This window comes from Kitasatospora sp. Xyl93 (assembly GCF_055383135.1).
Genome location: NZ_AP029185.1, coordinates 738,413 through 796,083 on the forward strand (window position 1 = coordinate 738,413; position 57,671 = coordinate 796,083).

General features: G+C 75.3%; 46 protein-coding genes (2 of these 46 running past the window's edge). 34 read left to right on the plus strand and 12 right to left on the minus strand.

The genetic code is table 11. The features are described 5' to 3' along the window. The 9 genes from ACZ5GH_RS03170 to ACZ5GH_RS03210 all read left to right on the plus strand — a co-directional run. Window positions 1-252 carry the end of a glycosyltransferase family 2 protein gene (locus ACZ5GH_RS03170; protein WP_464333349.1) on the plus strand. The gene continues 813 nt to the left of window position 1, outside the view, so the window shows 252 of its 1,065 coding nt (coding positions 814-1,065); the start codon falls outside the window, past its left edge; it ends in the stop codon at window positions 250-252. A 34-nt stretch (window positions 253-286) separates the two neighbouring features. Then, a complete protein-coding gene (locus tag ACZ5GH_RS03175; RefSeq protein WP_464333350.1) occupies window positions 287-946 on the plus strand; it encodes a D-glycero-alpha-D-manno-heptose-1,7-bisphosphate 7-phosphatase in 660 nt (219 codons plus the stop codon). Continuing rightward, the gene (locus ACZ5GH_RS03180) at window positions 943-2,004 is read left to right on the plus strand and encodes a glycosyltransferase family 9 protein (protein WP_464333351.1); all 1,062 of its coding nucleotides are present in this window, start codon (window positions 943-945) and stop codon (window positions 2,002-2,004) included. The genes ACZ5GH_RS03175 and ACZ5GH_RS03180 overlap by 4 nt, the downstream gene beginning before the upstream one ends. 97 nt (window positions 2,005-2,101) lie before the next feature. Beyond that, complete coding sequence (locus ACZ5GH_RS03185; protein WP_464333352.1) at window positions 2,102-3,352, plus strand: glycosyltransferase; 1,251 nt, start codon at window positions 2,102-2,104, stop codon at window positions 3,350-3,352. Further along, window positions 3,352-4,005, plus strand: coding sequence for a D-sedoheptulose-7-phosphate isomerase (locus ACZ5GH_RS03190; protein ID WP_387747559.1), 654 nt, complete (start codon window positions 3,352-3,354; stop codon window positions 4,003-4,005). The genes ACZ5GH_RS03185 and ACZ5GH_RS03190 overlap by 1 nt, the downstream gene beginning before the upstream one ends. An 82-nt stretch (window positions 4,006-4,087) precedes the next feature. After that, window positions 4,088-5,086: a glycosyltransferase family 9 protein gene (locus tag ACZ5GH_RS03195; protein WP_387747557.1), complete on the plus strand. Its 999-nt coding sequence runs from the start codon at window positions 4,088-4,090 to the stop codon at window positions 5,084-5,086. Next, a complete protein-coding gene (locus ACZ5GH_RS03200; protein ID WP_464333353.1) occupies window positions 5,083-5,979 on the plus strand; it encodes a glycosyltransferase family 2 protein in 897 nt (298 codons plus the stop codon). The genes ACZ5GH_RS03195 and ACZ5GH_RS03200 overlap by 4 nt, the downstream gene beginning before the upstream one ends. Next, window positions 5,976-6,890 (plus strand): glycosyltransferase family 2 protein, encoded by a 915-nt coding sequence (locus tag ACZ5GH_RS03205; RefSeq protein ID WP_464333354.1) that lies wholly within the window; start codon window positions 5,976-5,978, stop codon window positions 6,888-6,890. The genes ACZ5GH_RS03200 and ACZ5GH_RS03205 overlap by 4 nt, the downstream gene beginning before the upstream one ends. Before the next feature lie 479 nt (window positions 6,891-7,369). Further along, a complete protein-coding gene (locus ACZ5GH_RS03210) occupies window positions 7,370-8,605 on the plus strand; it encodes an MFS transporter (RefSeq protein ID WP_464336789.1) in 1,236 nt (411 codons plus the stop codon). Window positions 8,606-8,670: 65 nt separating this feature from the next. On the opposite strand, the gene ACZ5GH_RS03215 is transcribed toward ACZ5GH_RS03210, so the two are convergent. Both ACZ5GH_RS03215 and ACZ5GH_RS03220 read right to left on the minus strand, forming a co-directional pair. Next, the gene (locus ACZ5GH_RS03215; RefSeq protein ID WP_464333355.1) at window positions 8,671-9,396 is read right to left on the minus strand and encodes a glycosyltransferase; all 726 of its coding nucleotides are present in this window, start codon (window positions 9,394-9,396) and stop codon (window positions 8,671-8,673) included. Between the two features lie 167 nt (window positions 9,397-9,563). Further along, window positions 9,564-10,595 (minus strand): DNA topoisomerase IB, encoded by a 1,032-nt coding sequence (locus tag ACZ5GH_RS03220; RefSeq protein ID WP_464333356.1) that lies wholly within the window; start codon window positions 10,593-10,595, stop codon window positions 9,564-9,566. A 469-nt stretch (window positions 10,596-11,064) separates the two neighbouring features. Between ACZ5GH_RS03220 and ACZ5GH_RS03225 the strand changes: the two genes are divergently transcribed. From ACZ5GH_RS03225 to ACZ5GH_RS03245, 5 genes are all read left to right on the plus strand, one after another. Continuing rightward, window positions 11,065-12,027: a glycosyltransferase gene (locus ACZ5GH_RS03225; RefSeq protein WP_464333357.1), complete on the plus strand. Its 963-nt coding sequence runs from the start codon at window positions 11,065-11,067 to the stop codon at window positions 12,025-12,027. Between the two features lie 151 nt (window positions 12,028-12,178). Further along, window positions 12,179-13,612 carry a PfkB family carbohydrate kinase gene (locus ACZ5GH_RS03230; RefSeq protein WP_464333358.1) on the plus strand — a complete coding sequence of 478 codons (1,434 nt, stop codon included), beginning with the start codon at window positions 12,179-12,181 and terminating at the stop codon, window positions 13,610-13,612. A 177-nt stretch (window positions 13,613-13,789) separates the two neighbouring features. Continuing rightward, complete coding sequence (locus ACZ5GH_RS03235; RefSeq protein WP_464333359.1) at window positions 13,790-14,950, plus strand: type III PLP-dependent enzyme domain-containing protein; 1,161 nt, start codon at window positions 13,790-13,792, stop codon at window positions 14,948-14,950. A gap of 127 nt (window positions 14,951-15,077) precedes the next feature. Further along, window positions 15,078-16,385 (plus strand): hypothetical protein, encoded by a 1,308-nt coding sequence (locus ACZ5GH_RS03240; protein ID WP_464333360.1) that lies wholly within the window; start codon window positions 15,078-15,080, stop codon window positions 16,383-16,385. 252 nt (window positions 16,386-16,637) lie between these two features. Then, window positions 16,638-17,159 carry a pyridoxamine 5'-phosphate oxidase family protein gene (locus ACZ5GH_RS03245; RefSeq protein WP_387747537.1) on the plus strand — a complete coding sequence of 174 codons (522 nt, stop codon included), beginning with the start codon at window positions 16,638-16,640 and terminating at the stop codon, window positions 17,157-17,159. 81 nt (window positions 17,160-17,240) lie between these two features. Here the strand turns inward: ACZ5GH_RS03245 and ACZ5GH_RS03250 are convergent, their stop codons facing one another. The 7 genes from ACZ5GH_RS03250 to ACZ5GH_RS03280 form a co-directional block, all read right to left on the minus strand. Next, window positions 17,241-18,767, minus strand: coding sequence for a GMC oxidoreductase (locus tag ACZ5GH_RS03250; RefSeq protein WP_387747535.1), 1,527 nt, complete (start codon window positions 18,765-18,767; stop codon window positions 17,241-17,243). Next, window positions 18,764-20,245, minus strand: a complete 1,482-nt coding sequence (locus ACZ5GH_RS03255; protein WP_464333361.1) for a GMC family oxidoreductase N-terminal domain-containing protein — start codon at window positions 20,243-20,245, stop codon at window positions 18,764-18,766. The genes ACZ5GH_RS03250 and ACZ5GH_RS03255 overlap by 4 nt, the downstream gene beginning before the upstream one ends. Continuing rightward, window positions 20,242-20,640, minus strand: coding sequence for a hypothetical protein (locus ACZ5GH_RS03260; protein ID WP_387747532.1), 399 nt, complete (start codon window positions 20,638-20,640; stop codon window positions 20,242-20,244). Before ACZ5GH_RS03260 ends, ACZ5GH_RS03255 begins: the two co-directional genes overlap by 4 nt. After that, window positions 20,637-22,067 carry an aspartate aminotransferase family protein gene (locus ACZ5GH_RS03265; RefSeq protein ID WP_464333362.1) on the minus strand — a complete coding sequence of 477 codons (1,431 nt, stop codon included), beginning with the start codon at window positions 22,065-22,067 and terminating at the stop codon, window positions 20,637-20,639. Before ACZ5GH_RS03265 ends, ACZ5GH_RS03260 begins: the two co-directional genes overlap by 4 nt. Further along, entirely contained in the window at window positions 22,064-23,515 is a 1,452-nt protein-coding gene (locus ACZ5GH_RS03270) for an NAD(P)/FAD-dependent oxidoreductase (protein ID WP_464333363.1), read from the minus strand. The genes ACZ5GH_RS03265 and ACZ5GH_RS03270 overlap by 4 nt, the downstream gene beginning before the upstream one ends. Then, the gene (locus ACZ5GH_RS03275; RefSeq protein ID WP_464333364.1) at window positions 23,512-24,747 is read right to left on the minus strand and encodes a DegT/DnrJ/EryC1/StrS family aminotransferase; all 1,236 of its coding nucleotides are present in this window, start codon (window positions 24,745-24,747) and stop codon (window positions 23,512-23,514) included. Before ACZ5GH_RS03275 ends, ACZ5GH_RS03270 begins: the two co-directional genes overlap by 4 nt. Before the next feature lie 165 nt (window positions 24,748-24,912). After that, window positions 24,913-26,145 carry a GNAT family N-acetyltransferase gene (locus tag ACZ5GH_RS03280; RefSeq protein WP_387747524.1) on the minus strand — a complete coding sequence of 411 codons (1,233 nt, stop codon included), beginning with the start codon at window positions 26,143-26,145 and terminating at the stop codon, window positions 24,913-24,915. 371 nt (window positions 26,146-26,516) lie between these two features. Between ACZ5GH_RS03280 and ACZ5GH_RS03285 the strand changes: the two genes are divergently transcribed. Both ACZ5GH_RS03285 and ACZ5GH_RS03290 read left to right on the plus strand, forming a co-directional pair. Then, on the plus strand, window positions 26,517-26,828 hold the full coding sequence (locus ACZ5GH_RS03285) for a hypothetical protein (RefSeq protein ID WP_355269781.1): 312 nt from the start codon (window positions 26,517-26,519) through the stop codon (window positions 26,826-26,828). 190 nt (window positions 26,829-27,018) lie between these two features. After that, complete coding sequence (locus tag ACZ5GH_RS03290; protein WP_464333365.1) at window positions 27,019-30,036, plus strand: non-ribosomal peptide synthetase; 3,018 nt, start codon at window positions 27,019-27,021, stop codon at window positions 30,034-30,036. 94 nt (window positions 30,037-30,130) lie between these two features. Here the strand turns inward: ACZ5GH_RS03290 and ACZ5GH_RS03295 are convergent, their stop codons facing one another. From ACZ5GH_RS03295 to ACZ5GH_RS03305, 3 genes are all read right to left on the minus strand, one after another. Beyond that, window positions 30,131-31,264: a nucleotide disphospho-sugar-binding domain-containing protein gene (locus tag ACZ5GH_RS03295; RefSeq protein WP_387747520.1), complete on the minus strand. Its 1,134-nt coding sequence runs from the start codon at window positions 31,262-31,264 to the stop codon at window positions 30,131-30,133. A 29-nt stretch (window positions 31,265-31,293) separates the two neighbouring features. Next, entirely contained in the window at window positions 31,294-32,649 is a 1,356-nt protein-coding gene (locus ACZ5GH_RS03300) for an ATP-grasp domain-containing protein (RefSeq protein ID WP_464333366.1), read from the minus strand. Window positions 32,650-32,749: 100 nt separating this feature from the next. Further along, window positions 32,750-34,804 (minus strand): PEP/pyruvate-binding domain-containing protein, encoded by a 2,055-nt coding sequence (locus ACZ5GH_RS03305; RefSeq protein WP_387747516.1) that lies wholly within the window; start codon window positions 34,802-34,804, stop codon window positions 32,750-32,752. A gap of 497 nt (window positions 34,805-35,301) precedes the next feature. On the opposite strand from ACZ5GH_RS03305, the gene ACZ5GH_RS03310 reads away from it, so the two are divergent. The 18 genes from ACZ5GH_RS03310 to ACZ5GH_RS03395 form a co-directional block, all read left to right on the plus strand. Further along, the gene (locus tag ACZ5GH_RS03310; protein ID WP_464333367.1) at window positions 35,302-37,032 is read left to right on the plus strand and encodes a peptidoglycan-binding protein; all 1,731 of its coding nucleotides are present in this window, start codon (window positions 35,302-35,304) and stop codon (window positions 37,030-37,032) included. Window positions 37,033-37,050: 18 nt separating this feature from the next. Further along, window positions 37,051-37,494 (plus strand): hypothetical protein, encoded by a 444-nt coding sequence (locus tag ACZ5GH_RS03315; RefSeq protein WP_464333368.1) that lies wholly within the window; start codon window positions 37,051-37,053, stop codon window positions 37,492-37,494. A 222-nt stretch (window positions 37,495-37,716) separates the two neighbouring features. Then, window positions 37,717-39,564 (plus strand): phage tail sheath C-terminal domain-containing protein, encoded by a 1,848-nt coding sequence (locus tag ACZ5GH_RS03320; RefSeq protein WP_464333369.1) that lies wholly within the window; start codon window positions 37,717-37,719, stop codon window positions 39,562-39,564. 7 nt (window positions 39,565-39,571) lie between these two features. Then, entirely contained in the window at window positions 39,572-40,096 is a 525-nt protein-coding gene (locus tag ACZ5GH_RS03325) for a phage tail protein (RefSeq protein WP_387732895.1), read from the plus strand. A gap of 11 nt (window positions 40,097-40,107) precedes the next feature. Beyond that, complete coding sequence (locus ACZ5GH_RS03330; RefSeq protein WP_464333370.1) at window positions 40,108-40,839, plus strand: T4 family baseplate hub assembly chaperone; 732 nt, start codon at window positions 40,108-40,110, stop codon at window positions 40,837-40,839. Further along, complete coding sequence (locus ACZ5GH_RS03335) at window positions 40,832-41,533, plus strand: hypothetical protein (protein WP_387747506.1); 702 nt, start codon at window positions 40,832-40,834, stop codon at window positions 41,531-41,533. The genes ACZ5GH_RS03330 and ACZ5GH_RS03335 overlap by 8 nt, the downstream gene beginning before the upstream one ends. Before the next feature lie 170 nt (window positions 41,534-41,703). Beyond that, a complete protein-coding gene (locus tag ACZ5GH_RS03340; RefSeq protein WP_464333371.1) occupies window positions 41,704-42,972 on the plus strand; it encodes a Pvc16 family protein in 1,269 nt (422 codons plus the stop codon). 21 nt (window positions 42,973-42,993) lie between these two features. After that, complete coding sequence (locus tag ACZ5GH_RS03345) at window positions 42,994-45,072, plus strand: ATP-binding protein (protein ID WP_464333372.1); 2,079 nt, start codon at window positions 42,994-42,996, stop codon at window positions 45,070-45,072. Continuing rightward, on the plus strand, window positions 45,063-45,443 hold the full coding sequence (locus ACZ5GH_RS03350; RefSeq protein ID WP_464333373.1) for a hypothetical protein: 381 nt from the start codon (window positions 45,063-45,065) through the stop codon (window positions 45,441-45,443). Before ACZ5GH_RS03345 ends, ACZ5GH_RS03350 begins: the two co-directional genes overlap by 10 nt. After that, window positions 45,440-51,688, plus strand: coding sequence for an eCIS core domain-containing protein (locus ACZ5GH_RS03355; protein ID WP_464333374.1), 6,249 nt, complete (start codon window positions 45,440-45,442; stop codon window positions 51,686-51,688). The genes ACZ5GH_RS03350 and ACZ5GH_RS03355 overlap by 4 nt, the downstream gene beginning before the upstream one ends. A gap of 34 nt (window positions 51,689-51,722) precedes the next feature. Further along, the gene (locus tag ACZ5GH_RS03360; protein ID WP_464333375.1) at window positions 51,723-52,325 is read left to right on the plus strand and encodes a hypothetical protein; all 603 of its coding nucleotides are present in this window, start codon (window positions 51,723-51,725) and stop codon (window positions 52,323-52,325) included. Beyond that, complete coding sequence (locus tag ACZ5GH_RS03365; RefSeq protein WP_464333376.1) at window positions 52,322-52,969, plus strand: CIS tube protein; 648 nt, start codon at window positions 52,322-52,324, stop codon at window positions 52,967-52,969. The genes ACZ5GH_RS03360 and ACZ5GH_RS03365 overlap by 4 nt, the downstream gene beginning before the upstream one ends. Continuing rightward, window positions 52,966-53,310 (plus strand): hypothetical protein, encoded by a 345-nt coding sequence (locus ACZ5GH_RS03370; RefSeq protein ID WP_464333377.1) that lies wholly within the window; start codon window positions 52,966-52,968, stop codon window positions 53,308-53,310. Before ACZ5GH_RS03365 ends, ACZ5GH_RS03370 begins: the two co-directional genes overlap by 4 nt. Then, entirely contained in the window at window positions 53,303-54,442 is a 1,140-nt protein-coding gene (locus tag ACZ5GH_RS03375; RefSeq protein ID WP_464333378.1) for a hypothetical protein, read from the plus strand. Before ACZ5GH_RS03370 ends, ACZ5GH_RS03375 begins: the two co-directional genes overlap by 8 nt. A gap of 36 nt (window positions 54,443-54,478) precedes the next feature. Beyond that, entirely contained in the window at window positions 54,479-54,988 is a 510-nt protein-coding gene (locus ACZ5GH_RS03380; RefSeq protein ID WP_464333379.1) for a phage baseplate assembly protein V, read from the plus strand. Window positions 54,989-55,003: 15 nt separating this feature from the next. After that, complete coding sequence (locus ACZ5GH_RS03385; RefSeq protein ID WP_387747488.1) at window positions 55,004-55,336, plus strand: hypothetical protein; 333 nt, start codon at window positions 55,004-55,006, stop codon at window positions 55,334-55,336. Further along, complete coding sequence (locus tag ACZ5GH_RS03390; protein WP_387747486.1) at window positions 55,333-55,740, plus strand: GPW/gp25 family protein; 408 nt, start codon at window positions 55,333-55,335, stop codon at window positions 55,738-55,740. Before ACZ5GH_RS03385 ends, ACZ5GH_RS03390 begins: the two co-directional genes overlap by 4 nt. Continuing rightward, a protein-coding gene (locus tag ACZ5GH_RS03395; protein ID WP_464333380.1) for a putative baseplate assembly protein crosses the window boundary here: on the plus strand, window positions 55,737-57,671 show its 5' portion. It continues 1,290 nt past the right edge of the window; the window shows 1,935 of its 3,225 coding nt (coding positions 1-1,935); its start codon is at window positions 55,737-55,739; its stop codon lies off the right edge, out of view. The genes ACZ5GH_RS03390 and ACZ5GH_RS03395 overlap by 4 nt, the downstream gene beginning before the upstream one ends.

A 57,671-nucleotide genomic window follows, 5' to 3' on the forward strand; every position in this document is an offset into this window, starting at 1 on the left:
GCGCTCGCCGGGCTCTGGCTGGCGGGCACCGGGGAGTTCGCGCTGGCGAGGATCGCGCCCGGGCCGCGGCTCGCGGACGAGGTCACCACGATGCTGCTCACCAGCGCGGCGATCCCGCCCGCCGCGGGCTACCACTGGGCCGCGGGCCTTCTGCGGCACCGCCGCGTGGCGCCCTGGCGGCCCGCGCCGGACGCCGGGCCCGGGCCCGCGCACCGGGCCGGCGGCGGACGACCGGTTCCGGCCCACCACTGAGCCCCGTAGCCGCGCAGCCGAGGAGGACACCCCCATGACCGTTCCCACCGACTCCACCGCGCCGGCCGGGCCCGTGCCCGGGCGCCCGGCTCCGGACGGCCTGCTGCCATGGATCCGTACGACCGGGCCCGCGGGTGCCGCGGACCGTCCGGGGACACCACGTACGGCCGTGCTCTTCGACCGCGACGGGACGCTCGTCCACGACGTGCCGTACAACGGTGATCCGGGCGCCGTCCGTCCGGTGACCGGCGCGGCCGACGCCGTCGCGGCCGTGCGGTCGGCCGGGATCCTGGTGGGCGTCGTGAGCAACCAGTCCGGGGTGGCCCGCGGCCTGTTGACCCGGGAGCAGGTCGAGGCGGTGAACCGGCGCGTCGAGGAACTGCTCGGACCGGTGGACGTCTGGGCCGTCTGCCCGCACGGCCCCGAGGACGGCTGCCGCTGCCGCAAGCCGGCGCCCGGGCTGGTGCTGGCCGCCTGCCGGGTCCTGGGCGTCCCGCCCCGGCGGGCGGTCGTCATCGGGGACATCGGCTCCGACGGCGCCGCCGCCGAGGCCGCCGGGGCGTTCCCCGTCCTGGTGCCCAACGCCGCCACCCGCGCCGAGGAGACGGCCGCGGCGAGGACCGTCGCGAGCGATCTCGTCGCTGCCGTCGGGACCGCGCTGCACCACCTCCTTCCCCCCGGGCGGGCCGCATGACGAGGACCCTCGTCGTACGCCTCGACAGCGCGGGCGACGTGCTGCTCGCCGGGCCCGCCGTGCGGGCCGTCGCCGGCTCCTCCGCGCACGTGGCCGTGCTCTGCGGGCCCCGGGGCGCCGCGGCGGCCGAGCTGCTGCCCGGCGTCGACCGGACCGTCGTCTGGGAGGCCCCCTGGGTCGGCTTCGACCCGCCCCCGCTGGAGGCCGAGGACATCCGGGCGGTCGTGGCGGACCTCGCCCGGCAGCGATTCGACCGCGCCCTCGTGCTCACGTCCTTCCATCAGAGCCCGCTGCCCACCGCCCTGCTGCTCCGGCTGGCCGGCGTGGCCTGGATCGCCGCCGACTGCGAGGACTACCCGGGTTCGCTGCTCGATCTGCGCCACCGGCGCGCGCCCGGCCGGCACGAGGCCGAAGCGGCCCTCGACCTGGCCCGGGCCGCCGGATTCCCGCTCCCCCCGCACGACGACGGCCGGCTGCGGGTGCTGCCGCCGCCCGACCTGCGGCACCTGACCGGTCCGGACCCGTACGTGGTGGTCCATCCCGGCGCGGCCGTTCCCGCCCGCGCCGCCGGTCCCGCGGTGCTCGCGGCCGCCGTGCGCGCCCTGGCGGACTCCGGACGGCGGGTGGTGGTGACCGGCGGCCCGGCGGAGAAGGAACTCACCGCCGAGGTCGCGGGGGCGCACGCCCTGGACCTCGGCGGCCGCACCGACCTCAGGGGCCTGTCGGCGGTGCTGGCCGCGGCCGACGCCGTGGTCGCCGGCAACACCGGTCCGGCCCACCTGGCCGCCGCCGTCGGCACCCCGGTCGTGAGCCTGTTCTCCCCGGTCGTGCCGGCCGAGCGCTGGCGTCCGTTCGGCGTGCCGCACCTGCTGCTGGGCCGGCAGGACGCGCCGTGCGCCGCGAGCCGGGCCAGGGTCTGCCCCGTCGAGGGCCATCCCTGCCTGGACACCCTGACCGGCATCCAGATCGCGGCGGCGGTGGGCCGGTTGACGAACGGAGCGGTGCCGGGCGGGCAGTTCCCGCCCGCCCGGCCGAGCACCGGAAAGGTGAGCTCATGAACACCCTGCTGAGGCACGTGCACGGCTCCCGGACGACCGGGACGGCCGAGGAGCGGCTCCCGGCGGACCGGGACCGCCTGACCGATGAGGTGACCCGGTGAACCGGCCCCTGACCGTCGCCCTGGTGTCCGAACACGCCAGCCCGCTCGCCGTGCTCGGCGGGGTGGACGCCGGAGGCCAGAACGTCCACGTCGCCGCACTCGCCGGCGCCCTGGCCGACCTGGGCCACCGGGTGGTCGTCCACACCCGGCGCGACCGCGCCGGATCGCCCGAGGAGGTCGCGATGCGTCCGGGCGTCGTCGTCCACCACGTGCCGGCCGGACCGCCCCGCCCCGTCCCCAAGGACCAACTGCTGCCCTACATGGACGAGTTCGGGGACCATCTGGCGCGTTACTGGACCCGCCGCAGACCGGACATCGTGCACTCGCACTTCTGGATGTCGGGGCTGGCCGCCCTGCGCGGAGCCCGGCACCTGGGCCTACCGGTCGCCCACACCTACCACGCGCTCGGTACGGTCAAACGCCGCCACCAGGGCCACGAGGACAGCAGCCCCGCCCAGCGGATCGGGCTGGAGTCGCACCTCGGCCGCACCGCCACCCGTGTGATCGCCACCTGCAGCGACGAGGTGTCCGAGCTCCTCGCGATGGGCGTACCCACCGACCGGGTCAGGATCGTGCCGTGCGGTGTCGACCCCGACCGGTTCAGCCCGCAGGGCGACGTGGCACCGCGCTCGGCACCGCACCGGCTGCTCATGGTCGGACGGCTCGTCGCGCGCAAGGGCGTTGCCACCGCCCTGGAGGCGCTCGCCCGGCTGCCCGACACCGAGTTGGTGATCGCCGGCGGCCCCCCGGCCGAACGCCTGGACGCCGATCCGGAGTGCCGGCGGCTGCGCGCGCTGGCCGTCGAGCACGGAGTGGCCGACCGGCTCGTCCTGCTGGGCGGCGTGCCCAACACCCGGATGCCGGCGCTCCTGCGCAGCGCCGACCTCGTGGTCTGCCCCGCGCACTACGAGCCGTTCGGCATCGTCCCGCTGGAGGCGATGGCGTGCGGCGTGCCGGTGGTCGCCACCGCGGTCGGCGGCCACCTCGACACGGTCGCCGACGGCCGGACCGGCCTGCTGGTGCCCAGCGGGTCCGGTGCGGCGCTGGCCGCCGCGGCCGCCAGGCTGCTCGGCGACCACCGGCTGCGCCGTGACTTCGGGGCGGCCGGACGCCGGCGCGTCCTCGCCTCCTACAGCTGGGAGCGGGTCGCGGCGAGCACCGAGCGGATCTACCGGGAGGCGGTGCGCCCCCACCCCGTGGCCCCCGATCCGCAGGCCCGTACCGCGGCACCGTCGGGAGGACTGTGATGAGCGCTCACTTCCACGAGTCGGCGCACGACCTCGCCGAGGCCCAGCGGCACTGCGCCGCGCTGGAGGACGCGGTGCGGGCCCTGCGCGGCGGGCAGCTTCCGCTGCTCACCAGCTGGGGCCAGGCCCTGGCCGGCCTGCTGCCCGCCGGTGGGCGCCTGCTCGTCGCGGGCAACGGCGGCAGTGCCGCGCAGGCCCAGCACCTCACCGCCGAACTCGTCGGCCGCTATCGCGTGGAGCGCCCCGCGTTCTCCGCGCTGGCCCTGCACGCCGAGACCTCCGCGCTGACCGCGATCGGCAACGACTACGGCTTCGAGGAGGTGTACGCGCGCCAGGTGGCCGCACACGGGAGGCCCGGCGACGTGCTGGTCCTGATGTCGACCTCGGGGCGCAGCGGCAACCTGCTCAGGGCCGCCGACGTCGGCCGTAGGTCCGGCCTCGGGGTGTGGGCGATGACGGGCCCGGCACCCAACCCGCTCGCCGAGCGGGCCGACGAGACGTTCGCCGTCGCCTCCGAGGCGACCGCCACCGTCCAGGAGGTCCACCTGATGGCCCTCCACCTGGTCTGCGAGGCGTTCGACGCGGCGCTGGCCCGCCGCGCCGGCGGGCGGGCCCCGGCCGACGGCGCCCGGCCGGCGGGTGAGGTCGCGTGAACGGGCCGCCCGTGGTGGCGGAGCGGGCCGCCGGTGTCGGCGCCGTCGGCACCGGCGGGCCGGGCTCCGCGGGGGCGGGCCCGTGAGCGCGGCCGACGGCCGGCCGCGGCTGCTCGTCCTGCGCGCGCTGGGCCTCGGCGACCTGCTCACCGGGATCCCGGCCCTGCGCGCGCTGCGCCGCCACCACCCCGGCCACGAACTGGTCCTGGCGGCGCCCGGCCGCCTGGCCCCGGCGGTGGCGGCCACCGGCTGCGTCGACCGGCTGCTGGCCACCGACGCCGCCGGGCGCGAGGTGCCGGGCGACCTGCGCTGGGACGGGCCGGCGCCGGCACTGGCGGTCGACCTGCACGGCTGCGGCGAGGAGAGCCTCGGACTCCTGCGGGCCCTGGAGCCGCGGCGGCTCATCGGGTACGCGGCACGGGGGGCCGGCGGCGCCGGGTGGCGCGCGGACGAACACGAACGGGACCGCTGGTGCCGTCTGCTGCGCTCCCACGGCATCCCCGCGGACCCCGCCGACCTGCTGATCCGACGGCCGGCGGTTCGTTCCCCCGCTCCTGGCGCGGTGGTGCTGCACCCGGGCGCCGACGCGGGGGCCCGCCGGTGGCCCGCCGCCCGCTTCGCCGCGGTGGCCCGCGAGCTGCGCCGCTCCGGCCGGCCGGTGGTCGTCACCGCCGGCGCGGGCGAGGCGGAGCTCGCCCGGGAGGTGGCCGCCCTCGCCGGCCTGCCCGCGGGATCGGTCCTCGGCGGGGCCGCGGACGTGCCGTTCGAGACCCTGGCGGCGCTGGTCGCCGAGGCGGGCGCCGTGGTCGCCGGGGACACCGGCCTCTCCCATCTCGCCACGGCCCTCGGCACCGCCTCGGTCACCCTCTTCGGCCCGGTGTCGCCCCGCCTCTGGGGACCGCCCGCCGACGAGCGCCACCGGATCCTGTGGCGGCCCGAGCGCCTCGACGGCGACCGGCCCGGCGACGCGCACGGCGAGTCCCCCGACCCACGGCTGCTGCGGATCGGTCCGGACGACGTCCTGTCCGAACTGAGGGCCCTCCCCGCCCGGGCGCAGGAAGGAGGTGACGGCGACCGATGACGAGCCCGCACCCCGCACCCCGCGTCGGCGTCGTGGTCATCACGCGCAACCGCCGGGAACGCCTGCTGCACACCCTCGACCGGCTCCGGAGCCTGCCCGAGGCCCCGCCCGTCGTCGTCCTGGACAACGCCTCCACCGACGGCACGGCCGCCGCCGTACGCGAGCGCCACCCCGCCGTGGCGGTGCACGTCCTGCGCCGCAACCGGGGCGCGGTCGCCCGGAACGTCGGAGTCGAGCAGCTCGGCACCCCCTACGTCGCCTTCAGTGACGACGACTCGTGGTGGCGGCCCGGGGCGCTGTCCCTCGCGGCCGGGCTGTTCGACCGGCACGAGCGGCTCGGGCTGCTCGCGGCGGCCACCCGGGTCGGGCCCGGCGGTCGGGCCGACCCCATCGACGACCGGCTCGCCGCGTCCCCGCTCGGGGTGGCTCCCGATCTGCCGGGGCCTTCCGTCCTGGGCTTCCTCGCCTGCGCGAGCGTCGTCCGCCGGAGCGCGTTCCTGCAGGTGGGAGGGTTCCACCCGGTGCTGCACTTCGGCGGGGAGGAGGCCCTGCTGGCCCTCGACCTGGCCGCGGCGGGCTGGGGAGTCGCCCACTGCCCGCAGGTCGTCGCCCACCACCACCCGGACCCGGGCCCGCGGCCCGGACGGGTCGCGCGGATGCGCCGCAACGAACTGCTCACCTGCTGGCTGCGCCGGCCGTGGCCCCACGTGGCCCGGCAGAGCGCCGGCCTGCTGCGGGAGGCCGCGGGGAGTCCCCAGGCCGCCCGGGCCCTGGTCGGAGCGCTCCCCAGGATCCCCGTGGCACTCGCCCTGCGCAGGCCCCTCCCTCCGGAGGTGGAGCAGTCCGTGGCCTGTCTGGAGGAAGCCGGCGTGATCGACGGGACGGCCCGATGACCGACCAGCGCGTCGCCGTCGCCGTCATCACGCACAACCGCCGCGACGAGCTCCTCCACACCCTCGGCCGGCTCGCCCTGCTGCCCGAGCGGCCGCCCGTCGTCGTCGTGGACAACGCCTCCGCCGACGGCAGTGCGGACGCCGTCCGCAGGCTGCATCCCGGGGTCCGCCTGCTCACCCCCGGCCGCAACCTCGGCGCCTGCGGTCGCAACCTCGCCGCCCGCGAGCTGGACTGCCCCTACCTGGCCTTCAGCGATGACGACACCTGGTGGGAACCGGGCTCGCTCAGCGCCGCGGCCGACCTGCTGGACGCCCATCCGGACGTCGCCACCGTCACCGCCCGGATCGTGGTCGAGGACCCGGCCGCGCCGGACCGGCCGCCGGCCGAGGACCCGATCGTGGCCGAACTGCGCGACTCCCCCGTGCCCGCCCCGCCGGGCCTGCCCGGTCCCGCCCTCGGCTCGTTCCTGGCCGGAGCCACCGTCGTCCGGCTCTCGGCCTTCCGGGCGGCCGGCGGCTTCTCGCCGCGGCTGTGGCTGGGCGGCGAGGAGGAGCTCCTCGCCCACGACCTCGCCTCGAAGGGCTGGTGGCTCGTCTACGCCGCCGAACTCACCGTCCACCACCGGCCGTCACCGCTGCGCGACCCGACGCTGCGACGCCGCCACGGGATCCGGAACACCCTGTGGACGACCTGGCTCCGGCGGCATCCCGCCACCGTCGTGCGGCGCACCGCCCACCTGGTGCGCACCGTCCCCCGCGACGCCGTCTCCGCCCGCGCCTTCGCCGAGGCCGCCGCCGGCCTGCCCTGGGTCCTGCGGGAGCGCCGACGGCTGCCGGCCCGGGTCGAGCAGGCGCTGCGGCTGCTGGAGGAGCCCCAGCGGTCGTCGACCGCGCGCCGCTACGTCGGTTGAGCCCGCGCCGCACGGCAGGCGGCGCTCCCCCACGGCGGTGCGGCGCCCGCCGCACCGGCCCGGTCGCGGAGCGTCACACCGCACCGGACCGACCGCCCGGCCGACGCGGTGTGACAGACGCCACCGAGCGGCGACGCCGCTGGTCAAGCCGGGTGCGACGGCTCCGCGCCCCGGCAGTGTGACGCGATCGTCGTTCGGGATCCCGCCGCGACCGGTCAGGATGGACGGCGCCGCTCCGTCGCTCCCGCGTCCGAGCCGCCCCGGCTCCCGCCCGGCGACCGTCCGCCCGGAGCCCTCCCCGTGCCCACCTGATCCAGATGTGAGACGTGCTGCCCACCACCAAGGCGTCGCCGGCGACCCCGAACACCCTGCTCCCCGCCCAACGAAGCGGCCCGGACCGTCCTGCCGCGAGTCCCGCCGTCCCCCCGACCGCCCCGTCCGGGTCGCGCGCCCCGTGGCGCTCCCTGCGCCACCGCGGCATGCGCTGGTGGTCGCTGGCGAACCTGGTCTCGAACGTCGGCGCCTGGATGCAGCTGACCGTCCAGAACCTCCTGGTCCTCCAGCTGACCGGCTCGGCCGCCGTCACCGGACTGTCGCTCGCCCTCCAGGTCGCCCCCGGCCTGCTGCTCGGACTCGTGGGCGGAGCCGCGGTCGACCGCTGGCCGCGCAAGCTCACGGCGACCGCCTGCCAGGCGGTGCTGGCCGCGATCGCCTTCGCCACGGCGGCCCTGGTGGCCTTCGGGGCGCTCAGTGTCCCGGCCCTGATGGTGCTGGCCGTCCTCACCGGGCTCGTCGCCACGGTCGAGGGCCCGGCCTGCGCCCTCCTGGGCAACGACCTCGTGCCGCCGGAGGACGTCCCCTCGGCGATCTCGGTCGGCTCGGTCGTGCACAGCGTCGGACGGCTGGCCGGCACCGCGTCGGCCGGCGTCGTCGTCGCCCTGTTCGGGATGGCGAGCGCGTACGTGGTCAACGGCGTCTCCTTCGTCCTGGTGGCGGCGGTCATCCCGTTCCTGCGGCCGGCCGCCGGCGCGGTCACGGCCGACGCGCCACCGCCGCCGGCCGCGGGACAGGGCGTCAGGGACGGCATCGCCTTCTTCTGCAGCAGGCGCCGCCTGGTCGCGCTGGCGTGTCTGACCGGCCTGGGCTCGGTGCTGGGCCGCAACTACGGCCTGACGCTCGCCGCACTGGTCAGCGGCGCCCTGCACGGCGGAGCGGAGGAGTTCGGGGTGATCGCCACCGTCCTGGCCGTCGGCGGAACCGCCGGGGCGGTGCTGGCCGGACGGCTGCGCAACCCCTCCGTGCGGTTGGTGGCCGTCGTGACGGCGGCCGGCGGCGTGCTCCAGTGCTTCGCCGCGCTCTCCCCCACCGTCCTGTTCCTCGCGCTGCTGGTCGTCCCGATGGCCGTGCTGGAGTCGCTGAGCGACACCGCGGTCTCGACGATCCTCCAGACGGACCCGCCGGCTCACCTGCGCGGACGGGTCCTGGGCGCCTGGCGCAGTGTCAGCACCGTGTGGGGCCTCGCCGGACCGCTCGTGCTCGGGGGGTCCATCCAGGCGCTGGGGGCCCGGGGCGCGCTGCTTTCCGGCGGGCTGGTGGTCGGCGGGGCGGTGGGCGGAGCCGCCGCCGCGCGACGCCGATCGGCCGGGCCGGTCACGGCCGCGGCCGCGGAGGGGCGGGTCGCCGTCGCGGAGGAGCGGATCGCCGTCGCGGCCTGAGGGCCGGCCGGCCCGACGGACGGCGGTGCCCGGCGGCTCGCTGCCGGACGGTTGCGGACGTCCCGCTACGGGTGCTCCCGGCGGGGCGACCGGGTCTCCAGCGCCTCCCGGTAGACCAGTTCGGTGAAGGCGGCGGCCCGGTCGCGGGCGTGGCGGGCCGCCGCCGGCGGGCGGCGCGACACCGAGCGGTCCCCGTCCCGCGGGAGGAGCCGGATCCGCTCCTCGGCGACGCCCATCGCCCGCAGGGCGCCGAACTCGTCCTGGCAGCCCGCGAGGACCCGGTCGGCCTGCCGCCCCACGGCGGTCTCGATGGCGAGCCGGCCGGACGCGGTCACGCCCCGGCCGTCGCCCCGGCCGTCGTCACGGCCCCGTGCCGCGCTGCCGCCGAGGGCGTGGAAGGTCTGCACCAGGGGGACGCCCAGGTAGTGGGCGCCGGGCAGGGCGACGAGCCCGGAGGTCCAGAAGTGCGCGTGGGCGATCGTCGGCGGGTGGTGGATCCAGTAGTCGGCGAGCCGTTCGCCGAAGTCCGCCATGCCGCGCAGCACGTCCTCCTCGGAGGTGCCGAGGGCCAGGCACTCGCCCACGTGGTGCACCAGGACGCCCGGGCAGAGCGGGACGTCCTCGCCGAGGCGGGTGTCGGCACGCCTGGTGTGCACGGTGACCTGGTGGCCGCGGCGGGCGAGGGCCCGGGAGAGGGCCGCGACGTGGGCGCGCAGCGGGTCCGCGTCGCCGCCGGGCGGTGCGAGGGGGCTGACCCTTTCGGACACCAGTGAAATGCGCAGCGATCTCATCGGAGCCTCACCTCCCGGTCAGTGTGGCCCAGCCCTTCCGAGCACGCCAGCCGGCTGTTCCGGCCCGTCGGCGGCGGGCCCGCGACCGGCGGTGGGGGCCGTCCTCGGGCCGTTCGTCGGGCACGTCGGCGTACCCTCGGGCCGCTGACCGACGCGGGCGGCCGCGCTCATCGCCGGCCCGGCGGACCCACCGGTTCGGACAGGAGCGCGCGGACCGCGTCCTCGACCGGTCCGTGGGTGGCGACGGGTCCGCCGTCGATCCCGAGGTCGTCGAGGGCCGGCGCGATGGTCACGCCTTCGTCGAACAGTTCGATCAGCCGCGGGTTGATGTAGGAGGCCCGGCAGACGGCGGGGGTGTTGCCCAGGTAGTCGGCCACTTCCCTGACCACCCGCCCCACCGCCCGCTTGCGGGCGGCCTCGGACGTGCCGGCGGCCCGGCGCGAGACGGCGAGCCCGACCGCGGCGAGGACGGTGGCGTTCCACGTCCGGAAGTCCTTGGCGGTGATGTCCGTCCCGCCGAGCTCCCGCAGGTACTCGTTGAGGTCGCTCCCGTGCACCTCGCGCCACCCCCGCCCCTGCCGGTGGACCAGGAGCCGCTCGCCCGGGTGACGGCTACGCAGGAGGGACCGGACCGCGGCGCAGGCCGGCGGGTCCGCGAGGACGGCGAACCGCTGTCGGCCGGATTTGGCCGGGTACTCGAAACGGACCCCGTCGCGCGCCAGGGTGACGTGGGAGCGCAGGACGGTGGTGAGGCCGTAGGAGCCGTTGTCCCGGGTGTAGGCGTCGGATCCGATGCGGAAGAGGCCGAGGTCCAGCAGCCGGGCCCCGCAGGCCAGCACGCGCTCACGACGCAGTCCGCGTCCGGCCAGGTCCCGTTCGACGGCGGCGCGGAGCTTGGGGAGGCAGGCCGCGACGTCCACGACGTGCTCGTGCTTCGCCCGGTCGCGCTGCTCCCGGAAGGCCGGGTGGTAGAGGTACTGTCGGCGGCCGGCCGCGTCGGTGCCCACGGCTTGCAGGTGCCCGTCGGCGTGCGGACAGATCCACACGTCGGTCCAGGCGGGCGGCACCGCGAGGGCCCTGAGGCGGGCGAGTTCCTCCTCGCCCACCGGCCGGCCGTCCGCGGCGAGGTAGCGGAAGCCACGACCGTGCCGCCTCCGCCGGTAGCCGGGCCCGTGCGGATCGCTGGTTCTCAGACGCATGTCCCGACTCCCTCCGCCCTGACCGCTGCGACGTCGCCGACGGGTCGCTGCCGCGTCCGTCGGCCTGCACCGAGCGCTTGCCCGTCCGGCCGCGCGGCAATCCGCCCGGCCACGCGCTCTCTCCAGGGTCGGCCGGAGCTGCCGCCGACGCCTCTGCCGGGCCGTGCCCGACCGCGTCCGCCGCAGGGCCGGTCACCGGGCCGGGGTCACCCGAGTGGCGGCGGGCCGCGACGCGCCGGCGGCCGCCGCCGGAGCGCGGTGCGACACCGGTCGGACGCCGTCGCCGGGAACGCGGCGCCGCCGGCTCCGGTCGCGGGCCCGCGGGCCGGTCACCGATGCTGGTCCTGCTGCCGCGCCCGGTGAGGAGGACCGCCTGCCCGGTTCCGGGCCGCACCGGTCCGGGCGCGCCGGGCGGGCCCGGGGTCGCCCGCGCCGTCGACGGTCCGCTCCCCCGTACCGAGGAGGCTTCGTGAACATCCTGCTGTGGCACGTGCACGGGTCCTGGACGACGGCCTTCGTCCAGGGGCCGCACCGCTACCTCGTCCCGGTGCTGCCCGACCGCGGGCCGGACGGCCTCGGACGGGCCCGGACGTTCGACTGGCCGTCGTCCGTCGTCGAGCTCTCCCCCGAGGAGCTGCGCGGCACGGACGTCGACCTGGTGGTGCTCCAGCGCCCCCACGAACAGGACCTCGCCGAGCGCTGGCTCGGGCGCCGGCCCGGCCGGGACGTGCCGGCCGTCTACCTGGAGCACAACAGCCCGCACGGGGACGTCCCCGACACCCGTCATCCGATGGCCGGCCAGGACCGGGTGCCGATCGTCCACGTGACCCACTTCAACCGGCTGTTCTGGGACAACGGGCGGGCCCCGACCACCGTCGTGGAGCACGGCGTCGTCGACCCGGGCCACCTGTACACCGGCGAGCTGGAGCGGGCCGCCGTGGTCGTCAACGAGCCCGTCCGGCGCGGGCGCACCGTCGGCTGCGACCTGCTGCCCGCGCTGTCGGACGCCGCTCCGCTGGACGTCTTCGGCATGCGCACCGAGGGCTTGGCCGACCACCTCGGCCTCGCCCGCGAGCGCTGCCGGACGTACGAGCTGCCGCAGGCGCGCCTGCACGCCGAACTCGCGCGGCGCCGCGTGTACCTGCACCCCGTCCGCTGGACGTCCCTGGGGCTGTCGCTGCTGGAGGCGATGCACCTCGGCCTGCCCGTGGTGGCGCTCGCCACGACCGAGGTGGTGCGGGCGGTACCGCCCGGCGCCGGAGTGCTCTCCACCCGGCCGGCGGAGCTGGCCGAGGCGGCCCGCCGCTACCTGCACGACCCCGCCGCGGCCGAGGCCGACGGCCGGCAGGCCCGCCGGGCCGCGCTCGAACGCTACGGGCTGAAGCGGTTCCTGCACGACTGGCGGCAGCTGATCGAGGAGGTGGCCCGATGAGCCCGGGCCCCAGGAGCACCACGCCCGCCCCGCACCCCGGCCGCGGGGCCTTCGTCGCGGCGCCGGCCCGCCCGCGGCCCGGTCCGCTGCCGCCCCGTGCCGCCGCCGGGCGCGGGGGCGGCGACGGCCGGCGCCCGTCCGGGGGGCCGGCATGAGCGGCGTCGCGGTACGGCGTACGGACCGGCGCGGTCCGCTGGTCGTCGTCGGGGACAGCCTGCTCGACTGCGACATCGACGGGGAGGCGACCCGGCTCGCCCCCGACGCGCCCGTGCCGGTGGTGGACGTGACGGGCGAGCGGCACCGGCCCGGTGGCGCCGCGCTGGCCGCCTGGCTGGCGGCGAGCGGCGGCCGCGAGGTCGTCCTGGTGACGGCGGTCGGCGACGGCGAGGCCTCGACCGAGCTACGGCGGCTGCTCGCGGACCGGGTCGTCCTCGCCGGGCTCCCCCTGGACGGCGACCTGCCCGTCAAGACCCGGGTCCGCACCGGCGGCCGGCCGCTGGTCCGGATCGACCGGGGCGGCGGCGTGCCCGGCGCGCCGACGGACGCCGTCCGGAAGGCCGTCGCGGCTGCCGGGGCGGTGCTGGTGTCCGACTACGGCACGGGCACGGCCGACCGGTTGCGGGCGCTGCTGGCCGCGGTGGCCGACCGCGTCCCGGTGGTGTGGGACCCGCACCCCCGCAGTGGTCCGCCGGTGCCCGGTGTGCGGCTCGCCACCCCGAACGCCGCCGAGGCCCGGCTGTTCACCGCCGCGCTCGCACCCGGCGAGCCCCCGGGCGAGGACCTTCCCGCGCACACCCGCCGGGCCGCCCTGCTCACCCGCCACTGGCGGGCCGCCGGTGTCGCGGTGACCCTCGGGCCGCTCGGCGCCCTGCTCAGCCGCGGCCCGGACAGCCCGATCCTGCTGCCGGCCCCGTACCAGGCGGCGGGCGACACCTGCGGCGCCGGGGACTGCTTCGCCGCCACGGTGACCGCCGCGCTCGCCGACGGCGGTCTGCCCGAGGAGGCCGTGCACCGCGGCGTCACGGCGGCCACGGACTTCGTCGCCCGCGGCGGCGTGGGCGACCCGGCGCTCTGGCAGCACGAGCCGGCGGCCGACCGCGTCCCGGCCCGCCGGGCCACGTCCGACGCCGCGCGGCTGGCCCGGTCGGTCCGCGCGCGGGGCGGCACGGTGGTCGCCACCGGCGGCTGCTTCGACCTGCTGCACCCCGGACACGTGGCCCTGCTGGAGTCCGCCCGGCGGCTCGGCGACTGCCTGATCGTGTGCCTCAACTCCGACGCCTCCGTCCGGCGGCTCAAGGGCCCCGGACGGCCGATCAACGCCGCCGAGAACCGGGCCCGGGTGCTGGCCGGCCTCGGCTGCGTCGACGCGGTGGAGGTCTTCGACGAGGACACCCCGGACCGCGTGCTCGGGCGGCTGCGGCCCCACCTGTGGGTCAAGGGCGGCGACTACACCGCCGAGACGCTGCCCGAACGGGCCGTCCTGCGCGGCTGGGACGGCCACGCCGTCGTCCTGCCCTACCTCGACGGGCACTCCACCACCTCCCTCGCCCGGCGGGCCGCCACCGCGCACGGCGGCAGTCCCTGACCGCCGGGGGCACGGCGACGGAGCATGCGGCACCGGGCGGGCAACGGGAGTTGCGGCCCGCAGAAGGTGTAGGCCGCTCACCACCCCGCGACCCCCTTGAGGTGGCACTGACAACCCGATGGCGCTCGCCTATCGTGCTTCACGGCCGTACGAACCGTGCCGGAGGGTGGGTGCACCGTGCTGAACGATCGTCTGCGGGCTGGGGCGCTGGAGGTGGCGGAGCGCTGCGCGACGCCGTTCTACCTGTTCGACCTGGAGCGACTCGGCGCCGGCTACCGGGAGATGGAGCGGGTCTGGCGACGGGAGTTCCCGAACCTGACGGTGGCGTACTCGTACAAGACCAACCCGCTGGCGGCGGCGACCCGGCGGCTGGCGGCGCTCGGCGGGACGGCGGAGGTGGTGTCGGGCGCGGAGCTGTCCCTGGCCCTGTCCGACGGCTTCGCACCCGGGCGGATCGTCTTCGACGGGCCGGTGAAGAGCCCGGCGGAACTCGCCCTGGCGGCCCGGCTCGGGGTGCCCGTGCAGGTCGACTCGCTGACCGAGCTGGACGACCTGCTCGCGCTGCCCGACGGGCCCCCGCCGGTGGGCCTGCGGCTCGCCACCCGGGGCGGCGACGGCGAGTGGTCGCGGTTCGGGCTGGTGCCGGACGAGGTGGCACGGGCCCGGGAGCTGCTGGACCGGGCCGACCGGCCGGTGTGGGGGGTGCACGCCGGGGTCGGGACGCTCTCCGGGCCGGACGCGTACCGCGAGGCGCTGGTGTTCTGGGCGGAGACGCTGCGGGACCTGGCGAAGGCGGCCGGGGGCCGGTTGACGGTCGACGTCGGCGGCGGTTTCCCGCCCCGCGGAGTGCCCGGACGCGAGTGGGAGGTGTACGCGGCGGCCGTGGCGGCCGGGTGCCGCGAGGCGGGGCTGCGCCCGGAGGAGCTGGACCTGCTGATCGAGCCGGGGCGCTCCCTCGTGGAGGAGCACGGCGCGCTGGTCTGCCGGGTGGCGGTGCGCAAGTCCCGGGACGGGCGCGAACTCCTGGTGCTGGACGGGGGCACCAACCTGGCCCGTACGGTGAAGAGCCGGGCGCACCCGATCGAGTTCCCCGCCGCGCCGGGCGACCTCGGCGGCCGCTACCGGCTGCTCGGCGCCAACTGCTACGAGGGCGACGTGTTCGCGGACGACGTCGCCGGGCCGGCCGGGGCGGCGCCGGGCGACGTGGTGGTGATCGGCGGCGCCGGCGGCTACGACCAGCCGTTCGCCCACCTGTGGGTGCGGCCCCGGCCGCCCGTCCACGCGCTGGACGGCGACGGCTGGACGGTCGTGCGGGAGCGCGGCGACACCATCCGGTGAACGGGCCTGGCCGGAACCCGCCGGGCGCCGACTGCCTTGACCGCGCGCCCCCTTGAGGCCGGGTGAGCGAATGGCTACCTTCGGTCACCGTTCGGGCTCTCGACGGGTTGAGGACGTGATGGTTCCCATGGCTGACGACACCAGGACCGCCGACGGCGGGAGCTGGGCGGGGGTGGACGAGGCGTTCACCCGGCAGGTCGCCGCGATCGGCGCGACGGCGGAGGGCCGGGCGCTGGCCGAGTCGCACACCGTGGGCGACCCGGCGCTGGGGAAGGCACGGCCGCTCGGCCTGCCGCTGCGGCTGCGGCCGGGCCTGCGCGCGGAGTCGGAGGCCCTCGTCGCCGCCTGCACCCGGATGCTCGAAGCCGTCGTGACCGCCTGGGAGCACGATCCGCGGCTGCGCCGGGTCCTCACCGTCCCGGAGCCGCTCGGTGCCCTGGCGGCGGCCGCCCGCGACACCCGGGTGCACCTGCTGCGGCTCGACCTGCTGCCCCAACCCGACGGCCGCTGGGGTGTGTTGGAGACCAACGCCAACGGGCCGGGCGGGCTGGCCGTGGTCGGCCGGGCCCGGGCCGCCTGGCGGCCGCTGCTCACCCGGCACGGGATCGACCTGCCCCGCCCGCTGCCCGCCGACGACGCCGACTGGACCGGCCGGTGGTTGCTCGACCTCGCCGAACGGGAGACCGGCCGCCGACCGGACACCGTCGCGCTGCTGCGTCCGGACCGCGGCGGCCGCAACGCCGTCCGGTCCTACGAGGACGGCCTGCGCGCCCTCGGCGTCCGCGTCCTGCACGCCGACCCGCGCGAGCTGCGCACCGGCCCGGACGGCGGCGCCACCCTGCGCGGCGAGCGCCTCCGGCACGCCTACGCCAAGATCCCCCTGCGGGACCTCCAGCACCTCTTCGGCGACCTCGGCCCGTACCTGCGGGCCGTGCGCGAGCGCGCCCTGTTCGTGCAGAACGGCCTGCGCGCCCGGCTCCTCGGCGACAACAAGCTCTGCCTCGCCGTCCTGTCCGACCCCCGCTTCGCCGACCTCTTCGACCCGGCCGACCACCGGCTCGTCCAGCCGGCCGTCCCGTGGTCGCGCAACCTCGCCCTCTGCGACGGCCCGACCGTCCGCCGGATCGCCCGCGACCGCGGGCACTACGTCCTCAAACGCCCGCTGGGCAGCAACGGCCACGGCGTGGTCGTCGGCCCGGACACCGACGCCGCCGCCTGGGCGGACGCCGTCGCCCTCGCCACCGCCGAGGGCTGGCTGGTCCAGGAGCACCTGCCCAGCCCGCGGCTGCGCGGCGGCGCCGACGGATCCACCGCCCACCACGACGTGGCCGTCGGCGCCGTCGACGGCCGCCTGGTCTCCGCCTTCGTCCGCACCGGCCACGACGCCCGCCTGAACATCGGCCTCACCGGCGGCCTCCACCCGCTCTACCTCTGAGGCGCGGGCGGACGGAAGTCCTCCCGCTCGCCGACCGTTCGTACCGCGCCGGGCGCCGCGCCGCCGCTTCGGCGCGGCCGGCCCTACCGGTCGCGGCCCTCTTCTGGGCCGCGCCGGGCCTCGGTAGAGTGAGGACGCGAAGAACCGGCGTCCCGGCGCCCGGCCGCAGGACGCCCGGCGGAGCGGTCGATCCGCCCGCCTTGCCCGTGCGAACCCGTGGCAGCAGCCCAAGCTCACCGAACCGGAGGCACTGTGCCCAGCTCGGACGACGACCTCTGCACCTCCGCACGCGAGATCCTCCGCTCCACCCGCTACCTGACGCTCGGCACCGCCTCGCCGCAGGCCGTCCCGTGGGTGTCCGCGCTGGCCCACGCCTGGGACGACGAGGACCGGTTCTACTGGATCTCGGGGCTGGACACCCTCCACTCCCGGAACATCGCGGCCAACCCGGTGGTCTCGCTGACGGTCTACGACTCCAACCCGGCCGGCGGGGGCGGCGACGCGCTCTACGCGCTCGCGCGGGCCGAGGTCCTGGAAGGTGCGGACCTGGTCGAGGGCTGCGAGCTGTACTACCGGCGGCGCTACCCGGACGAGGCGGCGCGGGCCCGTCGGGCCCGCCCGCCGCAGGACTTCGCCGGGGACTCCCCGGTCCGGATCTACCGCGCGCAGGTCACCGCCTACTCGATGCTCTCCCCGGCCGGCCACCCGGTCCACGGCGACGAGGTCAACTACCGCGTCGTCATCCCGTTCAGCACCAAGCAGCTCGCCGACTGAGCCCCCGAGCGGCGGACGGCGGTGCCGTCCTCGTCCTGGACGAGGACGGCACCGCCGTCGGGGTTGCGGGGTGAGGCGGCGTCAGGCCAGCACTCCCTTGGCGATCCGGAAGGCGTTGGCGGCGATGGTCAGGGCCGGGTTGACCGCCGCCGACGAGCAGAACACCGAGGCGTCCGCCACCCAGAGGTTGTCGTGCTCGTGGGTGCGCCCGGCCGGGTCGACCACGCTGGTGGCCGGGTCGGTCCCCATCACGGCGGTGCCGCACTGGTGGGAGTTGGTCTCGATGCCCATCCGCCGGGTGAACACCAGCGGGTAGCCGGCCGCGCGCAGCGCGCCGGTGGTGCGCCGGACCAGTTCCCGGTGGGCGCCGAGGTTGTTGGGCCGCCAGTGCACGGTGATCCGTCCGGCCGCGTCCAGCAGGACGCGGTTGTCCCGGGTCGGCAGGTCCTCGCTGGTCAGGTAGAGGTCGAGGCTGCGGCCGGTGACGAAGCGCCGGACCGCGGCCGGCACGTTCGGGCTGGCCGCGCGCACCATGGGCTCCTGGAGCTTGCCGAGCATCTGGACGTTGCCCAGCGGGGGGCGGCCGCCCTTGGCGAGGTACCAGTCGTTGATGCCCAGCGTCTTCTGGAAGACCGCCCGGTTGCGGCGGGCGGGGTCGGCGGCGACCAGGAAGGTGCTGTTGTGCACCAGGTAGTTGCGCCCGACCTGGCCCGAGCCGTTGGCGAGACCCGAACGCAGCAGCAGCGCCGCGGTGTTGACGGCGCCGCAGGCGAGCACGAAGCGCTCGGCCCGGATCGTCAGCTCCCTGCCGTCCCGGGTCGCCATGGCGTGGGTCACCCGCCCGGTGGCGTCGGCGTGCAGCCGGCCGACCAGGGTGCGGGTCAGCAGCCGGACGTCGCCGCCGGCCAGGGCGGGGCGCAGCGCGCGGACGTCGGCGTCGCTCTTGGCGCCGACCAGGCAGGGGAAGCTGTCGCAGGTGGCGCAGCGCACGCAGGCGCCGCCCTCGCGCAGGTCGATGCCGGTCGGCAGGTGGAAGGGGTTCAGGCCCTGGTCGCGCAGGCGGTGGGCGAGGTCGACGACCGCGCCCTCGTGTTCGACGGCCGGGTGGGGGTAGTCGGTGGAGCGCCACGGGTCGGTGGGGTCCTCGCCGCCGGCGCCGTGCACCCGGTAGAGGTCCTCGGCCCGGCCGTAGTGGGGTTCCAGGTCGGCGTAGTCGATCGGCCAGCCGGGCGAGTCGCCCTCGGCGTGGGCGACCGGGCCGAAGTCGGTCTCGCGGAAGCGCGGGAGGGTGGCCCCGTAGACCTTGGTGTTGCCGCCGACGTAGTAGTGGACGCCGGGCTGGAAGGGCCGCCCCTGCGCGTCCTGCCACTGGTCGCCGTTGCGGTAGCGGCCCTGGACGAAGACCGCCTCCGGGGACCAGTTCTGCTGCTCGCGCGGCAGGAAGTCGCCGCGTTCGACGACGAGGATCCGCGCGCCGGAGGCGCGCAGCGCGTGGGCGAGGGTGGATCCGCCCATGCCGGAGCCGATGATCGCGAGGTCGCAGTCGACCTCCGGTCCGTCCGGCTCGATGACACCGGGGAGCCGGTGCGGTGCCTGGTCGTCCGTCATCCGGTGGTCTCCCGTCGGGTGGTCTGGAGCAGCCGTTCGGTGATCTCGTGGGCGAAGGCCATCACGGTGCCCTGGGGGCTGATGCCGGTCGCGCCCGGGAGCACCGAGGCGTCGCAGAGGTGGAGGTTGTCGAAGCCGTACGGCCGTCCGACGGCGTCGCAGAGCCCGCCGTGGGCCGGGTCGCCCATCGGGCAGGAGGCCATGGCGTGGACGGAGACCAGCGGCCAGTCGGCGAGGGCGCTGCGGTCGGCGCACTGCCGGGCCTCGGCCTCCGAGCGCAGCGGGGGGCCGGGGAACGGCGGGTGGATCTCGGTGGCGCCGGCGGCGAGCAGCAGGCGGGCGGTGCGGTGGAGCGCGGAGCGCAGCCGGGCGGCGTCGGCGGCGGTGAGCCGGTGGCGCAGCAGGGTGTGGCCGCCGGGCAGGGCGGTGACGGTGACCGGTCCGTCCACCCGGACCTGGGCGGTGAACAGGGCGACCCGGTCGAGGTCCGCCAGCACGGAGTTGACGGTCCGCGGGTCGTGGCCGGCCAGGGCGGCCCCGAGGGCGCCGGGGGTGAGGTTGGCGGGCATCACCAGCAGTCCCTCGTCCTGGAAGTGCTGGAGCTGGGCGGTGAAGATGGTGCCGTTGGTGGCCCGTAGGGGCTCCCGGAAGCGGGCGACGACCTTCAGGTTGACGTGGACGGCGGTGCGCCGGCCGGCCCGGCGGCGGTGGATGCCGCTGCGCTGGAGCAGGGCGGGGGTGCCGATCGGGCCGGCGGCGAGCACCACGGTGCGCGGCCGGTAGCCGACCGGTTCGCCGTCGGGGCCCACGGCGTGGACCTCGGTGACGCGCCCGCGGCGGTGGCCCAGCCTCAGCACCCGGGTGCGGGGGCGGATCAGCGCGCCGTGGCGTTCGGCGGCGGGCAGGTAGCTGAGCAGCATGCTCTGTTTGGCGCCGGACGGGCAGCCGGTCGGGCAGCGGTTGGCGTGCGAGCAGCCGGGGGCGGCGCGGCGGGCCGCGGCCCAGTGCCAGCCGAGCCGGTCGGCGCCGTCGGCGAGCAGCCGGGAGTCGCGGTTGCCGTCGCCGGGCTGCTGGGCGGCGACGCCGAGGCGCCGGGTGATCTCGCGCAGGTGGCCGTCCAGGTCGGTGCGGCGGTAGCCGTCGGTGCCGGCCCGGTGGGCCCAGCGGTCGAGCAGGTCGGCGGGCGGTTCCCAGAGCAGTCCGCCGTTGACGACGGTGGTGCCGCCGACGCAGCAGCCCTCGCCGAAGGCGATGACGGGCCGGCCGTGGATGGGGGCCAGGCCGGCGTGCCGGTAGAGGCGGCGGAGGTTCTGCGCGGGCGAGGCGGCGGCGAGTTCGGCCGTCGTGACCCGCGGGCCCTCCTCGAGGACGACGGTCTCGCGTCCGGCCCGGGCCAGGCCGAGGGCGGCGACGCTGCCGCCGGCGCCGGAGCCGATCACCAGGGCGTCGCAGTCGATCGGGCGCGGTGGCCGGCTCATCGGGCGGCCATCCGTTCGGCGGTCCACGACGCCGGGACGCGCGCGGGCCGCAGGTCGGGGCCGTCCCCGGCGGTGGTGGCCGCGGCGGCGTCCAGCCCGCTGTACAGGGCGAGGGTCTCCGCGGTGCGCACCGCCCGCCCGATCAGCGGCAGCCGCTCCACCCGCCGGAGCCCGGCCAGCAGGGCGTCCGGCGGGGCGGCGGCCGGGCGGCGGCCGGTCAGCAGCAGGAGCGCGAGCGGCACCAGCCGCAGTGCCACGGCCAGGCCCGCCCGGTAGTGCGGGGCCAGTTCGGCGAGGCTGCCGAGGACGTGGGCGCGGGCCGCCGCGCGGGCCGCCGGACCGCCCAGGGCGGGGTGGCGCAGCGTCCAGATCCGCAGCAGGAGGTCGATCGTCACGGGCGGAGCCTCCCGGCGGCCAGTTCCCTGGCCAGTCGGCCGAGCAGGCGCACCGCGCCCTGTCCGAGCACCTCGTCGAGCGCCCGGAGGAAGGTCTGCGCCTCGGCCTCCTCGGCGACCAGCGGCGGCGCGACGACCAGCGGCAGGCCGTGGTTGGACCCGAAGAAGGTGAGCACGCCGTGGTCGCGGTAGAGGGCGGCGATCACCGCGCCGGTGATCAGTTTGGTCCGCAGCCGGGCGTCGCGTCCGAGTGCCGCCGGGAGCAGCGGCAGCAGGCGGTCGAGCGAGGCCGGCCCGGCCTTGAGGAAGACGCCGTGCAGGGCGCCGCACCCGGAGGTCGAGGCGACCAGGGCGGGGTGCCGGTCGGCGATGTCCCGCAGGCCGGTCTCCAGGACGGCGCCGAGCTTGCGGGCGCGTCCCGGGTAGTCGTCCTCGACGGCGACGGCGACGGCCTCCAGCGCGGTGGCGGTCTCCTCGCCGAAGCCGTAGTAGGTGGTGCTGTGCAGGGTGGCGTCCTGGAGGTTGTCGTAGGCGCGGCGGAAGACCGGGCCGCGGGCCACGTACCCGGCGATGGACGCCTTGCCGCCGCCGAAGGACTTGGACATCGTCACCACGTCGGGGACCAGCCCTGGGTGGTGCATGAAGTGGAACAGCGCGCCGGTGCGGCCCCAGCCGGTGTAGACCTCGTCGAAGACCAGCACGATGTCCCGTTCGGTGCACAGCCGGCGGACCTCGCGCAGGAACTCCCCCGAGCACTCGCGCAGGCTGGAGGCGCTGAACGGCTCCAGCACCACCGCGTAGACGTCGCTGCCGCCGTCGAGCGCCCGGTGCCGGTCCAGGGCGAGGGCGAAGGAGTCGAGGTCGCCGTAGCCGAAGTAGTCGGTGCCGGGGATCCTCGGGTAGTCGAAGTGGAGTTCGGGCGAGGCGGTGAGGCTGCCCGCGCCGAGCAGTTTGCCGTGGAAGGAGATGTCGGTGTGCAGCACCGTGCCGCGGCGGCCCGCGTGGTACTTGTAGGCGAGCTTGACGGCGCCTTCGACCGCCTCCGCACCGGAGTTGGGGAAGTAGCTGACGTCGAGGTCGCCGGGGAGCAGCCGGGCCAGGTTGTGGCTGAGGGCCGCGACGTAGGGCGAGAGGTAGTTCTTGTGGACCTCCATCCGGCGCCGCTCGGCGAAGCTCCGGCGGGCGGCGAGGATCCTCGGGTGGTTGTGGCCGTGGTTGAGGACGCCGATCCCGCCGGTGAAGTCCAGGACGCGCCGGCCGTCGCGCAGGGTGATCCAGCAGCCCTCGGCGCTCTCGACCAGGTCGTGTCCGAAGCCGAACGCCCCGACCAGGGAGACCTGGCTGCGGCTGACGAAGCTCCGGTAGAGCGCGTGCACCTGGTCCTCGGTCAGGTTCTCGGCGGCCGCGATGTCCAGCAGGTCGTTCATACCGCCTCCTCGGTCGGTGCCGTGCGGAGCCCCGCGTGCCGGCGGGTGCGGATCCGGTCCGCGATCAGCCGTCCGGCCGACCGGCCGTGCCGTACGGCGTAGTTGGTGCCGCGGTCCTCCGGGAAGACCTGCGCCATGCTCGACATGTAGAGGCCGGGCACGGCGCACTCGACCTCGGGGACGCGCCGGGAGTAGCCGGGGGTGACCACCGGCTGGGCGTGCTCCGCGCGCCAGACGTGGTAGCGGTGCACCCAGTCCTCGCGGAACCGCGGGAACATCCGGCGCAGGTGGGGCAGGCTGTGGCGGTAGACCTCCTCGTCGCTCATCCGGTACAGCTCGGCGTCGACCGGGAGGTACTTGGACAGGTAGACGAGGTGGCGGCCGCCGTAGCGGTCCGGTGCGTCGAGGTTGGTGTGCTCGATGACGCCGACGTACGGGAACGCCGGGTCGGTGACGTTGAGCCAGTAGGTGTCGGACAGGGCCCGGCGGTTCTCCAGGACCAGGCAGAGGTTGGCCAGGTACGGGACGGAGCGCAGCCTGCGCAGCAGCGCCGGGACGGCCGGGTGGGCGCCGGCGGCCCCGTCGAGCATGCCGGCCAGCGGGCCGGGGGCGGTGGTCACCAGGACCCGCCGGGCGCGCAGGACGCGCCCGCCCGTCCGGACGCCGGTCACGCCCCGCTCCCCGACCAGCACCGCGTCGACCGGGCTGCCGGTGCGCAGGTCCACGCCCAGGTGCTGGAGCCGGTCGCGCCAGGCCTCCAGCAGTGCGCCGGAACCGCCCCGCAGGTAGTGCAGCACCTCCTTGCCCGAGCGGGACCGGCTGCCGCCGCGCAGGTGCAGCTTGGTCCACATCCAGGTGGCGCCGACCTGGGAGGCGTAGGAGCCGAACTTGCCCTCCAGCAGGGGGCGCCAGACCACCTCGAAGGCCCGGCGCCCGCCCAGCTGGACCAGCCACTGCTCGGCGGTGAGCGCCTCCAGTTCCCGCCAGTGCCGCACCCGGCCGGCCCGTACGGCCGACAGGCCGAGCCGTAGCCGGTCGACCGGGGGCAGCGGGGCGAAGCGCAGCACGTCGAGCGGGCTGGAGAGGCGGTACACCGAGTTGGCGTGGTAGACGCCGGTGCGGGTGGGGCGGCGTTCGATCAGGTCCGCGCAGCCGAGTTCGGCGCAGAGCCGGAAGATCTCGTGGTCGGAGTCGAACCAGTGGTGGTAGAACCGCTCCAGCTGCCGGCCGCCGACCGGGAAGGTCGCGGCGAGGCCGCCGATCCGGTCGGCCGACTCGACGACCCGGCAGCGCAGGCCCGCCAGGGCGAGTTCGTGCGCGGCGGCCAGGCCGGTGAAGCCGGCGCCGACCACGATCACGTCGGCGTCGTCGGCACCCGGGCCGGCACCGGGCACCGGGTCGGCGGCGTGCGGCCGGCCGCCGCGGCCGGCCGGGTCGGCGGCGGTCACCGGCCCAGCACTCCCGCCACGGCGGTGCGGAACCGCTCGGCGACCGCGTCGACGTCGGCCGGGGTGCTGCGCGCGGTCAGTCCGAAGTCGGCGCCCAGGTAGGTGTCGGTGAGCCCGACGGTCAGCGCCAGCGAGCGGGCCAGGACGTCGTCCGTCCTCGGCAGCGCGCCGGCCCGGTAGTCGTGCCGCGCCGTGTCGGGCGGCCGCCGGAACGGGCTCGGCCGGGCGTCGCCGGCCATCAGGGCGGTGAGTTCGGGCAGGCCGCCGTAGTAGTGCTTGGGCGAGTGGAGCAGCGTACGGGTGCCGAGTTCCTTGGCCACCGCGTCGGCGCTCGCCGCGTCGTCGAAGAGGTAGACCAGCAGGGTCGCGCAGTCGCCGTCGGCGTCGTGCAGCAGGCGCGGGCGCAGGCCGTCGCGGGCCGGGATCGCCGCGGCCAGCGCCCGGGCCAGCGTGCGGTTGTGGTCCAGGATGGCGTCCAGCCGGGCGAGTTGGGCGCGGACGACGGCCGCGGTGAAGGCGTTCATCCGCAGGTTGAGGCCGAAGAGCTGGTCCCCGTCGCCGGTCTCCTCCCCGTAGGGGAACCAGCCGTGGTGGTGGAAGGAGTAGGCGCGCTGGAAGAGGCGCTCGTCGGGGGTGAGCAGGAAGCCGCCGTCGCCGCCGGTGATCACCTTGAAGATGTTGGTGGAGAAGGCGCCGGCCTGGCCGAAGGTGCCGACCGGACGGCCCCGGTAGGTCGCCCCGCAGGCCTGGGCGGCGTCCTCCAGCAGGAACAGCCCGTGGTCGTCGGCGATCTGCCCGAGGGCGGCCAGGTCGCAGGGCGCGCCGAGCATGTGGATGGGCATGACGGCCTTGGTGCGCGGCGTGATCCGGGCCAGGACGTCGGCCGGGTCGAGGGTCAGCGACTCGTCGATCTCGGCGAACACCGGGGTGGCGCCCGCGAAGACGACGGCCGAGACGGAGGCGGCGTAGAGGTAGCCGGGGACGATGACCTCGTCGCCCGGGCCGATGCCGAGCGCGGCGAGCGCGGCCAGCAGGGCGGAGGTGCCGCTGTTGACGGCCAGGCAGTGCGGGCCGGCGAAGCGTGCGGACAGCTCCCGCTCCAGGCCCCGGACCTGGGCGTCCACGCCGGGTGGGCGGGAGTGGGCGTCGGAGGTGGCGAGCCAGGAGTCGACGACTTCGAGGAGGTTGCGGCGCTCCTCGGCGCCGAAGTACGCGTATCCGGGACCAGGCATGAGGCTCCTTGGTCGGGCGTCGGTCGGTGCTCGGTCGGTTCTCGCTCGGTGTTCGTTCGGTGCTCGGTGGGTGCTCGGTTCGGTACTCGGACGGATGTCGGGGAACGCCGGCCGGCGCGCTCCGGCTGGTGCGCGGGCGGTCCGGCCGGCGCGGGCGGCCGGGTGTCAGAAGACGACGGGGCAGAACGGCGCCGGATCGTGGCGGAACGCCGTGGCGGCGGCCCGGACCGCGCCCGGGCGCAGTTCGCGCACCAGGCCGGCCCGGGCGAGCTGCACCAGGGAGGTGCCGCCGAGGTGCAGCGCTCCCAGCTCCCGGGCGGTCAGTTCCAGGTCGGCCGCCGCGGTGGTGGGCCGGCACTCGCCGCCCTCGGGGCCGGTGCGCAGCCGGAACCGCCGCTCGTTCCACGGGCAGAGCGGGTCGGTGACGTCCAGGACGACGTCGACCTCGGCGGCGTAGCCGCGCTGCTCCAGCGCCCGGTCCACGTCCACCAGCCGCACGTGCAGCTGGTCGCGCAGGACGGGCGCCGCGCTGCGGGGGTCGGTGAGCAGGGCGAGCACCGGGTCGTCCACCGGCCGGTCGGCGACCACGCTGCCGGCCAGGTCGACGTCGAGCAGGGCGCGCCAGAGCGCCGCGCCGGAGGCGGGGTCGCGCGCGAACAGCTCGCGCACCGACACCTCGTAGCGCGGCACCGAGTGCTCCCAGGCCGCGGTCAGCCGGTAGAGGGCGTAGCCGGACGGCTCCCCCCGCTCCTCGACCACCAGGCAGAGCAGGCGTCCGCTCCCGCCGCGGTGGTCGGGCAGGTCCAGCACGGCCCGGGCGGCCCAGGCCGCGTCCCGGCGCAGCGTCCCGGGGCGTTCCCCGACGCACTGGGCGTAGACCGCGGCGATCGCGGCGGAGTGCTCCTCCGGCCCGCCGATCCGCACGGTCCGCTCGCCGCCGGCGGTGTCGCGCAGCTCCCGGGCGTGCCGGGGGATCCGGATCTGGGCGGCCTGGCTGGCGAGGCCGAACCCGAAGCGGCCGTAGATCCCGGCCTCGGTGGTGTTGAGGACCGCCACCGGCTCGGCGCCGCCCTCGTGCAGGGTGTGCAGGACGCGCAGCACCATGCCGCTCATCACCCCGCGCCGCCGGTGCTCGGGCGCGACGGTCACGTAGCCGAGGCCGGCCACCGCCCGGGGGCCGCCCGGCAGGGTCATTTCCAGCGAGTAGACGGCACAGGTTCCGCAGGTGCGGCCGCCGATGCGGGCGACCAGCGATCGTTTGGGTTCGAAGATCGACGCCGCCGAGGCGTGGTAGTCCGCGGTGTGCCCGTAGCCCCCGTACGCCAGTTCCACGACCGGAACGAGATCGTCCCAGGAATCGGCGGCGGACATCTCCGGGACGGCAGAGAATTCGGGCATGCCTATCACGCACTCCTCACACAAAGAAGATCTCCGGGAATTCAGATCATGACGGTCCGGCATATGAGACGGCGCGTTTCCCGAGACAGGTGGACCAGCACACCCGGGCGACGGTGACCTGATCACGTCAGAAGTCACAGGTATAGCACGATCGAACCACGCGGCGTCAAGAAGCCGGAACCGCACCACCGTTCACGGCTCCGGCACCGTGATCAGTATTCTCAACCGGAATTCCATTCCTCGCATTAAGCACTCTTGTGATCAATGGAAGATTCACTCAGACTCGCTGCGGTGGATGATCCCTGGTGCGCCAGCGATCCATTCTGATCCACCCCCCTGCCCGTTTGTGTGATCACAGCGAGGAGACAGGTATGTCCAACCCCAGGTTCATCGCCGGCAACACGCCCGTGGGCGACTGGCAGCAGCATGTCGAGGAGGACAACGGGACCGGCATCTACATCGACGTCGACACCTCCGCCGGCAACTTCAGCGAGACGCCGGTCTACACCGCGAACCTCTGCGGCCGCGACTCGATGTGGACGACCACCGGGGGGAACACCATCTACACCCCCACCTCGAAGGGCTTCCGGATCTACGTCCGCTGGCAGGACGGCCGTCCGCTGACGGTCGACTACGCGGTGAGCCACGGCTGGTACATCAGCTGGGTGGCCACCGAGGTCTGAGCCCCGCCCCGGTCCCGTTGAGGCCCTGAACCGCTCCCGGGCCGGCCCGTGCCGCATCTGCCGCGGCCGCGGGCCGGCCCGGTCGCGCCGGGCCCGCGCCCGTTCCCGGGCCCGCCCTGTTCCCGTCCCTCCTCCCGCCCTCCGTTCCCGCCCCTGTCCCCCGTCCTCGTTCAGCGACCAAGGGAGAGCCATGCGAGCCCCGACCGAGCGGCAGCTGGGCCAGTTCCGCGGCGACACCGTCCCCCACCACCCGGACGTCACCGCCTGGAGCCTCGTCGAGGCGGCGGCCGCCCGTACCCCCGACGCCGTCGCGGTCGAGCATCCCGGCGGAACCCTGACGTACCGCGGGCTGATGGCCCGGGTCGACGCCCTGGCCGGCCGGCTGGCCGACGCCGGGGTGCGCCGGGGCGGCTTCGTTCCGCTGGTGATGGCCGGCGGGCCCGAACTGCTGGTCGCCATGCTCGCCGTGCTGCGCTCCGCCGCCGTGTTCGTCCCGCTGGACGAGCAGTGGCCCGGCCCGCGCCTGCGCGCCATGGTCGACGCGTGCCGCCCCGCCGCGGTCCTGCTCTCCCCCGGCGCCGCCCCGGACGGCTGGTCCGCGCCGGCCATCGCCGTCGATCCGGTCTCCGGGCCCGCGCCGGCCCTCCCCGCACGGCCGGTGCCGGCGCCGCCCCGCCCGGACGAACTCGCCTACGGCTTCTACACCTCGGGCTCCACCGGCACGCCCAAGTGCGCCCTCAACCTGCACAGCGGCCTGGCGAACCGGCTGCTCGCCATGGGCCGCCGGTTCGGATCGACCCCGCGGAACGTGGTGCTGCAGAACAGCCGGCACACCTTCGACTCCTCGCTGTGGCAGCTGCTCTGGCCGCTCACCTGCGGCAGCCGGGTCGTCATCCCCCGCGCCCACGACATCCTCGACCTCACCGCCACCGTCGAGGTGATCGGGCGCCACCGCGTCACGATGACCGACTTCGTGCCCACCATCCTCACCGCCCTCGTCGAACTGCTCGACTCCCGGCCGGAGTTGGTGGACGGCCTGGCGAGCCTGCGGATGCTGCTGGTCGGCGGCGAGGAGATCGCCCCGCAGAGCGTGCGCGCCCTGCAGCGGCTCCTCCCTCAGCTGCGGGTGACCAACACCTACGGCCCGACCGAGGCCTCGATCGGCTCCGTCTTCCACGAGGTGTCCGCCGAGGACCCCGCCCCCGTGCCGATCGGCCGGCCGATCGACAACACCTGGGCGGTCGTGCTCGACGAACACGGGGAACCGGCCCGCACCGGGGAGGTCGGCGAGATCTGCATCGGCGGCGCCTGCCTGGGCACCGGCTACCTCGGCGACCCCGACCGCACCGCCCTCGCCTTCGTCGCGAACCCGTTCCCCGAACTGCCCGGGGAGCGGATGTACCGCACCGGCGACCTCGGCCACTACGGCGCCGACGGACTGCTCTACTTCGACGGCCGGCGCGACCAGCAGGTGAAGATCGGCGGCGTGCGGGTCGAGCTCTCCGAGATCGAGCACGCCGTCGCCTCGCACCCTGCCGTGCGCGAGGCCAAGGTGCTGGTCAGCGACCACGGCGGCGGCCAGCACCTGGCCGCGTTCTTCACCGTGCGGGGCGACCTGACGAAGCATCAGCTCAGGTCGCACGTCCGCGCGCTGCTGCCGGCGGAGCTGGTCCCGAAGCGGTTCGTCAGGCTCGACGCCGTCCCGGTGAACGGCAACGGGAAGACGGACCGCAGGGCCCTCGCGGAACTCCTGAAGTCCCCCTCGCCGACCGGGCCCGACGGCTGGACGGCCACCGGGAGCAGCACCGAACGCGCCCTCGCCGAACTGTGGAACGCCCTGCTGCCGGAACCCGTCACCAGCCCGGACGCCGACTTCTTCGACAGCGGGGGCGACTCGCTCCACGCCCAGCGGCTCGCCCTCGCGGTGTCGGCCCGCTTCGACACCCCGCTCTCGATCCGGGACATCGTCCACGCGCCGACCATCGCGCTCCAGGCCGCCGCGCTCGACGGCGGCCGTGCCCTGCCCGCCGCCCCGACCAACACCGCGACGCCCGCCACCGACCTGACGCTGCCCGCCGACATCCGGCCGGCCGGCACCCCGTCCGGGCCGCCGCGGCACGTGCTGCTCACCGGCGCGACCGGGTTCATCGGCGCCCAACTGCTGCACGACCTGCTGGAACGGACCGACGCGACCGTGCACTGCCTAGTCCGCGCCGACGGCCCGGAGGCGGCCCGCCGACGGGTGGTGGACGCCCTGCACCGGTACCGGCTGTGGTCCGACCGGACCGCCCACCGGATCCACGCCGTCCCCGGCGACCTGAGCGGTCCCGCGCTCGGCCTCGACCCGGCCGACCACCGCCGACTGGCCGAACAGGTGGACACCGTCGTGCACGCCGGGGCCATGGTCAACCTGGTGCGCGGCTACCGCGCCCACCGCCGCACCAATGTGACCGGCACCGTGGAACTGCTCCGGCTCGCCGCCACCGGCCGGCCGGCGATGGTGCACTTCGTCTCCACCCTCGCCGCCTGCCCGGCGGAGCCGGCCGGGGACACCCCGGTCCCGGAGCGCCCCGTCCCGGCCGGACGCACCCCGGACACCGGCTACGGGCAGTCCAAGTGGGCCGCCGAACAGCTGGTCCAGGCCGCCGCGGACCGCGGTCTGGCGGTCGCCGTGCACCGGCTCGGCGAGGTCATGCCGTCCACCCGCACCGGCATCCCCAACCCCGGCTCGCGGGTCGAGCTGCTCGTCCGGGCCTGCCTGCGGGTCGGCGCCTACTTCACCAGCGACCTGAGCACCGACTACACCCCCGTCGACCACGTCGGGCGGCTGCTGGTCGCCGCCGTCACCCACCGCCGGTCCGGCTACTTCCACCTGCTGCGCCCCGGGCCGCTGCCGCTCGACGACCTGCTCGGCGGCTTCGGATCGGCCTTCGGCCTGCGCAAGGTCGAGTACCAGGACTTCTGGCAGGCCGTCCACCGGGCCGCGGCCGCCGCACCCGACGACCGCCGGCTCGCGGGGGCGCTGGCGCTGCTGCCGGTGCCGACGACCCGCCCGGAGCGCTCACCGATGGCCTTCGAGGACGCCGCCGCCCGCTTCAGCACCACCCGGGCCGCCCGGCTCGCCGTCCTCGCCGACGCCCGGGCCCTCCCGTCCAACCCCGACGGCCTGCACCGCTACGTCGCCTACCACGCGGACCGCCGGGGCTGACCTCCCGGTGCGGGTCCGCGGCGGGCCTGGCACAGGGGCTCCCGGCGTGGGAAGCCGACCGGGCCGGCTTCCCACGCCGGGGACGGGCCCGCCGCTACCGCGCGGCGGCGCCGGTGAGCCGCTCCGCCACGGCCGTCGGCGACGGCATCGCCGCGATCTCGGCGGCGACCTCCCGCGCGGCCCGGCTCAGCGCGCCGTCGGTGAGCAGCCGGTCGAGCAGCTCCGGCCCGATCTCCCCGGCGCCCGCGCCGAGCCCGGCTCCGCGTTCGCGCACCGCGTCCGCGGTGATGAAGCGGTCGGACCCGTCCGGCAGCACCAGCTGCGGGATGCCCGCGTCCAGCGCGCTGAGCGCGGTGCTGCTGCCGCCGTGGTGGACGGCGGCCGCGCAGGTCCCCAGCAGCGCCCGCCACGGGACCCAGCCGTACGGGCGGACGTTGTCCGGCAGGGTGCCGAGCGCGCCGAGGTCGAGTTCGCCGGTCGCCAGCACGAACTCCGCGTCGACCTCGGCGGCCGCCGCGATCACCCGCTCCAGCCTGGTCAGGCCGTCGGTCTTGGGCGCGACGGTGCCCAGGGTCACCGCCACCCGCGGACGGTCGGCGGGCCCGGCCAGCCGGTCGGGCAGTGCGCCCTCGCCGTTGTAGGCGACGGGCCGCATCGAGCAGCCGTAGCGCTCCGGTCCGGCCATGCTCGGCGGCGCGAGGTCGACGGTGTCCGCCGGTTCGGGCAGCCGGTCGATCCCGTGCCGGGCGAAGGTGTCCGCCATCTCCGCGAGCATCAGCGCGCGCAGCTTCGGGGTGCGGACGAACCCCAGGTCGTGCTGGACCGCGGGCACGCCCAGCCGGGTCGCCGCGAGCAGCGCCACCGGGAACTGGTAGTCGTACACCACCAGGTCGGGCCGCCACCGCGCGGCGAGCTCGACCATGGCGTCGGCCACCGCGCTGTTGACGTGGGCGGCCAGCGGGACGAACGCCTCGCGGTCGGCCGAGTTGCTCTCGACCACCCGCCGCATCAGGTCGGGCCGCCGGGTGCGGCCGGCCTCCCGGATCTCCTTGCGCCAGTCGACCCCCGGCGCGACGGGCAGGTACGGCAGCCCGGATCCGGCGACCGGCTCGCCGCCGTCCATCGAGGCCACCGCGACCTCGTGGCCGAGCGCCCGCATCGCCCTGGCCAGCGGGACCAGCGGGAAGAGGTGGCCGATGCCGGGGGCGCCGGCGAACAGTACACGCATGAAGGAACCTCGGTGGTCGGGACGGGGGGTCAGGAGGCGGCCCGGTGCAGGGCGGCTTCCATGCCGTTCAGCACGGCGTTGCAGTCGCGCTGCAGGGTGGCGGCGTCGACGGCGCTCAGCAGGTAGACCCCGAGCCAGTTGCGCGATCCCGCGGACGGGTCGAAGGCGGGCACCGGCTGGCCGGCCGGCATGGCGAAGGCGGGGACGGCCTCGATGGTGCTGCCCGGGGACAGCAGGCTCTGCCAGTCCACGGCCTGCGGGTTCCAGACCGGCGTGCTCCGCCAGGGCACGCCCGCCGCGTCGGCCGGCACGACGGCCAGCGACGCGGCGGCCCTGACCCCGTCGGTGAGCATGGCCTCCGGATAGTCGACCCGCTCGCCGAGCAGCTGCCGGACCAGCATGCCGATCGGGTCGAGCCCGAAGACCTCCTCGACCTGCCGGGTCGTCAGCAGGCCGCCGAACCGGGCCGCGGTCTCGATGACCACCAGCTCGCCGTCCTTCATCAGCTTCAGCTCGGTGTGGGTGCCGCAGTTCTCCAGCCCGAGCGCGTCGACGGCCTGCCGCGAGACCTCCTCGATCCGGCGCTGCAGCGGCACCGCCATGACGGACGGCGAGGTGCTGGCCACCTCGACGAAGGACGGCACGGTGGGCAGCTTGGCGGTGATGGCCAGCGGGCGGTAGACGCCGTCCGCGACGATGCCCTCCACGCTCACGTAGTCGCCGTAGCCGGGCTCCTGGTACCAGCCCTCGGTGGAGCCCTGGGCGATCTCCTCGACCAGGCGGTCCCGGTCGGTGTCGGCGGCGTAGAGCTCGTTCATGCCGACCCGGCTGCCGGCCCGGAGCCCACGCTCGATCCCGGCCCACGCCGGGGCGGCGTCCGCGGGCCCGTTCAGCACGATCTGGGCGACCGAGCCGGCGCCCCAGGCGGGCTTCAGCAGCAGCGGGGGCGTGAAGTCGGCGAGCGCGGCGTCCAGGTCGACGAGGCTGTCGACCCGGCGGAACCCGGGTACCGGCACCCCGGCCTCGGCCCACGCCTCCCGCATCAGCCGCTTGTCCCGGGCCCGCAGGATGCCGGCGCCGGCCCCGGCCAGGTTGAGCCGGCTCGCGGCGTGCGCGACGGCCAGCACCGCGAACTCCGAGAGGGTCAGCACCGCGTCGGCCCCGATGGCCTTCGCGTGCTCCACGATCAGGTCGACCAGCTCGTCACCGCGCGGCGCGTCGGGCACCAGCTCGATGCCGGTACAGCTGGGCCGCCAGACGTCCTCCCCGGTGGTGGGCAGCGGCGCCAGCGCGAGGACGTGCAGTTCGCCGCAGGCGGCGATGCGCGGGAAGGCGTACTCCAGCGGGGCGCCGCCCTTGACGTAGACGTACAGAATCCGGTTCAACGTACTCTCTCCTGAGGGAAGTTCATTCGGCCCGGGGCATGCCGGGGCCGCCTCGCACGGACCCCTGGACAGGCGGGGCCCGTACGGTGCTCCGGCAGCGTCAGCCGGCGGTGTGGAAGGGGCGCAGCTGCAGCAGGCTGACCCGGTCGCCCTCGATCGCCCACTCGATGTCGACCGGGGCCGCGTAGGTCTCGTCGGGTGCGAAGTGCGACTGCAGCAGCCTGCTGATCAGGGCCAGCCGGCGGACCAGCTCCTTGGTCCCGGTGTCCAGGTCGCCGGTGGCGGTGCCGAGCGACAGCGTCCGGCTGCCGCCCTCCATGGTGTTGCACAGGTACTGGAGCGGGGCGCCCCGGCCGGAGACCACGTCGGTCACCGAGCGCGGCGAGATGTTGAGGTAGACGTTGCGGAAGTCCTGCGGGCTCAGCGGGTTGCAGGTGACCAGGACGCCGCCGACGGTGGCGCCGACCTGCTCCTGGACGATCACGCCCATCCGGCAGTGGTCCAGGGGGATGCCCGCCTGGCGCCGCAGCAGCACCGCGCGCGGCGAGAAGAGCGAGGCCCACACCTCCCGGACCGCGTCCAGGACCGCCTCCGTGCCGCTGACCTGGGCCACCGATTCGTAGAGTCCGGCGGCGGAGAAGCCGGGCAGGTCCTCGGCGTTGGAGGAGCTGCGGACGACCTGGACGGCGCTGCCGTACAGGTGCCGGTCGAGGGCCCGGTCGATCTCGGCGCGGACCGGCTCGGGCAGCGGGGTGCCGCGGACCAGCCGCTGCACGTCGAGGCAGAGCTCCTCGATCCGCGACGTCCCCTCCTCCTGCCCGGCCGCTCCACCGCGCGGGGCGCCCTCGCCGAGGGCGGAGTCCAGCCGCTCGACGGCGTCCCGGAGCTCCGGCGAGGAGTCGAGGAAGCGCTGCTGGAGCGAGAACGGCAGCACGATCCCGCGCGGCACCTCGGCGTGCTCCTTCACCAGCAGCCGCGCGGCGGCGTCCAGTTCGGTGCCGTCCGCGTCCTCCGGGAGGCCGAGCTGCCGGGCCAGGTAGCGCAGCAGGTCGGCCCGGGGCGGCCGGGGCACCTGGTAGAAGCCGAGCCAGCGGGGCGAGCCGTGCTGCAGCAGGTGGGTGAGTTCGCCGAGGTTGGCGGCCTTGGTGCCGAACCGGACGTGGTCGCCCTCGCGCAGTTCGAACAGCGGGGTGACCGGCGTGGGCGCGAGGTCGGGCCGGTCCACGGTGATCCGGTCGGTGGGCGGGGCCGGTCGCGCTCCCCGGTCGGTGGGCGGCTCGGCCGCTTCGAGCAGGAGGTCCTCGCCGCCGACGTCGACCCGGTAGCGCACCCACCGGCCGGCCAGCCCGGCGCGCTCGATCCGCTCGACGGCGCCGATGCGGACGGCGTTGGGGATCCGCCAGCCGGCGGCCATCACGTTGATGTGGGAGAGCGGCGTGGTGTGCTCGGTGTGGATGATGCCGGACACCCGGGGAATGTCCTCGGGCACCCGGGGCATCACCACGATGTCGTGCCACTCCAGCGGCTCGGGGTCGGCCCGGTACTCCTCCTCCGAGCGGAACACCCGCAGCCGGCCGTGGGCCGTCCCGGCGGCCAGCGGCACGAACGAGGCCGCGGAGTAGAGCTCGTGGGACAGGACGCGCGGTATCTCCGACTCCGGGATGCCGGCGAGGTAGCCCTCCTGGCGGTGGCCGGCCGGCTTGAGCACCAACCGCAGCGACGGGTCGACGTGCTCGCGCACCCGGTGGTAGAAGAAGCGCAGCATCTCCTGGTCCATGGTGTCGACGTCGACGGTTTCCAGGGACAGGAAGGTGTCGGCCCCGTGGCCGTTCTCCGCGGTGCGGGTGTGGCGGGCGAGGGTGCCGAGATAGAAACGGCGGTCGGGATTCCGGTATACCTCGTCGTTGAACGAATCGAGCCGACCCGCCAGTTCCTCGATCGACATGCCGAGGATCTCGCAGGCGATGTAGCGGACGTGGAGGGTGCCGTCGGCACTGTCGATGAAGTGGAGCACCGACTCGTCGCGGTCGAGCACGATCTTCACATAGGGATAGCCCCCGACCTGGCCGGCGAGCTCGGAGAACTCCTCGAGGGTGAGCTTTTCGCCGGGGAGGCGGGGCCGCGTGGTCGCGTCGTTGCGATCCGAACGGGACATGCGCACAGTTCAGCCATTCGTCATCATGTACACGATCAGTACACGTGGTGCAGAGGGGTTACGACTAACTCCATCCACACTGCCATTCGATATGAACATTTGACGAATGATCATGTGACATCAGGCCAACTTGAAACGATCAGGCCATAAGGATCTCGTCAGGGAATAAATCACTGCCCCACATCGATCCGAGATCGCCTGAGGTCGTACAGGAATCAACACTTCCGGAAATCCCCGATCACCGATCACGCGCCGGTCCGCCCCCTGTCGGGGGCGCCCGCCGGAGCGCGCGCCGGCGGCACGGTGCCGCTGGCATAGTGCGGCGGCACGGTCCGCCACCGGAGGGCCGCCCCGGCGCGCAAATCCCTTGAAAAACAAGGGAGTTGACCTTCCATTGGCGGTACTGTGGAGTGAGCATGACGCTCTGGCCGGCGTCGCGCCCCGGACCGGGGGCCGGTCGGCCGTGGCTGCCATCGGCGCAAAGGGGGAGCATCCTGATGGCATACGCGAAGGGTTACGACGTCTCCGACTTCCAGTCGGGCATCCCGGGGGACGCGGAGTTCGTCTTCATCAAGGCCACCGAGGGCGGACGCACCGGCCAGTCCGGTTACGCCGACAAGCTCGCCGACGCCCGGCGCCGGGGCCTGGTGGTCGGGCACTACCACTTCCTGCACGCGGAGAACCCGGTCGACGGCGAGGTGGAGCACTTCTGCCGGGTCGTCGGACGGATCCCGCCGGGCGAACTGCTGGTGCTGGACTTCGAGCCGTACGGGCAGTCGGTCGGCGACGGGGCCGCGACCGAGGCGAAGAACCGGTGGCTGGCGGCGGTCAAGCAGCGCTACCCGGACCACCTGGTCGGGCTCTACACCAACCGCGACTACTGGTTCCGCACCGACGACAACGCCGGCGACTTCCTGTGGATCGCGGACTACGTGGCCGCGGGTGCGCCACGCGTCCAGGCGCCCTGGCACTTCCACCAGTACAGCGACGACCCGCTCGACGTGGACGTGTACAACGGCTCGCTGGACGAGCTGCGGGCGTGGGCCGGCGCCGCCCAGGCCCCCGAGTCGCCCGCGCCGGCGCCGGACCCCGTGCCACCGGTGCCCGACTGGCCGGGGCTGCAGCTGGTGGACCGCGCCCAGTGGGGCGCGCGCCGCTGGCGCGAGCCCAACGGTTCGATCCCGTACGCCGGGCCGCGCGCCGGGGTGAAGGTGCACTACCTCGGCACCGCGTACACCTTCGACACCCACGACACCTGCCCGGCCTACGTACGGCGCCTCCAGGCCTCGCACATGGACGACGACCGCTGGTCCGACATCGGCTACAGCTTCGTGGTCTGCGAGCACGGCCACGTCTTCGAGGGCCGCGGCCTGAACCGGCGCAACAGCGCGAACGGCGACGTCCCGCTCAACGAGGCGCACTACGCGGTGTGCGGACTGGTCGGCTCCTCCGGGTCGACCGAGCCGACCCCGGAGATGCTCAACGGGCTGCGGGACGCGATCGAGTACTGCATGCGGCAGGGCCCGGCCGGCCCCGAGATCAAGGGGCACCAGGACGGCTACTCGACCGACTGCCCCGGCCCGGCGCTGTACGCCTGGGTGACGTCGGGTGCGCCGCGCCCGTCCGGACCGGTGCCCGATCCGCCGTCCCAGGAGCCCGCGCCGCAACCGGACCCGACCCCGGCCCGGTACCAGAACAGCGTCGGCGGCCTGCCCTACGGCTACGGCGCGCACGGGCCGCAGGTCACCGCCGTCGGCGAGGCCCTGGTGGCGGCGGGCTTCGGCTCGCACTACAGCGAGGGCCCCGGCCCGGACTGGACCGACGCCGACACCCTCAACTACGCCGACTACCAGCGCAGTCTGGGCTACTCCGGCGGGGACGCCGACGGCGTGCCCGGCGAGGCCTCGCTGCGCCGGCTGCTCGGCGGGGCCGTCCCGCTGGCCGAGGTGTCCAGGTCGAACGTGGTCGAGGCGGCCCGCCGGGACCCGGACGCGCCCCAGGGCGCCACCACCCACGCGGACGACGCGTACACGGTGGAGCTGGCCCTGGTCGCCGAGGGGCTGCTCGACCGGCGTTGGCTCGACGGCTCGTTCGGCACCCAGACCGTCGACGCCTACTCCGCCCTGCAGCGCAGGTACGGGTACAGCGGGCAGCAGGCGGACGGCATACCCGGCAGCAGCTCGCTGACCCGGCTCGGCCGGGAGCACGGCTTCACGGTCGTCGACTGACGTCCGCCGAGGAGGACCATGTACCAACTCGCCCTGTCCCTGTGGCGCACCTGTGTGCCCTACGTCGTCGCCTTCCTCGTGGTGCAGGCCGCGCGGCTCGGCGTCCGCCTGGACGACGCCTCCGTCACCTCCGCCCTGGTCACCGGCTTCGGTACGGCCTACTACGCGGCGTTCCGGTTCCTGGAGCACCGGTTCGGCGCGAACTGGGGCTGGTTCCTGGGGGCCGCCCGGCCGCCGTCCTACCAGCCGCCGACTCCGACGCCGACCCCGACCCCGGCGGCGGTCACCCCGCCGACCGCGTCGGCGCCCGCGCCCACTCCTACGCCCGTTCCTGCTCCCGCTCCCGCCGCGCCCGCCCCCGAGCCGGCGCCCCCCGCCGCACCGACGCCGACGCCGAAGCCGGAACCGGCGGAGCCCACGACGGCCCGCCCCGACTACCGGAACCTGCCCGAAGGCGGCTGACCGCCCGCCCGGCACCGACCGGGGGTTACGGAGTTCCCGCTTCCGCAGCCCCCACATAATAAGCACAGTAATACAATTGGCTTTTCAAGTTCGGGTCTTGACGAATAGTCCCCCGAATCTGAGACTGAGCCTGCCACCAATGCATCGGGGCCACGCGGCCCGCCCGCGATCCGAATCGCTTTCTCCCGGTCTCTTGATGCACGAAGTGAACGGAGGGGGAATTTGCCGACGACACCGACCTATCCGGGCGTCTACATCGAAGAGCTTCCCAGCGGCGTCCGTACCATCACCGCGGTGAGCACCTCGGTGACCGCCTTCGTCGGGGCCACCCGGCGCGGTCCGCTCGACCAGCCCGTCACCATCACCAGCTTCGCGGACTTCGAGCGCCGGTTCGGCGGGCTCGCGAGCCAGAGCCCGGTCAGCTACGCCGTCCAGCAGTTCTTCCTCAACGGCGGCTCGATCGCCGTGGTGGTCCGGGTCGCGGCGGCCGGCACCGGCGCCGCCGCGGGCGTCACGCTCGCCTCCACCCAGACCTCCACCGCCACCCCGGCCCTGGAGGTCACCGCCGTCGAGCCGGGCCTCTGGGGCGCCTCGCTGCGGGTCGCCGTGGACTACCGGACGCCCACCCCGGCCGAGACCTTCAACCTCCAGGTCTTCGACACCTCGGGCGCCGTCCGGGAGTCCTTCACGGACCTGTCGGTGCGGGAGGCCAGCCCCCGGTTCGCCGAGACGGTGGTGAACGGCGGCTCGGCGGTCGTCCGGGTGAAGGTCCTGGCGGAGAGCCGGCCGGACCCGGTGGGCACCGTCTCCAAGCCGTTCGCGGCCACGCTGCCGGACCTCACCCACGAGGTCCAGGTCAAGATCGGCGACGTCGCGCGGACCGTCAGGATCCACGACCCGGCGGCGGACGGCCCCGCCCCGACCACCGTCGCCGAACTCGCCCTGCTGCTGGAGCGCAAGCTGCGCGCCCTGCCCGACGCCCCGGGCCGGCGGGCCTTCGCGGGCACCCGGGTCAGCGTGTTCGGCCGGCAGCTCCAGGTCGTCGCCGGCTCCACCGACCCGGCCGACGTGGTGCGCTTCCTCGGCGAGGCCGCCAACAACCTCGGGCTGGAGGGCTCGGTCAACCCGCCGGTCCTCGCGCTCGCCGGCGGCCAGGACGGCGGAGCCCCCGGCCTGACCGACCTGATCGGCAGCGAGGCGGCCAAGACCGGCATCCAGGCCCTGCGGGACGTCCAGGACGTCAACCTGCTGGTGCTGCCGGAACTGGCCGGCTACGCCGACGTCGACGACGCCGTCACGGTCGTCTCGGCCGCCCAGGCGCTCTGTGCGGAGAAGCGGATGTTCCTGATCGTCGACTCGCCGCAGGCGTGGACGACGCTGGACGCCGCCCGGGCGGGCCTGTCCGCCTTCGACTCCGTGCGCGGCGACCACTCGGCGCTGTACTTCCCGCACCTGGAGCTGGTCGACCCGCTCACCGGGCGGCTGCGCAGCTTCCCGCCGTCCGGCACCGTCGCCGGCGTGATGGCGCGCACCGACGCCCAGCGGGGCGTGTGGAAGGCGCCGGCCGGCACCGAGGCCGGCCTGCCCGGGGTGCGCGCGCTGACCGTCCCGCTGACGGACCGGGAGAACGGCCTGCTGAACCCGCTCGCGGTGAACTGCCTGCGGACCTTCCCGGTGGTGGGCCCGGTGGTGTGGGGCGCCCGGACGATGGCCGGCGCCGACGTGCTCGGCTCGCAGTGGAAGTACGTCCCGGTGCGGCGCCTGGCGCTGATGCTGGAGGAGAGCCTCTACCGCGGCACCAAGTGGGTCGTGTTCGAGCCCAACGACGAGCGGCTCTGGGCCCAGATCCGGCTGAACGTGGGCGCGTTCCTGCACTCGCTCTTCCTGCAGGGCGCGTTCCAGGGAACGTCCGCGCGCTCGGCCTATTTCGTCAAGTGCGACCGGGACACCACCACCCAGGACGACGTCAATCGCGGAGTGGTGAACGTCGTGGTCGGATTCGCGCCGCTGAAACCCGCGGAATTCGTGATCGTCAAGATCGAGCAGCTCGCCGGACAGTTCGAGGTTTAGGATCTCCATGGTCGAGTTCACCGTCAATCCGCACCGGTTCGATCCGTACAAGAACTTCAAGTTCCTGGTGGTCTGGGACGGCCGGGTCGTCGCCGGGGTCAGCAAGATCAGCCCGCTCAAGCGCACCACCGAGGTGGTGAAGCACCGCAGCGGGGGCGATCCGAGCGCGCCGCGCAAGTCGCCGGGCCGCACCGACTTCGAGGCGGTCACCCTGGAGCGCGGGGTCACCCACGACCCGGAGTTCGACCGCTGGGCCAACAAGGTCTGGATGGTCGGCGCGGGCCGCGGGGCGGAGGTCTCGCTCCGGGACTTCCGCAAGGACCTGGTGATCCAGGTGCTCAACGAGGCCGGCCAGGTGGCCGTCGCCCACAAGCTGTACCGCGCCTGGCCCAGCGAGTACCAGGTGCTCGGCGAACTGGACGCCAACGCCAACGCGGTGGCGATCCAGAGCCTCAAGCTGGAAGTGGAGGGCTGGGAGCGGGACGAGGAGACGCCCGAACCGGAAGAGCCGTCGTTCCAGCAGCCGGCCTGAGCGGCCGGCCGATGGAAAGCGCCGGGCAGGCCGCCCTGTTGGCCACCTGGGAGGCCGGGCTGGCGGCCGGCCGCACCGGGCGGGCCCTGCTGCTGCACACCGTCGCCCGCCCGGGCGCCGGGACGGCGGAGCTGCTGTCCGTGCCGGTCGGCGAGCGGGACGCCGAACTGTTCGGCCTGCGCGCCGAGTTGTTCGGCGAACAGCTCGACGTGCGGGTCGGCTGCCCGGACTGCGCGGAGGAGATGGAATTCGCCTTCGCCGCCCGGGAGTTGATCGGCACCGCACGCCCGGAGCCCGGGCCGCTGCGGGTGGAGCTGGACGGCTGGCGGGTCGGCTTCCGGCTGCCCACCCCAGGGGACCTGGCCGCCGCCGAACAGGCCCCTGCGGGCCTGGCCAGGGACGTGCTGCTGGAGCGGTGCGTGCTGACCGCCGAGCACGACGGGGAGCCGGTGGCCGCCCGGCGGCTCCCCGAACCGGTCCAGCGGCGGATGGCCGAGGCCGCGGCCGCCGCCGACCCCTGCGCCGACGTCCGGCTGAACCTCAGCTGCCCCGAGTGCGGCCGGGCCGCCCACGCCGAGCTGGACATCGCCTCCTACCTCTGGGAGGAGCTGGACGACTGGGCCCGGGCCACCCTGCTCGACGTCCACCTGCTGGCCACCGCCTACGGCTGGAGCGAGACGGAGATCCTGGCGCTCAGCCCGCTGCGGCGCCGCTACTACCTGGAGCTGTGTGCAGATGGCTGACCACTTCGACCGCCTGGTGGCGAAGGGCGACCCGGACCGAGCCGGGTCCGGGGTGCGCGTGCGCCCGCGCCTGCCGGGGCCGTTCGAACGGATCGACGCGCTCGGACCGGCCCGGCCGGCCCCCGGCGACGAACCGGCCGTACCGGACCGGGCGGGCGGGCCGCCGGATCCCGCTCCGCTCCCCCGGCCCGCGGCGGCGCCGCGACCGGCGGCGGCCGAGGCGGCGCCCCCGTCGGCGGTCCGCGACGGCCGGCCCGCCGCCGCACCCGTCATCCCTCCGCTGCCGCGCACGCCCCTGCTGGTCGCGCCGCCGACCGTCCGCGCCGGCACGCCGGCCGTCGACCCGCTGGGGCGGGCGGCGGCCGCCCGCCCGGCAGCCGTACCGGCCGTCGCCGCGGCGCCCGTCACCGCACCGCCCCGGACCGCCGCGGCCGGGGCACCGCCCCTACCGGCACGGCCCGCCACCACTCCGGCGGCCGGACGGCGGGCCGCCGCGGCGACCGCCCCGGGGCACGCTCCCGGGGCCGGGGCCCGCGGCCGGCAGCGGCCGGTCGAACGGGTGGTCCGGGTCCAGATCGGACGGGTCGAGGTCAGGGCCGCCGAGCGCACCCCGGTCGGACCGCGCCGCACGGCCGCGGCCCGCCCGGCCCCGGCCCTCGACCTGGACGGGTACCTCAACCGGGAGCCGTCATGACCGGGCGGGTGGGCACGTGAGCGAGCGGAGCGAGCGAACCATCGAGAGGTGCGCGTGGGCGAATGCCCTCGCCGAGCGCAGCGAGGCGGGCGCATGAGCGAGCGGAGCGAGCGAACCATCGACAGGTGCGCGCGGGCGGACGCCCCCGCCGGCCCCGGCGAGGCGGTCGCATGAGCAACCACCTCGCGATCGCGACCGTGAGCGAGGCGCTGCGGCTGCTCATCAGCCGCTCGCTCTCGCCCGACATCCCGTTCGCCGTCGAGGTCGGCGCCCGCAAGCCGCCGACCGAGCCGCCGACCGACCCGGCCATCACCGTCTTCCTCTACCAGGTCACGCCCAACGCGGCGCTGCGCAACCGCGACGCGCCCACCCGCGCCGCGGACGGCACCGTGCTGGCCCGGCCGACCACCGCCCTCGACCTGCACTACCTGATCAGCTGCTACGGCGAGGAGTCCCAGCTGGTCGGCCAGCGGCTGCTCGGCTGCGTGATCCGGGCGCTGACCGAACAGCCCATGCTCTCCCGGCAGTTGATCGAGGAGGCGGCCGCCCAGCCGTACCTGGTCGGGGCGGACCTGGCCGCCTCGCCGCAACGGGTGCGCTTCACGCCGACGGTGATGGACGTCGACGAGATGTCCAAGCTGTGGAGCACACTGCTCCAGACGCCGTACGCGCTGTCCGTGCTCTACCAGGCCACCGCCGTCCTGGTGGAGGGCCGGGTCGATCCGGTGGCCGGCAAGCCGGTGCTGCGCCGCAGCGTGCACGCCCTGCCGTCCCGCGGGCCGGTCGTCGACCGGGTGCGCTCCCGGCCCGCCGGGTCCCGGGGCGCCCCCGAGGAAGGGCCGGTGACCAAGGACCGGGAGCTGGTGGTGGACGGCTCCGGGCTGCGGGCGGACCTGGTGGTGGCCCGGCTGGGCGAGCGGCGGGTGACGGTCGACCCGGCCGGCGTCCGGGACGACCGCCTGGTGGTCGCCGTACCGGCGGACCTGCCGCCCGGCGTGCACCGGGTGCAGGTGCTGCACGGACTGGCGCTGGACGGCCGCCCCGCCGCCGAGCACCTCGCCGTGGAGTCCAACGCCCAGACCTTCGCCCGGCAGCCGCGGATCGTCGCGCCGATCGGCACCGCGGACCGCCACGACGGACCGGCCGGCGTCTCGGCCCGGCTGGACGTCCGGCTGGACCTGCCGCTCCGGGACGACCAGCAGGTCCTGCTGCTGCTGGACGAGCTGCACCCGCCCGCCGGGCGGCCCGGGGCGAGCCACCAGTTCCGCGCACCCGCGCCGCCGCGGCCTCGCACCGACCCGTTCGAGGTGCGGGTGCCGGTCGTCGGCGTACGCCCGACGGCGTACCTGGCCCGGGTCCAGGTGGACGGCGTGCCGAGCGAGTTGACGGTGTCCGACGACGGGTCCTTCACCGGTCCCGTCGTGGACCTGACGCACTGACCGCAGGACGGGGGGAGAGGGATGAGCACGCGCCGGAGGCAGGGCCGCGAGGGCCCGGCGGACGAGCCGCACCGGCGGTCGCTGTCGGCCGCGGTCGCCGCCGTGCTCGAACGGGTCGACGCGCACGCGGCCGGGCGCACCGACCCGCCGCCGTCGGGCGGGGCCGCGCCGTCGGGCGGGCCGGAGTCGTCGGGCGGGGCCGCGCCGTCCGGTGAGCCGGGGTCGTCCGGTGGGGCCGCGCCCTCGGGTGGGCCCGCGCCGTCCGCTTCCGCCGGCCGCCGGGGCGGGCGCCGGCAGCCCGCCACCGCCCTGGACGCGCTCACCGCCTCCTTCGGGCTCACCCCGTTCGAGCGCGACGTCCTCGTCCTGGCCGCCGCCCCCGCCATCGACCCCACCGCAGCCGCCCGGTGCGCCGCCGCGGGCGGCGACCCCGCGCGCGCGTACCCGACCTTCTCGCTCGCCCTCGCCGCCCTGGACCAGCCGCACTGGAGCGCGCTCACCCCGGTGGGCCCGCTGCGCCGCTTCCGGCTGGTCGAGCTGGACGACGAGACCGCGCTCACCGCCTCCCGGCTGCGGATCGACGAACGGGTGCTGCACTACCTGGTCGGCGTGCCGTACCTGGACGTACGGCTGCACGGCCTGCTCACCCGGCTCGGGCCGCCCGGCGAGCTGCCCGACCCGCACGAGCGGTGCGCGGCCGAGCTGGCCCGTGGCTGGACCGCTGCCGGGCTGACCGGCCCGCCGCACACCGAGCTGACCGGCGCCGACCGCCGCACCCGCTGGGAGATCGCCGCCGCGGCGGCCCACCGCTCCGGGCTGGGCCTCTACGCCGCGCACCGCGAGGACCTGCCCACCGAACCCGCCGAACGCGAGCAACTCGCCCGGCTCTGGCAGCGGGAGGCGATCCTGATCCCCGCCGCGCTGCTGGTGGAGGGCGGGGAGCCGGGCCGGGAGCGCCCGCAGGCCCCGAACGGCACCGAGGCCTTCCTCGCGAGCCTGGCGGTGCCGCTGGTCGTGTCCGGCGACGAGCTCCCGCCGGCCGGGGCCTCCGACCGCGCCCGGCTGACCGTGCCCCCGCTCGGCCCCGAGGAGCAGCTGGCGATCTGGGCCACCGAGCTGGACGGCGCGCCGGGCGTCACCGACGGCGGACTCCGCGCGCTGGCCGCGCAGTTCTCGCTGCCCGGCCACGTCATCCGGGCCGCCGCGGCGACCGCCCGGCGGGCGGCCGAGGACGGCCGGGACATCAGCCCGCTGGCGTGGCAGGCCGGGCTGGTGGAGGCCCGGATGTCCCTGGACGAGCTGGGCCGGCGGGTCGAGCCGCGCGCCGACTGGGACGACCTGGTGCTGGAGGAGCGCCAGCGGGCGACGCTGCGCGAGATCGTCGCCCACGTCCGCCGGCGCGGCACGGTCTACCAGGAGTGGGGATTCGAGTCGGTGCTGCGCCGCGGGCTCGGCGTCACCGCGCTGTTCGCCGGCGGATCGGGCACCGGGAAGACGCTGGCGGCCGAGGTCGTCGCCGGGCAGCTCGGCGTGGACCTGTTCGTCATCGACCTCTCCCAGGTCGTCAGCAAGTACATCGGCGAGACCGAGAAGAACCTCCGCCGGGTCTTCGACGCGGCCGAACGCGGCGGTGCGCTGCTGCTGTTCGACGAGGCCGACGCGCTGTTCGGCAAGCGCAGTGAGATCAAGGACAGCCACGACCGCTACGCCAACCTGGAGGTCAGCTACCTGTTGATGCGGATGGAGGCCTACCGGGGCCTGGCCGTGCTCACCACCAACATGAAGAAGGCCCTGGACCCGGCGTTCATGCGGCGGATCAGGTTCGTGGTCGACTTCCCGTTCCCCGGGGTGCCGGAGCGCGCCGAGATCTGGCGGCGGGTCATCCCCGAACGGACTCCCAGCGAGGGCCTCGACCCGGAGCGGCTCGCCCAGCTCACCGTGGCCGGCGGCTCCATCCGCAACATCGCGCTGTCCGCCGCCTTCCAGGCCGCCGACGAGGGCTGCCCGATGCAGATGCGGCACCTGCTGGCGGCCGCGCGCACCGAGTACCTGAAGCTGGAGCGCTCGCTGACGCCCTCGGAGGTCGGCGGATGGATCTGACCGTGGGGCCCGGGACGGGGCCCGGGGGTGCCGGACAGGCGGGTACCGGGCGTGGGAGCGCCGGACGGCAGGACCTCGCGCACGGGAGGGCCGGGCGGATCGAGGTGGAGATCGGCGAGCTGGTCCTCGACGGCTTCGCGCGCATCGACCACGACCGGCTGACGGCGGCGTTCCGGAGCGAACTGACCCGCCTGGTCGAGGTGCGCGGCGTGCCGCTCGCGGCCGGCGGCGACCGCGTCCTGGACCTGCTCTCCGGGCTGCCGCCGCTGCCGGCGGGCACCTCGCCGCAGCGGCTCGGCGAGGCCCTCGCCCGCGCCGTGCACGCCGGGCTGTCCGGCGGTGGCCGACGGCCGGAGCGGGGGCGGACATGACGCGGGTCACCACCGCTGCGAAGGATTCCGCGCCGGACGGCAAGCAGGGCGCGGCCCGGCGCAGGACGCGGACGCCGAAGGCCCGTACGCCCGAACCGAAGGAGATCGTCTCCGGCGCCGGCCAGCCGCTCGACCCGGGCGTGCGCCGGGAGCTGGAGGCCCGGCTCGGCCACGACCTCAGCCGGGTCCGGGTGCACACCGACCGGGACTCCGCCGCACTCACCGAGCTGATCGGCGCGGACGCCGTCGCCGTCGGCCCGGACCTCTTCTTCGGCGAGGGCAAGTACCGCCCGGCCGCCGAGGACGGCCGTCGGCTGCTCACCCACGAGCTGCTGCACACCGTCCAGGCCCCGAACCCGCTCGGCGCGCTGCGGGCCGGCCGCGACCTGGGCGCGGTCAGCCTGCCGCAGGACGCCGTCGAACGGGAGGCGGAGCTCGGCGCGCGCGACGGCGGGCCGGCGGCGGCGACACCGGGCGCCACGCCGGGCTGGCTCCGCTACGCGACCGTGGACGCCGACCGGTTCCGCACCGAGCGGCTCGACCCGGCCACGCTGGTCGACCGGCTGGCGGCCGGAATCCTGCGCTCGCTGCGCGGCGACCCGACCGACTCCTCCGGCCGGGTCCGTCTGCAACTCGCCCGTTTCGCCCCCGAGTTGCAGGCCTCCGTGCTCGATCGGCTGGCACTCCGGATGCCATCCTCGGACTACACCCGGGTGCTGGAGCTGGTCGAGGCCGCCGAGCACCGCCTCTCCGAGGTGGACGGCGCGCTGACGCCCGAGCCGGTCACCGGAGCCGCCGAGCGGACGGACCAGGAGCGCGAGGAGAGCGACGACCCGGAGCAGCGGCAGGACCGGCAGCCGGAGCAGGGCGCGGAACAGGGCGCGGAGCAGGAGCCGGAACAGGAGGCGGAGCGGCCGGACGGCCGGAAGCGGCGACGCAAGCACCGCAAGGGCGAGGACGAGCGGGCGGGCACCGGGGAGCGGCCGGAGGAGCAGGCGCCGGCCGCGGAGGGCGAGGCCGACCAGGCTCCGCAGGGCGCCGCGCAGTCGGCGGGGCAGCCCGCCACCGGCCCGGCCGAGCCCACGGCCGGGCCGGAGGCGGCCGTACCGGAGGCAGCCGCGGCGGAGGCGCCTGCCGCGGTGGAGGAGGCCGTCCCCGTCACCGGCGCGCCCGAAGCCGGGCAGCCGGACGCCGCCGCCCAGCCGTCGGCCGGTACGAAGCCGCAGGAGCCGGACGCCGCACCACCGCCACAGCCCGCGCCGGTCGAACCCGATCGCCTGGACGCGGTCGCGCAGGCCCCGGACAGCCCGCTCACCCGGCACGGCCTGCTGGAGGACGACCACCGGCAGGGCGAAACCCCGGACCAGGAAAGGCCGTTGGGTCTGGAGTCCGGCGCCGAGGCCGAGGTCCAGGACACCCCCGGCGCGGACCAGGAGCGGCCGCCGCAGCCGTCCGCCGCCGATCAGGAGCTGGCGCCCGGGGACTTCCTGCCCGCCGCTGACCTCGACGTGTCCGCCGTCCCGACCGTCGACCGGATGCCGCCCTCGGCGGACGGCGCACCCGCCGCGAACGCCGAGGCGCCGGCGTTCCCCGAGCCGCCCGCGACCAAAGCCGAGCAGGTCCAGGAGGAGCGGGAGAGCCGGCCGGAGGCCGACGAGGAGCCGGCCGCGCCGCCGCAGCCGGCCCGGCCCGAGGCTCCCCCGGCTCCTGCCGCGGACGCCGCTGAGGCCGCTGAGGCCGAGGACCGCAGCAGCCGCGACCTCCAGCCGGAGCGCCCGGTCGAGCAGGAGGTCGGCCCCGACCCGGCCCACGGCCAGGCCCGGGGCGCGGAGCCCGCAGAACCCGCGGCAGCCGCCGAACCCGTCGCTCCGTCCCCGCAGCCCGAGCAGCCCGAGCAGCCGGAACAGCGGGACCAGGAAGCACCCGCCGTGCCGGCCCGGGCGACCGAGCCCGCGGCCGGACCCGAGCCGGACGTCCCCGGGCCCACCGCCGCCCGCACCGGGGCCGGCCCGGTCGGCGGCGAGGGCCCGGGCGGCCCGGCCGACGTCCCGGACAGCCCGCTCGGGGCCGAGCCCGACGCGGCGCCGTCCGGCGCCGCCGCCCCCGGTCCGGCGGCCGAGCAGGCCGACGCGCCCGCCGGGCTCACCGCCCAGCCCGCCCCGGACGCCTCCCTGGAGGCCGGCGGCGGCGCCTGCGCGGGCCCGCAGCAGCCCACCACCGAGGCGGAGCCGGACGGAGCGGGCGGTGGAGGCTGCGCCGCGGGCGGCGGCGGTGGCGCGGCCGGCGCCCCCGCCGAGCGGCAGGAGCAGCCGGCCCCGCCCGACGTCTCCGGCCAGGACCCGCAGAGCGCGCTCGCCACCGCCGCGAGCCTGCCGCCCGATCAGATGGCCGCGACCCTGGACGGCGTGGACGGTTCGGTGGACCGTACGGTCGGTGAGCAGCACGCCCGGTTGCAGGCCGCCCCGCCGACCACCCGGCGCCCGTCCGGCGCACCGCGGACCCGGTCCGGCCCGCCCGAGGCCGCGCCGCCCGCCGAGGCGGTGACGGAGCGGCTGGAGCGGGTCGGTCCGCAGGGCGCGGACGGTGAGCAGCGGAAGGCCGAGGAGAAGAAGGTCGAGGGCGGCAACCCCGGTGACCGGGTCGCCCCGCCGCACGTCGCCGACGACCCGGGCAACCAGGTGTCGGCGCAGGAGGTGCAGCAGGCCCAGGTCGCGGTCGACGGCGTGCCCTCGACCGACCCGGCGCTGAACACCACCGTCGGCCCGGCGCCCAAGGTCGAGCTGACCGGGGAGAGCGACCCGGCACGCACCGACCGGCAGGCGGCGAAGCTCAAGGAGAGCTCCGGCCGGATCCTCGGCGTCGGCCGGGAGGACACCGCCAAGCCGATGGGCGAGGACCGGATCTACCCGGACGTGCCGAAGGAGACGCTCACCGCCTCCGTCCCGGGCGGCGGCCGCCGCAAGGGCGGGGGCGCCCGCGGCGCGGTCTCCGCCGAACAGGGCATCGGCATCGTCACCCGGCAGGAGCGCGGGCCGCAGATCCAGGCGGCGGTCGGCCAGGGGCAGAGCCGGCTGGGTTCCGAGCAGGCCGAGCAGAAGCAGGGCGAGGCCGAGGCGCGGCGGCAGAACCAGGCCGAGGTCGACCAGGCGGTCGCCGACAACGCCGAGGCCCAGGCCGGTGAGCGGGGCGACGCGGCGGAGAAGATCAGGGCCGAACGCGAGCAGTGGCGCACTGAGCAGGACGAGAGGATCTCCACCGCGGACCAGGACGCCGGCGCGGAGCACGAGGACAAGACCGGCCGGATCGGCAGGAAGCGCGCCGAGGCCGACAAGGACGTCCAGGACCGCCGGCAGCAGGACAACCAGAAGATCCAGGACAAGCGCAGGGAGGCCGAGGAGAAGGCTCAGAAGGAGAAGGACCGCAAGAAGGAGGAGTCCGAGGGCTGGTGGGGCTGGGTCAAGTCCAAGGTGAAGGCGGCCTTCGACGCGCTGGTCGAGGCGGTCACCAAGGTCTTCGACTTCTTCCGCGGACTGATCAACGACATCATCGACGGCTTCCGGAAGTTCGCGAACTGGGCGATCGACCAGGCCCGGAAGTTCGCCGTCGAGCTGATCGACAAGCTCGCCGACGCGCTGATCAGGATCTGCGACGTGCTGCTGGCGGCCTTCCCCGAGCTGCGGGACAAGTTCCGCCAGAAGATCGAGGAGTGGCGCGACAAGGCGATCGCCAAGGTCAACGAGTGGGCGGACAAGCTCAAGAACGCCGTCAACAAGCTGTTGGACGCGCTGGCGGCCGGGCTGAACGCGCTGTTGGACGCCCTGGAGGCGGGGCTGAAGGCCGCGATCGAGGCGGTCCGCAAGGCGGTCATGGACGCGATCGACTTCGTGCGGAAGGCGATCGCGGTGTTCGGGGAGTTCGCGGCCCTGATCGGCGACATCGCCCCCGACCCGGGCGGGTGGCTGAAGAAGCTCGGCACCGCCGCGGTCGACGGCATCCAGCACTACCTGTGGGGCGCGATCAAGAGCGCGGTGCGGACCTGGTTCAACGAGAAGGTGGAGTCGGTCGTCGGGCTGACCTCCACCATCGTCAACGTCCTGGTCAAGGGCTGCATATCGATGGCGCAGATCGGGCGGATGGCGTGGCAGGCGATCGTCGCCGCGTTGCCCGGGATGATCGTCTCGATCGTGGTCGAGAAGCTGGTGTCGCTGATCGTGCCGGCCGCGGGCGCGATCATGGCGATCATCCAGGGCCTGGTCGCGGCGTGGAACACCATCAGCAAGATCGTCGCTGCGATCGGGAAGTTCGTCACCTTCCTCAAGGCGGTCAAGTCCGGCTCGGCGGCCTGCCTGTTCGCCGACGCGGTCGCGGCGGGCGTGGTCGCGCTGCTGGACTTCATCTCCAACTTCCTGCTCGGCAAGCTCAAGGGAGCGGGGAAGGCGGTCGGGACGAAGCTCAAGGGGATCGCGCAGAAGATCCTCAAGGGCCTGGCCCGGGCCGGCCGGGGCGCCCGCAAGGCCGCCGGACGGGCGGTCAACAAGGCCCGGGCCAGCCTGCGCCGGGCCACCCAGTCGCTGAAGCGGCGGCCCCCGGTGGGGCGGCGGCCGGCCCGCCCCGTACGGAGCGGCCCCGCCCGCCACACCGCCCGCCCCGCCGAGCGCCCGGGCCGCCCCCGCCCGAAGCCCACCACCACCCCCCGCCGCCCCACCTCCCCCGTCGGCCGCGCCCTCAACGCCTCCCGCCAGACCGTCAAAGCCGCCCTCAACCGGGTGCGGACCGCCGCCCGCGCCCTCGGCCGCAAACTCCGCAACAGCAAACTGGGCCGCGCCCTCACCAACGGCGCCCACCGCATCCGCGACGCCTACCGCAAACAGCGCGACCGCCTGCGGGCGTGGCACCAGAAGCGCCAGCAGCAGCGCGCGCAGCGCCGAGCCCACGAGAACTCGCCGGAGGCGAAGAAGAACCGCCTCGACCTGATCGTGGCTCGCATCCGCCCGAAGGTCGAGCGCCTGCTCGGCCGGGGCATCGGTCGCCTGACCCTCCGTGGGGTTCTCGGCGCCATGCGGGCGTGGTACCGGCTGACCCGTCTGAGCACCCGCGAGGACGGACCGCTGACCGCGATCACCGCCGAACTGAATCCGGAGAAGGACGTCCGGGACCACATTCCCGCGGCCGAGGACCTGGTGCGCAAGAACGAACCCGCACTGATGCGCATCCTGGAACAGCTCGGTGAGAAGCTGATCGACGCACCGGACGTCGTCGCCCGTGCCGACGTGCTCAACGAGGAGCAGCGCGCCTACCAGGAGCGCCGCAGCGCGTCGAAGAAGCCCAGCCAGGAGACCCGGCCGGCCCGCGCCGGCCTGGTCGAGGCACGTGCCATCCGCGGGGGGAACAGGCCTCCGGGACACGAGCGCATCATCATGGCGTCCGGTGGTGGCGTGGAGATCGGTGTCAGCGAGCAGCAGCAAGCCATCAGGAGCGGCGACCGGGCCGGTGAAACTCCGCCAGGACTGATCAAGGTGCTCAGCGGTCTGGGGTCGGGGCACTACGTCAAGGCCGGGCCGGCGTCGAAGGCCGCGGCGGCCGACAAGTTGGCCGAGATCGAGGACATGATCGCCCACAGCCTCGGTAAGGAGGGCGTCAGCGCGGCCGACCGATCGGCCCAAGCCCGTCAGCGGATGCAGCGGGCCTTCTTCGACCTCGTGCAGCAGCGGATCCCGCAGGACGAGTTCTTCCGTAGCAATCCGAAGGCCGCCGAAACCATGGCGGCGGCGGCCAGGCTCATGCCGACCGTCGAGGGGGCTCGCTATCCGGCGGCTGCCATGACCAACATCGCGGCCTGGCAACTCGCGAACTTCCCCGGGGCGACCTGGCAGGACGTCGTGTCGAACACCAACACCATGGCGCCACGCAACGCCGTGGCCGGCTCGCAGTACCTTCTGAACCCACAGGGCATCGCCGCCGAGCACACGAACTCCCGGACCGGGGACCTCACCAAGAAGGGCGCTCAGCTCGAAACGGCCGTGGCGGGGATGACGACGCGGTCCAAGCTTCTGATAATCCGCGCTTTCGCCAGAGCGAAGGCCGATGAACTGGTGCTCAGCGATGAACAGCTGGTCCAGCAATTCCCCTTGTGGGCGATGCACAACGCCGCGAGGTTCCTCGCACCCAACGGCCGGATAGCGTCGGACGAAAAGTTGCACCCCGGATGGCGAAAGTCGCCCGGCGGCCTGTGGATACCCTCATGACGTCTCATCCCCGTAATCCGACGAAGGAGTTCCGTTGACCCTGTTCGTGCGGCTTGTGCCCAAGGAAGTACCCGGTCGTGCCGATGTCGACAGGCTTGCGGAGGAAGCCGGTTGGGAACTCCACTCGACGAGTGAGAGCAGCGGTGGCTCCCCGTTCCAGAAGATCTGGCTGACCCCGGACCGCGGTGCGGCCGTCTACTGGATCGAGGACGATCTCCTTCAGGTCCACTACTTCCTGATCGCGGGCCCGGACCGGGAACCGACCGTCGAATTCGTCCGCGGGCGAATCGGCGTGCACGACAACGGGACCATGACGGAGCTGTTCGACAGCACCCGGGACGGCATCGCCCTCATGCACGCCCTGCGGATGCTTTCCGTCCATTGCTACGGCCCGTTCGACCCGGACATGTTCGCGCTGTTCCGTTGGGCGATGAACGATCCCGAGCCGCTCGTCCGCCGGATCGCCGTCTTCACCGCCGGCCGGGTCGACTGGGAGGAACTCCATCCCTTGTTCGTGTTCCTCCAGGAACACGACCCGGAGGAGAAGGTCCGCGACCAGGCCGGCGCCGCCATCGCGGAGCGGAACCGCCGGGCCTCCAAGGAGAAGGAGTCCGACGGGGAACGAGGGGACGCGTGACCGGCTACCTGGACGCCCCGCGGCCCATCAGGTCCGGGCTGGTCATCGTCGATCCGTTGCGGGGGACGCCGCAGCGGATCGTCGTGCTGCAGTTCAATCCGGACAGTCTGGAGCGCTCGTTGGCCCCCCAGGTCGCCGGGGCGGACGGGAGCGGGGACCGGACGGAGGCGTTGCGGTTGAAGGGGCCCGCGGTCGAGACCTGGAAGTTCACCGCCGAGCTGGATGCCACCGACCAGCTGGAGGTTCCCGCTCCCAACGGGATCCATCCGCAGTTGGCCACGCTGGAGTTGCTGGTGCAGCCGGCCAGCGCCCAGCTCAGGAGCAACCAGGCGCTGGCCGCGCTGGGCACCCTGGAGGTCACCCCGATCGAGGCGCCGCTGACCCTGTTCACCTGGGGCGGCAAGCGGATCCTGCCGGTGCGGCTGACCGAACTGACCATCACCGAGGAGGCGTTCGACATCGAGCTGAATCCGATCAGGGCCACCGTCTCCATCGGCCTGCGCGTGCTGACCGTCAGTGATCTGCCGACCGGGCACCGCGGGGCCGAGCTGTACCTGGCGCACCTGGCGCAGAAGGAGCGGCTGGTCGGCGGCGCGGCGGACGGGCGGTTGAGTGCTCTCGGCCTGGACGGGGGGCTCCGATGACCATCAACGACGCGCTGCCCGCGCCCTCGCCGTACCCGCTGACCAGCCGGTACCACGGCGTGCCGGTCGCGTTGCACACGATGCCGGACGGACGCCAGGTCCCCTATCTCCGGCGGCGGTTGCTGCCGAGCACGGACGGGCTGACGCCGCTCGCGGAGCACACCGTCAGCACCGGCGACCGCCTCGATCTGCTCGCCTACCGCTACCTCGGCAGCGCCGACCCGTGGTGGCGGATCGCCGACGCCAACCCGGTGGTCGATCCGCGGGAGCTGACCGCGACGCCGGGCCGGCGGATCACCGTCGCGCTGCCGGGCGCCGTGCCGGGGGTGGGCGGTGGCTGACGCCTCGGCCGTCGGGTCGATCCACCTGAGCCTGCTGATGGGCCCGCAGATCCCGGTGCCGGTGCCGCAGCCGGTGACCGACGCCCTGTTGTCCGCGCAGGTCACGGTGGCGTCCGGGCAGCGCAGCGGGTTCCAGCTGGCCTTCGACCTGTCGAAGCACGGTCTGGTCAACACCGCGCTGCTGCCGGGCGGCTTCTTCGACCCGAAGATCAGGGTCGTCCTGATGGTGGTCGTCACGGGCACCCCGACCGTGCTGATGGACGGGGTGATCATCCGCCAGGAGGTCGGCATCAGCAACCAGCCCGGCCAGTCCACGCTCACCGTCACCGGCGAGGACCTGACGGTGCTGATGGACCTGGAGGAGCAGGCCGGGGTGCCGTTCCCGGCGATGTCCCCGGCGGCCCGGGTCGCCGCGATCATCGGCAAGTACGGGCAGTACGGCATGGTGCCGCTGGTCGTCCCCGAGCTGGTGCCGCAGACGCCGATGCCCACCCGGCGGATCGACTTCCAGAAGGGCACCGACCTCGGGTACGTCAACGAGCTGGCGAAGGCCAACGGTTACGTGTTCTACCTCGACCCGGGCCCGGTCCCCGGGATGAGCCGCGCCTACTGGGGGCCGGAGGTCCGGCTCGGGGTCCCGCAGCACGCGCTGAACGTCAACATGGACGCGCTGTCCAACGTCGACCAGCTGACCTTCGCCTTCGACGGGACGGCCCGCGAGGAGCCGGAGGCCCGCATCCAGTTCCCGGCGACCAAGGTGTCCGCCGTCCTGCCGGTGCCGGAGGTCAGCATCCTGCGCCCGCCGCTGGCGCTGCGGCCCGCGCCGGCGCTGAAGAAGAAGGTCATCGCCGACACCGCCAAGAAGGACACCTCCCAGGCCGTCGCGGAGACCATCGCCAAGGCGATGGTGTCGGCGGACGCCGTCACGGGCTCCGGCCAGCTCGACGTCGTCCGGTACGGCCACGTGCTGCGGCCGCGCGAGCTGGTCGGCGTCCGCGGCGCCGGGATCACCTACGACGGCCTGTACTTCGTCAAGAGCGTCACCCACAACCTCAAGCGCGGCGCGTACAGCCAGAACTTCACGCTGGCCCGCGAGGGCCTGATCGCCCTCCAGCCGGCCGTCGTGCCGTAACACCGCCCCGACCGACCCGCAGCAGGAGTTGCCAGCATGGCCGAACCGACCCGCTACCTCGGCAAGTTCCGGGGAACGGTGGTGAACAACGTCGACCCGCTCGGGATCGGCCGCATCCAGGCCCAGGTGCCCGACGTCCTGGGCGAGGTCACCTCGACCTGGGCGATGCCGTGCTTCCCGGTGGCCGGCCCGGGCATGGGGCACTACGCGGTCCCGCCGGTCGGGGCCGGCGTGTGGGTGGAGTTCGAGCAGGGCGACCAGAGCTACCCGATCTGGACGGGCTGCTGGTACGGCTCCGCCTCGGAGGTCCCGGCCGAGGCGACGACCGGCCCGCCGGGGTTCCCGAACGCGGTGCTGGAGACCTCCGGCCGGCGGGTGATCGTGCTGTCCGACGACCCGACGACGGGGATCACCCTGCGCACCCCGAGCGGCGCCTCGATCGTGATCAACGACTCGGGCATCCAGATCAGCAACGGCCAGGGCGCCTCGATCTCGCTCGTCGGCGCCACCGTTTCCATCAACCAGGACGCCCTGAGCGTGACCTGACGGGGGGAGAGTCTCGTGCCCGGAAATCTGCTGCACGTCAATGCGACGGTGACCTGCCCGCACGGCGCCCAGGCCACGGCCCGGCCCGCCCAGGCGCGGGTGCTGGCCGCCGGCCAGGCCGTCACCGGCACCGCCGACCTGTACACCGTGACCGGCTGCCCGTTCAACGTGGCCGGCAAGCCGCAGCCCTGCGTCACGATCCGCTGGGTGGTGCCGTCCGCCCGGATCCGGGTGAACGGCTCCCCCGCGCTGCCGCAGTCCGCCGTCGGGCTGTGCCAGAGCGCCGAGCAGGTCCCGCAGGGGCCGCCGGTCGTGACCGTCGTCCAGCAGCGGGCGGTGGGCGCATGACGACGACCGGGTACCCCGCGAACGGCGCCGGACCGGCCCGCACGGACCTCGCCTTCCCGTTCCGGACCGACAGCCGCGGGCGCACCGCCGAGGCGGCGTACGACGACCACGTGCGGGACATGATCGAGCAGTTGCTGTTCACCAGCCCCGGCGAGCGGGTCATGCACCCGGACTTCGGCTGCGGGCTGCTCGACCTGGTCTTCGCGCCGAACAGCCCGGAGCTGGCGGCCACCCTGCAGCTGTCCGTCCAGGCGGCGCTGCAGCGGTGGCTCGGCGACGTGATCGAGGTCGTCTCGCTCGACGTGGAGAGCGAGGACAACGTGGTCCGGGTCGAGCTGGCGTACGTCGTCCGCCGGACGGGTGCGCGGCGGCACGACGTGTTCGAGGGCGGGGTGACGGCATGACCGGCGGATCCGAGGCGAGCGGGTGGGACGGAGGCCCGACGGTCCGGTGCGGGACGGAACGGCGCCGCGCCGACGTGCGCGCGGCGCACCTGCTGGGCCTGGACGGCGCCGAGCCGGACGACGACGGGCGCACGCTGAGTGTGACCTTCCTCGGCCGGGCCCCGGCCGGGCTGGGCCCGGAGAACATCCGGGTCGACGGCGGCCGGCGGATCACCGGCCTGCGCGCCGTCGAGGTCGACATCGAGCGCGCGGACGACCCGGAGCTGGACGACCGGATGCACGTCACCCTCGACCGGGCCGGCGACACCTCCCGCTACCGGCTGACCGTGGTCGAGGCGGACGCCTACGGCCGCCCGGGCACCCGCCCGTACCCGGGCTTCGACCCGAGGTACGCGAGCACCGGGTTCTCCTTCGGAGCCGACTGCCCCTCCCCGTACGACTGCCGCAGCGAGGAGAGCTGCCCGCCCGCCGTCCGGCCGGCCCCGGTCATCGACTACACCGCCCGCGACTACGAGAGCCTGCGCCGGCTGGTGCTGGACCGGATGAGCCTCACCACTCCCGGCTGGACCGAGCGGCACCTGCCCGACCTCGGCGTCACCCTGGTCGAGCTGCTCGCCCACACCGCCGACCAGCTCTCCTACCAGCAGGACGCGGTGGCCACCGAGGCGTACCTCGACACCGCCCGCCGCCGGGTGTCGGTGCGCCGGCACGTCCGGCTGATCGACTACCCCGTGCACGACGGCTGCAACGCCCGGACGTTCGTCGCGCTGACGGCGGACCGCACCCTCACCCTCCGGCGCGGCACCTTCCGCTTCGCCGCCGTCGACGTCGGCGGGCTCGGCCCGCAGGAACGGCCGCGGCTGTCCACGGTGATCCCGGACGAGGAGCTGGACGCGCTCACCCGGACCGCCGCCGTCGAGGTGTTCGAGCCGCTCGGCGCGGCCGACCTGGTGCTGCACCCCGCGCACAACACCATCCGGTTCTGGACCTGGGGGGACCAGGACTGCGTCCTGCCCGCGGGCGCCACCTCCGCCACCCTGCGCGACGACTGGCACCCGGCCGACCGGCCGGAGGCCCGCACCCGGCACCTGGCGCTGCGCCCCGGCGACCTGCTGGTCATCGAGGAGGTGCTCGGCCCGCGCACCGGCGCCGCCGCCGACGCCGACCCCGCGCACCGCCAGGCCGTCCGGCTCACCTCCGTCACCCACCTGGTCGACGAGCTGTACGAGCAGCCCGTGGTCGAGGTCGCCTGGGCGCCGGAGGACGCGCTGGCCTTCCCGGTCTGCCTGTCCGCGCACGGCGGGAGCGACTGCGGCCCGATCGACGACGTGAGCGTCGCCCGCGGCAACGTCGTCCTGGTCGACCACGGCCGCTCCCTCACCTTCTGCGGCGGCGCCCCGGAGACCTTCGCGGTGCCGCCGGAACCCGTCCGGGTGGCGCCCTGCGGGCCGGGCGGCTGCGGCTGCGCGGACCGCGACGGCGGCAGCCCCGCGGCGGAGGCGATCCACGAACTGCTGGACCAGGCCCGGGCCGGCCGCCAGCTCGGCCCCGAGCAGGTCCGCGAGCTGGACGCGCTGGTCGGCGAGGCGGCGGTCCGCCGGGCCGGGCTGAGCGTCCGGCTCGCCCCCGGCTCCGGCGCGGAGGGCGGGGAGGGCCAGGGCGCCGTGGTCGAGCCGCCCACCGCCGACGCCCAGGCGGCGGCCCTGGAGACGCTGCTCGACCAGACCCGCTACCCCGTCCTGCCGCAGCCGTTCCGCCCGCTGCTGCGCTACGCGCCGGTCACCCAGGCGGCCGCATACCCGGACCGCGGACAGGTCGGCGCCCGGCAGGCCGTCCTGCTCGCCGGCATCCCCGGACGGGTCCGCCTACGGCTGGAGGAGCTGTGGCACCGGGCGGACCGCGGCCACGACCTGTCCCGCGCCGAAGTCGCC

Excerpts from the sequence above, each read along its gene's own strand:
- ACZ5GH_RS03295 (WP_387747520.1), bottom strand. The coding sequence starts at position 31,264 with ATGCGTGTACTGTTCGCCGGCGCCCCCGGCATCGGCCACCTCTTCCCG.
- ACZ5GH_RS03310 (WP_464333367.1), top strand. The coding sequence starts at position 35,302 with ATGGCATACGCGAAGGGTTACGACGTCTCCGACTTCCAGTCGGGCATC.
- ACZ5GH_RS03330 (WP_464333370.1), top strand. The coding sequence starts at position 40,108 with ATGGAAAGCGCCGGGCAGGCCGCCCTGTTGGCCACCTGGGAGGCCGGG.
- ACZ5GH_RS03275 (WP_464333364.1), bottom strand. The coding sequence starts at position 24,747 with ATGCCTGGTCCCGGATACGCGTACTTCGGCGCCGAGGAGCGCCGCAAC.
- ACZ5GH_RS03255 (WP_464333361.1), bottom strand. The coding sequence starts at position 20,245 with ATGAGCCGGCCACCGCGCCCGATCGACTGCGACGCCCTGGTGATCGGC.
- ACZ5GH_RS03230 (WP_464333358.1), top strand. The coding sequence starts at position 12,179 with ATGAGCGGCGTCGCGGTACGGCGTACGGACCGGCGCGGTCCGCTGGTC.
- ACZ5GH_RS03280 (WP_387747524.1), bottom strand. The coding sequence starts at position 26,145 with ATGCCCGAATTCTCTGCCGTCCCGGAGATGTCCGCCGCCGATTCCTGG.
- ACZ5GH_RS03335 (WP_387747506.1), top strand. The coding sequence starts at position 40,832 with ATGGCTGACCACTTCGACCGCCTGGTGGCGAAGGGCGACCCGGACCGA.
- ACZ5GH_RS03205 (WP_464333354.1), top strand. The coding sequence starts at position 5,976 with ATGACCGACCAGCGCGTCGCCGTCGCCGTCATCACGCACAACCGCCGC.
- ACZ5GH_RS03390 (WP_387747486.1), top strand. The coding sequence starts at position 55,333 with ATGACGACGACCGGGTACCCCGCGAACGGCGCCGGACCGGCCCGCACG.
- ACZ5GH_RS03305 (WP_387747516.1), bottom strand. The coding sequence starts at position 34,804 with ATGTCCCGTTCGGATCGCAACGACGCGACCACGCGGCCCCGCCTCCCC.
- ACZ5GH_RS03215 (WP_464333355.1), bottom strand. The coding sequence starts at position 9,396 with ATGAGATCGCTGCGCATTTCACTGGTGTCCGAAAGGGTCAGCCCCCTC.
- ACZ5GH_RS03340 (WP_464333371.1), top strand. The coding sequence starts at position 41,704 with ATGAGCAACCACCTCGCGATCGCGACCGTGAGCGAGGCGCTGCGGCTG.
- ACZ5GH_RS03250 (WP_387747535.1), bottom strand. The coding sequence starts at position 18,767 with ATGACGGACGACCAGGCACCGCACCGGCTCCCCGGTGTCATCGAGCCG.
- ACZ5GH_RS03325 (WP_387732895.1), top strand. The coding sequence starts at position 39,572 with ATGGTCGAGTTCACCGTCAATCCGCACCGGTTCGATCCGTACAAGAAC.
- ACZ5GH_RS03200 (WP_464333353.1), top strand. The coding sequence starts at position 5,083 with ATGACGAGCCCGCACCCCGCACCCCGCGTCGGCGTCGTGGTCATCACG.
- ACZ5GH_RS03355 (WP_464333374.1), top strand. The coding sequence starts at position 45,440 with ATGACGCGGGTCACCACCGCTGCGAAGGATTCCGCGCCGGACGGCAAG.
- ACZ5GH_RS03350 (WP_464333373.1), top strand. The coding sequence starts at position 45,063 with ATGGATCTGACCGTGGGGCCCGGGACGGGGCCCGGGGGTGCCGGACAG.
- ACZ5GH_RS03370 (WP_464333377.1), top strand. The coding sequence starts at position 52,966 with ATGACCATCAACGACGCGCTGCCCGCGCCCTCGCCGTACCCGCTGACC.
- ACZ5GH_RS03265 (WP_464333362.1), bottom strand. The coding sequence starts at position 22,067 with ATGAACGACCTGCTGGACATCGCGGCCGCCGAGAACCTGACCGAGGAC.
- ACZ5GH_RS03315 (WP_464333368.1), top strand. The coding sequence starts at position 37,051 with ATGTACCAACTCGCCCTGTCCCTGTGGCGCACCTGTGTGCCCTACGTC.
- ACZ5GH_RS03190 (WP_387747559.1), top strand. The coding sequence starts at position 3,352 with ATGAGCGCTCACTTCCACGAGTCGGCGCACGACCTCGCCGAGGCCCAG.
- ACZ5GH_RS03180 (WP_464333351.1), top strand. The coding sequence starts at position 943 with ATGACGAGGACCCTCGTCGTACGCCTCGACAGCGCGGGCGACGTGCTG.
- ACZ5GH_RS03240 (WP_464333360.1), top strand. The coding sequence starts at position 15,078 with ATGGCTGACGACACCAGGACCGCCGACGGCGGGAGCTGGGCGGGGGTG.
- ACZ5GH_RS03175 (WP_464333350.1), top strand. The coding sequence starts at position 287 with ATGACCGTTCCCACCGACTCCACCGCGCCGGCCGGGCCCGTGCCCGGG.
- ACZ5GH_RS03220 (WP_464333356.1), bottom strand. The coding sequence starts at position 10,595 with ATGCGTCTGAGAACCAGCGATCCGCACGGGCCCGGCTACCGGCGGAGG.
- ACZ5GH_RS03290 (WP_464333365.1), top strand. The coding sequence starts at position 27,019 with ATGCGAGCCCCGACCGAGCGGCAGCTGGGCCAGTTCCGCGGCGACACC.
- ACZ5GH_RS03285 (WP_355269781.1), top strand. The coding sequence starts at position 26,517 with ATGTCCAACCCCAGGTTCATCGCCGGCAACACGCCCGTGGGCGACTGG.
- ACZ5GH_RS03345 (WP_464333372.1), top strand. The coding sequence starts at position 42,994 with ATGAGCACGCGCCGGAGGCAGGGCCGCGAGGGCCCGGCGGACGAGCCG.
- ACZ5GH_RS03380 (WP_464333379.1), top strand. The coding sequence starts at position 54,479 with ATGGCCGAACCGACCCGCTACCTCGGCAAGTTCCGGGGAACGGTGGTG.
- ACZ5GH_RS03210 (WP_464336789.1), top strand. The coding sequence starts at position 7,370 with ATGCGCTGGTGGTCGCTGGCGAACCTGGTCTCGAACGTCGGCGCCTGG.